The 57,671-nt window shown below is 61.2% G+C and carries 45 protein-coding genes, 1 tRNA gene and 2 pseudogenes (2 of these 48 only partly in view); 25 read left to right on the top strand and 23 right to left on the bottom strand.

Annotation, left to right across the window (positions count from 1 at the left end; genetic code table 11):
* Positions 1 to 2,996: the 5' portion of a glutamate synthase large subunit gene (gltB, locus tag ASC90_RS22170; protein ID WP_056545349.1), read on the bottom strand. The gene continues 1,732 nt to the left of window position 1, outside the view; the window shows 2,996 of its 4,728 coding nt (coding positions 1-2,996); its start codon is at positions 2,994 to 2,996; the stop codon falls past the left edge of the window.
* A gap of 534 nt (positions 2,997 to 3,530) precedes the next feature.
* On the opposite strand from gltB, the gene ASC90_RS22175 reads away from it, so the two are divergent.
* Complete coding sequence (locus ASC90_RS22175) at positions 3,531 to 4,580, top strand: low specificity L-threonine aldolase (protein ID WP_056545351.1); 1,050 nt, start codon at positions 3,531 to 3,533, stop codon at positions 4,578 to 4,580.
* Positions 4,581 to 4,583: 3 nt separating this feature from the next.
* On the opposite strand, the gene ASC90_RS30305 is transcribed toward ASC90_RS22175, so the two are convergent.
* Both ASC90_RS30305 and ASC90_RS22180 read right to left on the bottom strand, forming a co-directional pair.
* Positions 4,584 to 4,712, bottom strand: a complete 129-nt coding sequence (locus ASC90_RS30305; RefSeq protein ID WP_280138339.1) for a hypothetical protein — start codon at positions 4,710 to 4,712, stop codon at positions 4,584 to 4,586.
* A gap of 166 nt (positions 4,713 to 4,878) precedes the next feature.
* Entirely contained in the window at positions 4,879 to 5,733 is an 855-nt protein-coding gene (locus ASC90_RS22180; RefSeq protein WP_056545352.1) for a LysR family transcriptional regulator, read from the bottom strand.
* A 93-nt stretch (positions 5,734 to 5,826) separates the two neighbouring features.
* Here ASC90_RS22180 and ASC90_RS22185 point away from each other — a divergent pair, with 93 nt between their 5' ends.
* Positions 5,827 to 6,831, top strand: coding sequence for a bile acid:sodium symporter family protein (locus ASC90_RS22185; RefSeq protein ID WP_056545769.1), 1,005 nt, complete (start codon positions 5,827 to 5,829; stop codon positions 6,829 to 6,831).
* 69 nt (positions 6,832 to 6,900) lie between these two features.
* On the opposite strand, the gene ASC90_RS22190 is transcribed toward ASC90_RS22185, so the two are convergent.
* The gene (locus tag ASC90_RS22190) at positions 6,901 to 7,368 is read right to left on the bottom strand and encodes an Hsp20 family protein (protein WP_056545354.1); all 468 of its coding nucleotides are present in this window, start codon (positions 7,366 to 7,368) and stop codon (positions 6,901 to 6,903) included.
* A 526-nt stretch (positions 7,369 to 7,894) separates the two neighbouring features.
* On the opposite strand from ASC90_RS22190, the gene ASC90_RS22195 reads away from it, so the two are divergent.
* The gene (locus ASC90_RS22195) at positions 7,895 to 8,668 is read left to right on the top strand and encodes a cell wall hydrolase (RefSeq protein WP_056545356.1); all 774 of its coding nucleotides are present in this window, start codon (positions 7,895 to 7,897) and stop codon (positions 8,666 to 8,668) included.
* Positions 8,669 to 8,723: 55 nt separating this feature from the next.
* Here ASC90_RS22195 and ASC90_RS22200 read toward each other — a convergent pair whose 3' ends face one another.
* Positions 8,724 to 9,626 carry a Hint domain-containing protein gene (locus ASC90_RS22200; RefSeq protein WP_056545358.1) on the bottom strand — a complete coding sequence of 301 codons (903 nt, stop codon included), beginning with the start codon at positions 9,624 to 9,626 and terminating at the stop codon, positions 8,724 to 8,726.
* A 299-nt stretch (positions 9,627 to 9,925) separates the two neighbouring features.
* On the opposite strand from ASC90_RS22200, the gene ASC90_RS22205 reads away from it, so the two are divergent.
* A complete protein-coding gene (locus ASC90_RS22205; protein WP_056545360.1) occupies positions 9,926 to 10,900 on the top strand; it encodes an alpha/beta hydrolase in 975 nt (324 codons plus the stop codon).
* A 100-nt stretch (positions 10,901 to 11,000) separates the two neighbouring features.
* Here the strand turns inward: ASC90_RS22205 and hisN are convergent, their stop codons facing one another.
* On the bottom strand, positions 11,001 to 11,777 hold the full coding sequence (gene hisN, locus ASC90_RS22210) for a histidinol-phosphatase (protein ID WP_056545772.1): 777 nt from the start codon (positions 11,775 to 11,777) through the stop codon (positions 11,001 to 11,003).
* A 239-nt stretch (positions 11,778 to 12,016) separates the two neighbouring features.
* Positions 12,017 to 12,898 carry an N-formylglutamate amidohydrolase gene (locus ASC90_RS22215; RefSeq protein WP_056545363.1) on the bottom strand — a complete coding sequence of 294 codons (882 nt, stop codon included), beginning with the start codon at positions 12,896 to 12,898 and terminating at the stop codon, positions 12,017 to 12,019.
* 188 nt (positions 12,899 to 13,086) lie between these two features.
* On the opposite strand from ASC90_RS22215, the gene cpdR1 reads away from it, so the two are divergent.
* A complete protein-coding gene (cpdR1, locus tag ASC90_RS22220) occupies positions 13,087 to 13,449 on the top strand; it encodes a response regulator CpdR1 (RefSeq protein WP_003542883.1) in 363 nt (120 codons plus the stop codon).
* Between the two features lie 83 nt (positions 13,450 to 13,532).
* Positions 13,533 to 13,607: transfer RNA gene (locus ASC90_RS22225), tRNA-Val, on the top strand.
* A gap of 308 nt (positions 13,608 to 13,915) precedes the next feature.
* Here ASC90_RS22225 and opgC read toward each other — a convergent pair.
* The gene (gene opgC, locus ASC90_RS22230; protein ID WP_056545366.1) at positions 13,916 to 14,977 is read right to left on the bottom strand and encodes an OpgC domain-containing protein; all 1,062 of its coding nucleotides are present in this window, start codon (positions 14,975 to 14,977) and stop codon (positions 13,916 to 13,918) included.
* 474 nt (positions 14,978 to 15,451) lie between these two features.
* Between opgC and ASC90_RS22235 the strand changes: the two genes are divergently transcribed.
* Positions 15,452 to 15,931: a hypothetical protein gene (locus ASC90_RS22235; RefSeq protein WP_056545773.1), complete on the top strand. Its 480-nt coding sequence runs from the start codon at positions 15,452 to 15,454 to the stop codon at positions 15,929 to 15,931.
* A 25-nt stretch (positions 15,932 to 15,956) separates the two neighbouring features.
* Here the strand turns inward: ASC90_RS22235 and ASC90_RS22240 are convergent, their stop codons facing one another.
* Entirely contained in the window at positions 15,957 to 16,655 is a 699-nt protein-coding gene (locus ASC90_RS22240) for a hypothetical protein (protein ID WP_056545776.1), read from the bottom strand.
* A gap of 212 nt (positions 16,656 to 16,867) precedes the next feature.
* On the opposite strand from ASC90_RS22240, the gene ASC90_RS22245 reads away from it, so the two are divergent.
* Together ASC90_RS22245 and ASC90_RS22250 are read left to right on the top strand one after the other, a co-directional pair.
* The gene (locus tag ASC90_RS22245; protein ID WP_056545369.1) at positions 16,868 to 17,431 is read left to right on the top strand and encodes a tyrosine-protein phosphatase; all 564 of its coding nucleotides are present in this window, start codon (positions 16,868 to 16,870) and stop codon (positions 17,429 to 17,431) included.
* A gap of 59 nt (positions 17,432 to 17,490) precedes the next feature.
* Positions 17,491 to 17,997: an MgtC/SapB family protein gene (locus ASC90_RS22250; RefSeq protein ID WP_056545371.1), complete on the top strand. Its 507-nt coding sequence runs from the start codon at positions 17,491 to 17,493 to the stop codon at positions 17,995 to 17,997.
* A gap of 33 nt (positions 17,998 to 18,030) precedes the next feature.
* Here ASC90_RS22250 and ASC90_RS29000 read toward each other — a convergent pair whose 3' ends face one another.
* Together ASC90_RS29000 and ASC90_RS22255 are read right to left on the bottom strand one after the other, a co-directional pair.
* Positions 18,031 to 18,198, bottom strand: coding sequence for a hypothetical protein (locus tag ASC90_RS29000; protein ID WP_156393086.1), 168 nt, complete (start codon positions 18,196 to 18,198; stop codon positions 18,031 to 18,033).
* A 24-nt stretch (positions 18,199 to 18,222) separates the two neighbouring features.
* Positions 18,223 to 18,489, bottom strand: coding sequence for a hypothetical protein (locus ASC90_RS22255; protein WP_082520018.1), 267 nt, complete (start codon positions 18,487 to 18,489; stop codon positions 18,223 to 18,225).
* Between the two features lie 372 nt (positions 18,490 to 18,861).
* On the opposite strand from ASC90_RS22255, the gene ASC90_RS22260 reads away from it, so the two are divergent.
* Positions 18,862 to 19,956: a DUF475 domain-containing protein gene (locus ASC90_RS22260; protein WP_056545375.1), complete on the top strand. Its 1,095-nt coding sequence runs from the start codon at positions 18,862 to 18,864 to the stop codon at positions 19,954 to 19,956.
* A gap of 136 nt (positions 19,957 to 20,092) precedes the next feature.
* On the opposite strand, the gene ASC90_RS29485 is transcribed toward ASC90_RS22260, so the two are convergent.
* From ASC90_RS29485 to ASC90_RS22275, 4 genes are all read right to left on the bottom strand, one after another.
* Positions 20,093 to 20,260 carry a hypothetical protein gene (locus ASC90_RS29485; protein WP_200950936.1) on the bottom strand — a complete coding sequence of 56 codons (168 nt, stop codon included), beginning with the start codon at positions 20,258 to 20,260 and terminating at the stop codon, positions 20,093 to 20,095.
* Positions 20,261 to 20,418: 158 nt separating this feature from the next.
* Positions 20,419 to 21,936 carry a tripartite tricarboxylate transporter permease gene (locus ASC90_RS22265; protein WP_056545778.1) on the bottom strand — a complete coding sequence of 506 codons (1,518 nt, stop codon included), beginning with the start codon at positions 21,934 to 21,936 and terminating at the stop codon, positions 20,419 to 20,421.
* Positions 21,937 to 21,947: 11 nt separating this feature from the next.
* Entirely contained in the window at positions 21,948 to 22,439 is a 492-nt protein-coding gene (locus ASC90_RS22270) for a tripartite tricarboxylate transporter TctB family protein (protein ID WP_056545377.1), read from the bottom strand.
* Positions 22,436 to 23,380: a tripartite tricarboxylate transporter substrate binding protein gene (locus ASC90_RS22275; RefSeq protein WP_056545379.1), complete on the bottom strand. Its 945-nt coding sequence runs from the start codon at positions 23,378 to 23,380 to the stop codon at positions 22,436 to 22,438. Before ASC90_RS22275 ends, ASC90_RS22270 begins: the two co-directional genes overlap by 4 nt.
* A 338-nt stretch (positions 23,381 to 23,718) precedes the next feature.
* Between ASC90_RS22275 and ASC90_RS22280 the strand changes: the two genes are divergently transcribed.
* Positions 23,719 to 23,907: a hypothetical protein gene (locus ASC90_RS22280; protein WP_056545381.1), complete on the top strand. Its 189-nt coding sequence runs from the start codon at positions 23,719 to 23,721 to the stop codon at positions 23,905 to 23,907.
* Positions 23,908 to 23,944: 37 nt separating this feature from the next.
* Here the strand turns inward: ASC90_RS22280 and ASC90_RS28490 are convergent.
* Both ASC90_RS28490 and ASC90_RS22290 read right to left on the bottom strand, forming a co-directional pair.
* Positions 23,945 to 24,338 (bottom strand): annotated as a pseudogene (locus ASC90_RS28490) (response regulator).
* Between the two features lie 116 nt (positions 24,339 to 24,454).
* Complete coding sequence (locus ASC90_RS22290) at positions 24,455 to 25,522, bottom strand: ABC transporter substrate-binding protein (protein ID WP_056545779.1); 1,068 nt, start codon at positions 25,520 to 25,522, stop codon at positions 24,455 to 24,457.
* Between the two features lie 148 nt (positions 25,523 to 25,670).
* On the opposite strand from ASC90_RS22290, the pseudogene ASC90_RS22295 reads away from it, so the two are divergent.
* The 14 genes and pseudogenes from ASC90_RS22295 (at position 25,671) to ASC90_RS22365 (ending at position 50,004) form a co-directional block, all read left to right on the top strand.
* Positions 25,671 to 27,409 (top strand): annotated as a pseudogene (locus ASC90_RS22295) (adenylate/guanylate cyclase domain-containing protein).
* Positions 27,410 to 27,531: 122 nt separating this feature from the next.
* A complete protein-coding gene (locus tag ASC90_RS22300; RefSeq protein ID WP_056545385.1) occupies positions 27,532 to 28,209 on the top strand; it encodes a response regulator transcription factor in 678 nt (225 codons plus the stop codon).
* A complete protein-coding gene (locus tag ASC90_RS22305) occupies positions 28,206 to 29,588 on the top strand; it encodes a sensor histidine kinase (protein ID WP_056545387.1) in 1,383 nt (460 codons plus the stop codon). Before ASC90_RS22300 ends, ASC90_RS22305 begins: the two co-directional genes overlap by 4 nt.
* A 109-nt stretch (positions 29,589 to 29,697) precedes the next feature.
* On the top strand, positions 29,698 to 33,015 hold the full coding sequence (locus tag ASC90_RS22310; RefSeq protein ID WP_056545781.1) for a transglutaminase family protein: 3,318 nt from the start codon (positions 29,698 to 29,700) through the stop codon (positions 33,013 to 33,015).
* An 11-nt stretch (positions 33,016 to 33,026) separates the two neighbouring features.
* Positions 33,027 to 35,444, top strand: a complete 2,418-nt coding sequence (locus tag ASC90_RS22315; protein WP_056545389.1) for a circularly permuted type 2 ATP-grasp protein — start codon at positions 33,027 to 33,029, stop codon at positions 35,442 to 35,444.
* Positions 35,441 to 36,328 (top strand): transglutaminase family protein, encoded by an 888-nt coding sequence (locus ASC90_RS22320; protein WP_156393088.1) that lies wholly within the window; start codon positions 35,441 to 35,443, stop codon positions 36,326 to 36,328. Before ASC90_RS22315 ends, ASC90_RS22320 begins: the two co-directional genes overlap by 4 nt.
* A gap of 333 nt (positions 36,329 to 36,661) precedes the next feature.
* Positions 36,662 to 39,124 (top strand): glycogen/starch/alpha-glucan phosphorylase, encoded by a 2,463-nt coding sequence (locus ASC90_RS22330; RefSeq protein WP_056545394.1) that lies wholly within the window; start codon positions 36,662 to 36,664, stop codon positions 39,122 to 39,124.
* A complete protein-coding gene (gene glgB, locus ASC90_RS22335) occupies positions 39,121 to 41,328 on the top strand; it encodes a 1,4-alpha-glucan branching protein GlgB (RefSeq protein ID WP_056545396.1) in 2,208 nt (735 codons plus the stop codon). The genes ASC90_RS22330 and glgB overlap by 4 nt, the downstream gene beginning before the upstream one ends.
* 20 nt (positions 41,329 to 41,348) lie before the next feature.
* The gene (glgC, locus tag ASC90_RS22340; RefSeq protein WP_056545398.1) at positions 41,349 to 42,611 is read left to right on the top strand and encodes a glucose-1-phosphate adenylyltransferase; all 1,263 of its coding nucleotides are present in this window, start codon (positions 41,349 to 41,351) and stop codon (positions 42,609 to 42,611) included.
* A gap of 3 nt (positions 42,612 to 42,614) precedes the next feature.
* Positions 42,615 to 44,057, top strand: coding sequence for a glycogen synthase GlgA (gene glgA / locus ASC90_RS22345; protein WP_056545399.1), 1,443 nt, complete (start codon positions 42,615 to 42,617; stop codon positions 44,055 to 44,057).
* Positions 44,058 to 44,063: 6 nt separating this feature from the next.
* Complete coding sequence (locus tag ASC90_RS22350) at positions 44,064 to 45,695, top strand: alpha-D-glucose phosphate-specific phosphoglucomutase (protein WP_056545401.1); 1,632 nt, start codon at positions 44,064 to 44,066, stop codon at positions 45,693 to 45,695.
* A 4-nt stretch (positions 45,696 to 45,699) separates the two neighbouring features.
* Positions 45,700 to 47,655 carry a glycogen debranching protein GlgX gene (glgX, locus tag ASC90_RS22355; protein ID WP_056545403.1) on the top strand — a complete coding sequence of 652 codons (1,956 nt, stop codon included), beginning with the start codon at positions 45,700 to 45,702 and terminating at the stop codon, positions 47,653 to 47,655.
* A gap of 90 nt (positions 47,656 to 47,745) precedes the next feature.
* Positions 47,746 to 48,234, top strand: a complete 489-nt coding sequence (locus tag ASC90_RS22360; protein ID WP_056545405.1) for a MaoC family dehydratase — start codon at positions 47,746 to 47,748, stop codon at positions 48,232 to 48,234.
* A 183-nt stretch (positions 48,235 to 48,417) separates the two neighbouring features.
* Positions 48,418 to 50,004: a sulfatase-like hydrolase/transferase gene (locus ASC90_RS22365; RefSeq protein ID WP_056545407.1), complete on the top strand. Its 1,587-nt coding sequence runs from the start codon at positions 48,418 to 48,420 to the stop codon at positions 50,002 to 50,004.
* A gap of 54 nt (positions 50,005 to 50,058) precedes the next feature.
* Here the strand turns inward: ASC90_RS22365 and ASC90_RS22370 are convergent, their stop codons facing one another.
* From ASC90_RS22370 to ASC90_RS22395, 6 genes are all read right to left on the bottom strand, one after another.
* Positions 50,059 to 50,454, bottom strand: a complete 396-nt coding sequence (locus ASC90_RS22370; RefSeq protein ID WP_056545409.1) for a VOC family protein — start codon at positions 50,452 to 50,454, stop codon at positions 50,059 to 50,061.
* 152 nt (positions 50,455 to 50,606) lie between these two features.
* Complete coding sequence (locus ASC90_RS22375; protein ID WP_056545411.1) at positions 50,607 to 51,155, bottom strand: sarcosine oxidase subunit gamma; 549 nt, start codon at positions 51,153 to 51,155, stop codon at positions 50,607 to 50,609.
* Complete coding sequence (locus tag ASC90_RS22380; protein WP_056545412.1) at positions 51,148 to 54,141, bottom strand: sarcosine oxidase subunit alpha; 2,994 nt, start codon at positions 54,139 to 54,141, stop codon at positions 51,148 to 51,150. The genes ASC90_RS22375 and ASC90_RS22380 overlap by 8 nt, the downstream gene beginning before the upstream one ends.
* Positions 54,138 to 54,479 carry a sarcosine oxidase subunit delta gene (locus ASC90_RS22385; protein WP_056545418.1) on the bottom strand — a complete coding sequence of 114 codons (342 nt, stop codon included), beginning with the start codon at positions 54,477 to 54,479 and terminating at the stop codon, positions 54,138 to 54,140. The genes ASC90_RS22380 and ASC90_RS22385 overlap by 4 nt, the downstream gene beginning before the upstream one ends.
* A gap of 12 nt (positions 54,480 to 54,491) precedes the next feature.
* Entirely contained in the window at positions 54,492 to 55,745 is a 1,254-nt protein-coding gene (locus ASC90_RS22390) for a sarcosine oxidase subunit beta family protein (RefSeq protein WP_056545420.1), read from the bottom strand.
* Positions 55,746 to 56,010: 265 nt separating this feature from the next.
* Positions 56,011 to 57,671: the 3' portion of an adenylate/guanylate cyclase domain-containing protein gene (locus ASC90_RS22395; protein ID WP_056545422.1), read on the bottom strand. The gene runs 214 nt beyond the window's last position; 1,661 of the gene's 1,875 nt are visible here — the last part of the coding sequence; its start codon lies off the right edge, out of view; it ends in the stop codon at positions 56,011 to 56,013.

Genomic DNA, 57,671 nt, shown 5'->3' on the forward strand with positions numbered 1-57,671 from the left:
ACCTTGATCTGCAGCATGTCCGCATTGACGAGATACTCGGTCGTCACACCGAAGCGTCCCGAAGCGATCTGCTTGATCGCCGAGCGTTCGGGGTTCGACGAGCCATCCGGCAACGGCATGTAGCGGTCGCTCTCTTCGCCGCCCTCGCCGGTGTTGGACTTGCCGCCAATCCTGTTCATGGCGATCGCCAGCGTCGTATGTGCCTCCCGGCTGATCGAGCCGAAGGACATGGCGCCCGTCGAGAAGCGCTTCACGATATCGATCGCCGGCTCCACCTCGTCTACCGACACGGGCTTGCGACCAAGCTGTTCAGCGCTCTTGATGTTGAAGAGACCGCGGATGGTGTTCATGCGTAGCGCCGAGGTGTTCACCATCTCGGCAAACTCACGGTAGCGATCTTCCGCATTGCCGCGCACGGCATGCTGCAGCGTGGCGACGGCATCCGGCGTCCAGGCATGGCTTTCGCCACGCATGCGATAGGCATACTCGCCGCCGATATCGAGCGTCGTCGCCAGCAACGGATCCTTGCCAAACGCGGAGCTATGGCGGGCAACGGTCTCCTCGGCGATGGCGCCAAGGCCGACACCTTCGATCATCGTCGCCGTGCCGAAGAAGTACCTGTCGACAAGCTCCTGTTGCAGCCCGATCGCATCGAAGATCTGTCCGCCGCAATAGGATTGATAGGTCGAGATTCCCATCTTCGACATGACCTTGAGGATGCCCTTGCCGACCGCCTTGATGTAGCGATAGACGACCTCGCTGGCGTCGACTTCCTTCGGGAATTCGCCCTTGGCATGCATGTCAAGCAGCGTATCGAAGGCAAGGTAGGGGTTGATCGCTTCGGCGCCATAGCCTGCCAGCAGGCAGAAGTGATGCACTTCGCGCGGCTCCCCGGTTTCGACCACGAGGCCGACCGAGGTGCGTAGCCCCTTGCGGATCAGGTGATGGTGCACGGCAGCGGTCGCCAGCAGCGCCGGGATGGCGATGCGGTCCGGTCCGATCTGACGGTCGGAAAGCACGATGATGTTGTAACCACCCTTGACGGCCGCTTCCGCGCGCTCGCAGAGCCGATCGAGCATCTCGGGCATGCCTTCGGCGCCACGTTCAACATCATAGGTGAAGTCGAGCGTCTTGGTGTCGAAACGGTCTTCCGTGTGGCCGATCGAGCGGATTTTTTCGAGATCGCCATTGGTCAGGATCGGCTGACGCACTTCCAGACGCTTGGCGTTGGCGGCACCCTCATGGTCGAGCAGGTTGGGCCGCGGTCCGATGAAGGAGACAAGGCTCATCACCAGCTCTTCGCGGATCGGATCGATCGGCGGGTTGGTGACCTGCGCGAAGTTCTGCTTGAAGTAGGTGTAGAGCAGCTTCGACTTTTCCGACATCGCCGAGATCGGCGTATCGGTGCCCATCGAACCGACGGCTTCCTGACCGGTCGTCGCCATCGGCGACATCAGGATGCGGGTGTCTTCGGTGGTATAGCCGAACGCCTGCTGGCGGTTCAGCAACGACACATCGCGACGAAGTGCGCGCGGCTCGACCGGCTTCAGGTCTTCGAGGATCAGCTGCGTGCGGTTCAGCCAGCTGCGATACGGATGCTTGGTCGCGAGCTCGGACTTCACGTCCTCGTCGGAAACGATCCGGCCCTTTTCCATGTCAATCAGCAGCATCTTGCCCGGCTGCAGGCGCCACTTCTTGATGATGTCCTCTTCCGGAACGGGCAGCGTGCCGGCTTCGGAAGCGAGGATGACGCGGTCGTCCTTGGTGACGAGATAACGCGCCGGACGCAGGCCGTTACGGTCGAGCGTAGCGCCAATCTGCTTGCCATCGGTAAAGGCAACGGCAGCAGGGCCGTCCCACGGCTCCATCAGCGCTGCGTGGTATTCGTAGAATGCCTTGCGTTCGGCCGCCATCGACTGGTTGCCGGCCCAGGCTTCCGGGATCAGCATCATGACGGCATGCGCCATAGAGTAGCCGCCGCGCACGAGGAACTCGAGCGCGTTGTCGAAACAGGCCGTATCCGACTGACCTTCATAGGAGATCGGCCAGAGCTTGGAGATGTCCTCGCCGAACAGCGGAGAGGAAACAGACGCCTGACGTGCCGCCATCCAGTTGACGTTGGAGCGCAGCGTGTTGATCTCGCCGTTGTGGGCAACCATTCGGTAAGGGTGGGCGAGCTTCCACGACGGGAAGGTGTTGGTCGAGAAGCGCTGGTGCACGAGGGCGACGGCACTTTCGAACCGCGGGTCCGACAAGTCCGTGTAATAGGCGCCAACCTGATAGGCCAGGAACATGCCCTTGTAGACGACGGTCGCAGACGAAAGCGACACAGGATAGAAGTTGCTCTCCTCGCCGTCGAACTCGTCGTAGATGCGGTTGGAGATCACCTTGCGAAGCGTGAACAGGCGGCGCTCGAACTCGTCGTTCGTTGCGGCTTCTTCGCCGGCACCGATGAAGACCTGGACATGGTGCGGCTCGGTCGCGGCAATCTCGGGTGCCTTGGAGAGCGATGCATTGTCGACCGGCACGTCGCGAAAGCCGATGAACACCTGGCCTTCCTCGACGATGACGTCCCTGATCACTTTCTTGAAATGCTCGATCTGCTTTTCGTCGCGCGGCATGAAGATATGGCCCACGCCATACTCTCCGGCCTTCGGCAAGGTGATGCCCTGCTTGGCCATTTCCTCGCGGAAAAACCGGTCGGGAATCTGCACCAGAATGCCGGCACCATCTCCCATCAGCGGATCGGCACCGACGGCACCGCGGTGCGTCAGGTTCTCGAGAATGAAAAGACCGTCCTTGATGATCTGGTGGGACTTCTGACCCTTCATGTGCGCCACGAAGCCGACACCGCAGGCATCATGCTCGTTGCGCGGGTCGTAGAGCCCCTGTTTTCGCGGAAGACCGGAGGCGAATTTACGGGTATTGGCCGTCGCGCGCGTCGTTGCTGCTGCTGCTGCGAACTGATCAAAACCCGTGGATGGCGTCTTCGTCATCTTTTCCTCCTGTCAGAACCCGCAAGTGGCGGGCGGCTCGTCGTCCCGCCCCGTCCCTGATCCTGGGTTCGGCGCGTGACAGCGCTGTTGCATTGTCGAAGATCCGGTCGCCGACGGCTGGCTTTCGCGTGAAAGCAACCATTGCGCTCCGCGCCTGCTATCCGCCGTCGTGCGGAGCCTTGGCCCGCGCTCGATGAACTATAGCGTGAAACCCCACGAGTGTAAGGGGTTCTGGCGCCTCTTCGGCCTGAACGGCCAAAATAGGACAGCAACACTGTCCTAATTCAACGGCTGTATGCCAGAAACATAGCACCTTCGCAAGAGTGCTGAATTAAAAAATCGTCAATTAACGACGGAAGATTGCCAAAGCGACAGAACTAGCGACATAAAATTACGTTGATGTGAGCCATATTGTTTATTGATTGCGGAATTCAATTTCTGTGATGTGTTGCGCCTCTTGCGCTTGATCCAGTGAACCTTTGGATTAATGTCCCCGTCCGAACCCGTCTCACCCATTTCCCCCAGGTTTTTCCCATGATTTTTGCTTCCGATAATTGGGCCGGCGCCCACCGGTCAATTGCCGAACGCCTGCTACAGGAATCCACCGGTTTCGCGGCAGCCTACGGCACGAGCGACCTCGACCGACGCATCGAAGCACGGTTTGCCGAAATCTTCGAGCGCGAGGTCAGCGTGTTCTTCGTGGCCACCGGAACAGCAGCCAACTCGCTGTCGCTCGCAAGTGTTCAGCGCCCCGGCGGCATCACTTTCTGCCATTCCGGAGCCCATGTGATAGAGGACGAATGCGGCGCGCCCGATTTCTTCAGCGGCGCCCGCCTCGTCCCCGTTGAAGGCGAAACAGGCAAGATCGATCCCGCAAAGCTTTCGAAGAAGATCGCCGGATTTCCCGAGAACGCGGTACAGCACGGTCGCGCGACGGCCGTGACTATCACCCAGGCAACCGAGGTCGGCACAGCCTACTCGCTTTCCGAGATCGACGAGATCTCGACCATCGCCAGGAAGAACAACCTGCCGCTCCACATGGACGGCGCCCGCTTTGCAAACGCGCTGGTCGCGCTGGACGCAAGCCCCGCCGAGATGACCTGGAAACGCGGCGTTGACATTCTCTCTTTCGGCGGCACGAAGAACGGCTGTTGGTGCGCCGAGGCAATCGTCTTCTTCAACCCGGAACAGGGAAAGGAGATGCCTTTCATTCGCAAGCGCGCCGCCCAGCTATTCTCCAAATCACGCTTCATCGCAGCTCAGTTCGACGCCTATTTCGAGAACGACCTCTGGCTCGATCTTGCCGGTCACGCGAACGGCATGGCCGACCGCCTGCGCGCAGGCATCAATGCCAGCAACTCTGCCCGCCTGGCGTGGATGACACCCACCAATGAAGTCTTCGCCGTGATCACCAAGATCGCGGCGAAGACCGCAGAGGAAAAGGGTGCGAAATTCTACGAATGGCCAGTGCCGGCCGCGGCGCCCGAACTGGTAGGCGCCAATGAAACCCTGATCCGCCTCGTCACCAGCTTTGCCACAGAGGCGGCGGATGTCGACGGGTTCCTGAAGTGCCTTGCAGCCTAGACGCTAGTTCTGATGCACGATGACGGCGGACGGTGGCGCACCATTGTCCGTCGTCCCTTCATCATGGCCAGCGACTGCAATGAGCATCACACAGGCAACCAGCCCGGATATGAAGAGCGCTCCATATATCATCGGTCCGTTCTCCTTGTTACCCCGAACGTCGACCATAAGCCTACGCCAAACTAGATACCGAATCTCACCAGATACCTAAGTTTAAGGGTTGAGAGATCCTTAAATCCCCCGCAGCGGATTAACCATCCGCTATCGGTTTCGAACATAGGGCGCTAGGCCTCGTTCCTCAAGCCGAACGCAGACTCCTGACCTTCGCCAGGATGTCCTCCGACAGAGCCGAGACCAGCACCTGATCGGCGCCCTTGCGCGGGACGAGCACGAACTCGACGTCTTCCAGCGTCGGCAGCTTGCCCTTGCCGATCTCCTTGAGCCCCGATGGCGCCATGCTGCGTGGCTGGACCAGAACCCCCATGCCGGCGCGCGCGGCAGCTGTCAATCCGCTGAGGCTGCCGCAAGTACAGACGATCCGCCACGCTATCTGATGGCGCCCGAGCGCCTCGAGCGCAATACTGCGCGTGACGCTGGGAGGCGGGAAGGCAATCAACGGCAGTGGCCCGCCACTTAAGGCATGGTCCGGATCGCGCGCCAGCCACACCAGCGGCTCGCGATAGACAAGCCGGCCGCGCGCATCCCCCAGGCGTCGCTTGGCGAGGACGAGATCGATCTCGCCACTGTCCTGCATCTCATAGAGCGTGCCTGACAAGGCGACGGTCAACTCCAGGTCGACGGAGGGATGCGAGCGGACGAAATCCTCGAGCACTGCCGGAAGCTGACTGGTGACGAAATCCTCGGAAACGCCGAGCCGCAGATTGCCCCGCAGGCTTTGACCCTTGAAAAGGGCCTGTACCTGCCCTTCGATGGACAGCATCGCACGCGCGTGCGACAGCAACGCCTCACCGTCCGTTGTCAGCACCACCTTGTGGGTGTCGCGAGCGAGCAACCGCCGACCGACCGCATTCTCAAGGCGCTGGATGTGCTGGCTGACCGTCGACTGTCCGAGACCAAGCCTCTCGGCAGCGAGGGTAAAGCTCCCCATCTGCTCCACGGCGATAAAGCTGCGCAATTGCGTGAGATCAAGCATATCATATCCCGATATGTGATAACTGTTATTTCTTGCATCCTATATCATAATGGAAGATGGATAGTCGATCCATTGACATCGACGAGCAATGCCATGCGCCGATTTATGCCCGACACCTTCACCATCCTGTTGGTCTGCACCGTCCTGCTGGCCTCGGTCCTGCCGGCCAGCGGCGCATTCGCCGGCTATTTCGGGACTGCCACCGATCTTGCCATCGCCCTGCTCTTTTTCCTGCACGGAGCGCGGCTGTCGCGCGACGTCGTCGTCGCCGGTCTGCTGCACTGGCGCCTGCATCTGGCGATCCTGCTGACCACGTTCGGCCTTTTCCCAATCCTCGGCCTCGGTCTCGGCTTCCTGCCGGACTGGATCCTGCCGCAGCCACTCTATCTGGGCATACTTTTTCTTTGCGTGCTGCCCTCGACCGTCCAGTCATCGATCGCCTTCACCTCGATGGCCGGCGGCAATGTTCCGGCGGCGATCTGCTCGGCCTCCGCTTCCAACATCTTCGGAATGTTCCTTACGCCCCTGCTCGTCGGCCTGCTGTTCTCTGTCGGCGGCCATGGCGGCTTCTCCTGGGATGCGTTCCTGCAGATCTTTGTCCAGCTGCTGCTGCCCTTCATCGTCGGCCAGGCCCTGGAGCCTTGGATCGGCCATTGGATCCGCGCCAAGAAGAAGCTGCTCATGCCGGTCGACCGTGGTTCGATCCTCATGGTCGTCTACCTTGCCTTCAGCACCGCCGTCGTCGAAGGGCTGTGGCACACGTTCTCAATTGCCGACATCGCCGCAGTCATTGTCGCCGACATGCTTCTGCTCGCCTTTGTCCTCTGCTCCACCATCTTCGGCAGCCGCTGGCTCGGGTTCGACAAGGCTGATCAGATCACCATCACGTTCTGCGGTTCCAAAAAAAGCCTGGCGAGCGGCGTGCCGATGGCCAACGTCATTTTCGCGGGCCAGGCGATCGGCGCCATCGTGCTGCCTCTGATGCTCTTCCACCAGATCCAGCTCATGGTCTGCGCCGTTATCGCCCAGAAATACGCCACCGCCGCCCACAGGCGGACGACCGAAGCAGAAGTCGAAGAAGCCGCCAGCCCCGCCTGAACTGCGGACAACGAAAAGGCGGCGCCCGATGGAGCGCCGCCTGCCTCGCCTAATCCCGAGAGGGACAGGTTAGTTGGTGACTTGAGCTTCAATCGCCTTCGGCGCATTCACCGGATCGGCGGTGACTGCAATCTTCCGAGGCTTCATGGCTTCCGGAATGCTGCGGAGAAGGTCGATATGAAGGAGACCGTTCTTCAGCGATGCGGCGGTGACCTCGACATGGTCGGCTAGCTGGAAGCGGCGTTCGAATGTGCGCTTGGCAATGCCACGATAAAGGTATTCGCTACCTTCCGATTTGTCATCGCGCTTTTCACCCTTGACGGTCAGAGCGTGGGCCTGGGCCTCGATGGAGATTTCCGTCTCGTCGAAACCGGCAACGGCCATGGTGATGCGGTAGGTGTTTTCACCGGTGCGCTCGATATTGTAGGGCGGATAGGTCTGGCCCTGGTCGGGCTGGGCGAGACTGTCGAGCATGGTGAAGAGGCGGTCGAAGCCGACCGTCGAACGGTAAAGGGGAGAGAAGTCTACGTGACGCATGGTGTCCTCCTGAGGAAGCGACGAATTGCGAAAAATGTGCCCCGAAAACCCCGTATCAGGCAGCTTCAGGACGGCTCTGCGGGCCCGTTTGGCACCCGCAGAAATGAGATGGGGATCGTATTTATGGAGTTCAAGACCTCTTCCAAACGGCCGGCGTCATGGCGGGGTGAACCGCATATGAACGAATGGTTTGGGGTCTGTTCAGACGCGTTGAACTAGACATTGGCCATCGGGTGACACTGGCCCGATGGCTGAAGTGTATCGTCCCTTCGTCTTCAGCCTGATCTCCAGCCGGCATTGCGGAGTCCGTCGGGCTTCGTATGCCGGCTTCTTTTTGCCAGGATCAATGAGCGCTGGGAGCCCGGACCAGACCATCGTCGCGACAAAAACTGCCTACTCGATCAGTCCCCACCACCCCCGCCAGATATTTGCGCACGCTATCCGTTTGAAATTTTTCCAAATGTCAGGTAGAACACGAACACTTGATCGATAAGGGCTGCACTAATCACATAGGAGGCACCTGGCGTTGAGGGCGCAAAAAGCGTTGGGGAGACCCCTGTCGGGGATTTTGTTGGCTGGCTTGGCGGCTGCGAGCTGCACCACTGCGCCGCAAACGACGCAGACGGCAGCGGTGCATTCCGCGAAGCGCATCGAAGCGACAAAAGTTACCTATAACTACACGTCCGAAGATCGCTCCTGTTTGAAGCGGGCGATGTACTTCGAGTCGGAACACTCCGATCACGATGGCTATATGGCGGTCGGAACCGTGGTGATGAATCGGCTCACATCGGGAGCCTATCCGGACTCGATTTGCGGTATCGTCGCCCAGCAACGACAGTTTGCACCCGGCGTGATGACGCGCGAAGTCAAGGCCGAGGCCGAGGCCGATCTCGACGCCGCCGCCGATGCAATTCTACATGGACAGCGCAATCCGGCTGTGAAGGAAGCGATGTTCTTCCACACCGACGGCCTGAAGTTTCCTTACAACAACATGCATTATGTAGCGGTCGCGGGCGGAAACGCATTCTACGAGAAGCGCGGACCCGACGGAGAACTGCAGACCCCGTCGCCGCTGGCCGCATACGAAGTGGCAATGAACTATCTGCCCCAGCACAGCGCATCGTCGGCACAATTCGAACTGCTCGTTCCCGTAGCAGTGCCAGTTCCCATCCCCATGCCTCTGCCGGATGCCGTCGTAGACACCGACTTCGAGCTCCCCGGTACCGTGGCTGTCCCGTCGCCGCGTCCGCCCTTTGACAGCGCGGCGCTGCGAGGCGGTTTCGATGAGACCGGCGGCTGATTGCAGCGCACACCGATGCGTCAGAGGCGCATCGGTGTCTACGCGTCATTCTCCCCTAGTTGACCATTTCCCTGGCACGAGCAGCAATACGGTCGGAGACATCCTTGAAGGGGTCGCGAACCGGAACGAAACGCGACACACCAAGCAACAGTAGAGCTTTGATATGCTGGCTCCCGCTTTCCTCGCCCACAACGGGCGCGAAACATGCCATGGATGCCCGCGCGTCATTGGCATGCAGTTGCTCGAGCTCGATAAAGTTGTCGAACTTCTGATAGTCGTTGCGGCCGAACTGATATGTCTCGACAGGCGTCCCGTCCGCTACCACCACCTCATGGGTGTCGAGCAGGAAATTGTAGTATTCGATGGCCTCGCTGCCAGGCGGAAGGGCAGGCTTGATCGAGCTTTCGTTGACGAGATCCTTGGCACGGAAGAACACCCCATCGAGATAAAGGGCATGCCCCGGCGAAACGTAGAGGTCGCGGCTCGGCACGCCCTGATCCAGGGCGTCTTGTGAAATCCGTATCGGCATCACGCTTTCGTTCCACGAAGCACGACTTTTCTTGAAGGTCTGGCGACCTATCCATATGATTGGCTTGGCTTCACCCGAGGCGGTTTCGACGAGATCACCGATGCGAACTTCTTCGACCCGCCGCTCGCCGGTCGGCGTCAGGATCGACGTTCCGCGCAGAAGGCAGCTGGCGCCCCCGCCGCCGCCCGATCCACTGCCGCCGCCGGATCCACCCGAACCGCCGGATCCGCCACCCGAACCGCCCGCACCGCCATGACTTCCGCCGCCTCGCCGACCCCAGTTGCGTCCTCCCGCCTGGGCGGGCGACGACGCGATTGCGACCGCGGCAGCCGCAATCCCGGCAGCTCGCGCGCCGACAGCGGCAGCCGCGCCCAGAAAATGCCTCCGTGCGCGGTTAAAGGGTAGTTCTCGCGGGTCCATCGATGCCATCCTCACTCCGTTACTGGCGTTACGCCCGTACACTCTTCATCGTTGTCAACCACCCTACAACAAGTTGCAGGCCAATAAATTCAGCACAATAGCTGTTCCCTACTCAAAAAGCGGTACCGGGCGAGTGCCGCTCAGAGCGAGCTCGGCGATCCAGAATTGCAAAATGGCGGAGACAGGGACGCAACCTCAAGTATCCGTTGCCTAGATTGGCTCAAGCTCGCTTTTCTTTGATTTGACAGCTGGATCTTCTACCTCTTTATTCGGTATCCGAATCCGCCTGAAAGACACGATCGAGCCGCATGGACCAGGTCCTTTATTCCACGCCCGGCAATCCCGCGCCGGAAAACCGCGCAGAAGGGTACTTCGAGACCCACGACGGCCACAAGCTGCGCTACGCCGTCTTCCGCTCCGACGCTTCGATGGCCAAAGGAACGGTCGTACTTCTGCATGGCCGCAACGAATTTATCGAGAAGTACTACGAGACGATCCGCGACCTGACCGCGAAGGGTCTCTGGGTCGCGACCTTCGATCTCCGCGGCCAGGGCGGCTCGCCGCGCCTCGTCAAAAATCGCGCGAACGGACATGTCCGCCGCTTCGTCGACTACGAGCACGACCTCGATACCTTTCTCGAAAAGATCGTGTTGCCGGATACCCGGCTGCCCTTCTTCATTCTTGCGCATTCCACCGGCGCACTGATCGCGCTATCGGCGGCTCCCTACCTGTCGACGCGTATCGAACGCATGGTCTTGACCGCGCCCTTCATCGGACTGTCCGGCCAGGCAGCGTCGGCTGCCACAATACGGCGGCTTGCAACGTTCGCCTGCTCGCTCGGCCTCGGTTCGTTTCCGCTGACCCGCAAGCTCAAAGAGCAGCCTTTCAGGGACAATCCGCTGACGTCGGACCAGATACGCTTCGAACGCAACCTGGCAATCGCGGCCGCGCATCCCGAGCTGACCCTCGGCCCGCCGACGGCACGCTGGCTACTTGAATCCTTCCGCACCATCGATCGCGTGACATCGCCGGGCCATCTTTTCTCGATCACCATTCCCACCGTCGTCATTGCGCCGACCCGCGACAGCATCGTGCCCTACATCGCTCAGGAGCGGATATCGCGCTACTTCCGCGCCGCCCAGTTCGTGCCGATCAACGGCGCCAGACACGAGGTGCTTCAGGAGCGCGATACTTATCGCCAGGCCGCCCTCGCTGCTTTCCACGCATTCATCCCCGGCAGTGATGCCGAGGCGGCAGAGGATGTGGAGGCATTCGGCACCTAGCGCAAACCCTCGCCGATCAAGGGACCGATCGACGTAAGGCCGGAAATCAGCCTGTGACTGGACTGCGCGCAAAGTGCAATCGTGTCACTCGAATTGCAAGCTATCTAGCGTCGAGAATGGCGATGGCCTGCTCGTACACGGCACGGCTTCCAGCGGCAATGATGGAGCCGCCGCTTTCGGGACGTCCGCCGTCCCAGGTGGTGATGATGCCGCCGGCATTTTCGATAACCGGAATAATGCCGCCGACGTCATAGGGCTTGAGGCTGTTCTCGATCACCAGGTCGACATGGCCGGCAGCGAGAAGCGCGTAGGCATAGCAATCCGTACCGTAGCGGAACAAACGGACCTGGCTCTCGATCTCGCGGTACTTCTCCATTTCGGCCCCGACGAAAAGATGTGGAGACGTGGTGAAGAGGATGGCGTTCGACAGCTGGCCGCAATCACGCACCTTGAGCCGGCGTTCGCCTTCTGGTCCGGTGTAGTGCGAACCGCTGGCATCGGCAAAATACCGCTCGCCGGTAAACGGCTGCTCGATCATGCCCATGATTGCCCGGCCATTCCGCTGCAGCCCGATCAGCGTACCCCAGACCGGCACCCCGGAAATGAATGCGCGTGTTCCGTCGATCGGGTCGATCACCCAGACATATTCGCGGTCGAGGCCTATACTTCCGTGTTCTTCGCCGAGGATGCCGTGATCGGGAAAATGCTCTTCGATCAGGGCACGGATGGCGACTTCGGCCGCCCTGTCGCCCTCGGTCACCGGATCGAAACCGCTTGACAGCTTGTTGGTCACGTCTAGGCCGGAGCGGAAGCGCGGCAGTGTCTCGGCCTTGGCGGCCTCCGCAAGACGGTTGAAGAACAAGCGGTCAGGAAGCATGGCAAAATCCGTTCGCGTGACTGGACGGCGTTTCATAGCGGAAATGCGGATCATTGCAAACGAGAGGCGCAACTTTTAGCCGACTGCACATTATTTTTGCATCGCAATATAATGCTTGACAATTGTGCATCGCAGCAGTAGCTTCCAATCACAGTCTCTGACTGTAAATACCCTCCTTGGGTGTTTCCTCCCTAGACTTGGACCGCCGCGAGGCGGTCTTTTTTTGTGCCTGGAAACGGTTATTCGGCGGCAAGCGCGCTGTCGGTCGCGAACTTCGCTACATAGACCGCCATCTCCCGCATGAAGCCGGTGATCGCCTTGGCGATCACCGCGAAATCCCCACGCTTCTCCAGCGTGACCTCATCGACATATATCGCACGATTGACTTCGATCTGCAGCGCATGCAGACCCCGCGAGGGACGACCATAGTGCTCGGTGATAAATCCGCCGGCATAGGGCTTGTTGCGGATCGCGGTGAAGCCCATCTCCTCGAAGATGGCGACGGCGGCGCGCGAAAGCTCGGCCGATGCACTGGTGCCATAGCGGTCACCAATGATGAAATCCGGCCGTGTATTGCTGCCGGCGACCCTGACATTGCCGGGCATGGAATGGCAATCAATCAGCACTCCGAAGCCGAACTGCACATGCGTGCGGGCGATCAGTCGCCTCAGCGCCGCATGATAGGGCTTGTAGACGCTCTCGATCCGATCGAGCCCCTCCTCGACCCGAATGCGCCGGCCGTAGATTTCCATGTTCTCCGCGACAATGCGCGGTATCGTCCCAAGGCCGCCCGCCACCCTCAGCGAATTGACGTTGGCATAGGGCGGCAGCATCCCATCGAACATGCGCGGATCGAGTTCGTAGGGCTCGCGATTGACGTCGAGATAGGCGCGCGGAAAATTGGCAACGAGGAACGGTGCGCCCAGCGCATTCGCATCACCGAACAGTTCGTCGACGTAGTGATCCTCCGAACGCCGGATTGAAATGCCTTCCAGGCGCGATTGGGCGATAAATTCCGGTGGATAAATGCGGCCGCTGTGGGGGGAGTTGTAAACGAAGGGGATGGCATGTGACACGGGCTCCCGGATCTCAAAAAGCTCGTATTCGGGGATTTCCTGCACTGTCTTCCCTCTGTCCCATGCTAAACTGCCGCTTCTTAGCCCATGTTGCCAGTTGCAGGGCACCAAGTCCATACTATCTCATGGGGATGAAGCCGCGGACAACCTCTTCACCGGTTGTTTACTGGCCGAAATCTAGTGTAGATGGCTAGAGCCTCACGCATAATTTCCACGGATCAGCGGTCTGGATAATGACTCAGAAGATACTTCTTGCAGAAGACGACAACGACATGCGCCGCTTTCTTGTGAAGGCGCTCGAAAAGGCGGGATACAAGGTCCTCTCATACGACAACGGCGCCAGTGCCTATGACCGGCTTCGCGAGGAACCTTTTTCTCTCCTGTTGACCGATATCGTCATGCCGGAAATGGACGGAATCGAGCTCGCGCGACGCGCGACCGAGCTGGATCCCGACCTCAAGGTAATGTTCATCACCGGCTTTGCAGCCGTCGCGCTGAACCCTGATTCGAAGGCTCCGAAGGATGCAAAGGTCCTTTCCAAGCCTTTCCACCTTCGCGATCTGGTCGACGAAGTGAACAAAATGCTTGCCGCATAAGGGATCGCGCGGCGCGCGTCACAAATCCGAAAAAAGCCTATTGACGGCAAAAAGGGTTTGTGGTCTATGCGCCGCCATCGGATGGGCGTGTAGCTCAGCGGGAGAGCACTACGTTGACATCGTAGGGGTCACAGGTTCAATCCCTGTCACGCCCACCATCCGATCTTCTCACCAAGTCAATGGCTTAGCGATTGGGCACCGATCGTAACAATCCATCGCTGCCTCACGACAGTCCCGGCGTGAAGCCTTGCAATGACGACACGTCGCAAGTGAAATGCGATGGATCAGGCTCGGGTCCGCACTCGCGGCCGCAACACCGCTTCAAGACCGCTCACCAAGCTGGAGAATGCCAAAACGTTGGCACGCCCACCGAAAAGCCGCCCGGAGTGAGCGGCTTGTGGATTTTCAGATATGGGATCCTCTAGGGCCTACGTTGCAACCCGCGGGAAGTTCGGCTTGGCTGAGCTTACGCGGCTCTCGCAAAACCGATTTTACCCCAGTGAGCGGCGGCGGTAATGCAGACAAGAATGGTCGCGACACCCGTCAGGTAGACCAAGACGCCCCCACCCCACGCCAACCAGATGCCCGCCATCGCATAGGTCAACGGGATGCTTAACGTATAGCAGAGCAATGTCGATTGCCCGATCGCCGACACGACGCGGGACGCTCTGGTGTTCATCAGTTCATCACCCAACAGGACGGCAATCGAGAACAAGAACATTATGGCCAGAGCGGAGTGCACGACCCTGATGGGAGAAAGGGTCTCCTTGTCGGCTGGCAGGCCTGGAACGTACCCCCACAGGGCAAGCCGATGGTACAAGGCTGCGCCGACGAACGCCGTGATCACCAGGCTTGCCCGCACAGGCGAGGCCGACAGCCAGTTCGACAGTCTTACATGAAGGCTTGTTTTTCCGGCCACGATGCCAAGGAAGAAGAGCAGCTGCCATGCAAACGGATTGAAGTTCCATTGCCAGTCACCCTCGGGCGAGCCTCCCGGCAAATTTAGCACGGGGACGAGCTGAGCAGCACCGTAGACCGCGACACTGGTCGCGACCGCCAGGGCAGGCGAGCGGCGCAGCAACCAGACGAAACTCGGCGTCACCAACATCAGAACGACATAGAGCTGAAGGACGCCCAACAGATCCGGGTGCTGGAAAAACGCCAGAAACGTCAAGGAACCCACAAGTGGGCGGTCCAATGTAAATTGCGCTGACACCACCTCGCTTATTGCTGGAAAGAGGCAAGCGACCAGCATCGCCGCTATAAAGGCTGCAAGATTATGCTTGTACAGTTCCCATGAGCGATACCGAATGCGTCGAGCGTAGTCATCCTTCTTCAGATATACCAATCCGATCATGTACCCGGACAGGACGAAGAATATCTCCGCCGCAGATGAGTAACCAACGGTGGTCAACGTTGGAATTTTCGGGCTGTCGTATCCAAGCTCCTGGATCATCGAGCCGAAATGATTGATGGCAATTGTAATCATTGCCACGCCCCTGATTAGATCAAGCTTGATATCTCTCATTAATGCCCCTGATTGTTTAGGCTTCCTACGGTGTATCCGGACGCGCGGTTCCGGAACTCTTGCTGGAGTGCTTCACAGCCCGATGCGTGCCGGCTGTGACGCTGTGATCGACGCCATTTGACAAGGGCCAAATTCCACGGCCAATGATCAGGACCCACAACGCGGCAGAGAAGGCGGTATCGACTAACAGATAAATCGCACGGTTCGTGTCATGGCGAATCTTCGCGCATAGGTTATCGTTTACCTCGAATTCGTCAACCCCGAGTAAGCGCCCGTATCGTCGCGAGGCATATTGCGAGACATCGGGTCCTTCCGCCGCAACCACGGGATTGCTTGGCCGTGTCCGGAGATGGCCTGCCCATCAAGCTGGCGGCTCGACCAATTTCGAACACAGAACAATGGCATGGCGCTGCCCATCAATGGCTTGCCGCCGATTTGCGGCGCGCCGCAACCACTTGCTTGCGAGGGATCGAAATGAAAATGCTAACTTTGGCCGCGGTTGCGCTGTCCGCGACATTGCTTGCGTCCGCTGCCGGTGCAGCACCACAGAACTTTCCTGGTGCACCTGGTGCCCTGACGCTGGCCGGCAAATGCGCCAAGCTCGTCGCCGGCAAGGTGGATGCGACGAAGGGTTGCGGAAATGAACTCGCCAGCGTCACGCTCGTCAACGGACAGGTAACGCTCATCTTTACCTCCGGCGGCAAGATGCTGGGCTTCCAGGGCGACGGTACCGCGATCAAGCCGGCCGGCAACGGCAATATCAGCCTGCCGCTCAGTCTCGTCGTCACCGGTGTCGGAAAGCAGATGACCGGCCAGGTCAAGGTTGCCGGAACCTGTACGATGGGCAACCCATACGGTGGCAAGCCTGTCGCAATCGAATGCACGGCCAAGAGCAAGGACACCGACTTCGCCGGCCACTTCAGGACCAACGGCAAGGCGCCGAAACAGAAGTAGTATTTCGCTCAGGCGCCGGCCGCGCTCAGGCGCACCAGGGGCCGCTGCCGGGCTTGCGGGCAAGGCCCTCGTCGATCAGCTGCACGCCGACCGATCGACCATCGCGCGAGATCACCCGCGGCGTGCCGCCCTTGCCGGGCTGCCCCGCCGCATTCATCGCGAAGGATCCGGCGTTAAGAATGCTGAGCAGGCGCAGCTTTGCGGCGAACCCCGAACGCCTCTCGCCGTCGCAACGGGCATTGTCGATCCCCGGACTGACGATATCGGCGATGACGATCTTCTCTCCCTTGTACCAGAAGGTGCCGCCATCGGCGACGCAGTTGATGTGTTCGCCCTGCCCGCAATAGCCGAACGCCGCCTTGGCGGTTACCGCCTGCGCAGGGGAAATCGAGACCGGTATCGCCCTCTCGGGAGCAGGCGCCGGCGCCTTGGCCGGAAGCGGCACTGTATCGGGGGGCAGGATACGCGAAGCCGCGGAAATCGACGCCGTCTGCTTCGGGCCCGGATCTGGGGCCGTGTCGCGTCGCGCCACCGAAACGGGACGCGAGGCAGTGGGCGCTGGCGTGTGCGCGGCCAGCATCGGCTTCACGCTCTTCCAGTTGTCGTAGACTGCGATCCCGCCGACAGCCATGATGCCGACGAGCGCCCAGGGAAGCGCGCTGCCGCCACCCCGCCCCTTCGATCGTGCTGGTGATTTGCGGCGGCGTGTCGTTGTCTTGGCCATCTGTCCGAATCCTTTGAGCGCCGGATTATCGCCGTGCAATCCTTTCGGAAAGGTTGGCGGCACGGATTTGGAACGACGAACTTTGCATCTGATCGCCATATTGACGCATCAATTGTGCCCTAGACTTAATCGTGTAATTTTGGTCGCCTCTGGTATCGGGACGCCGTGGCCTCATATTATGGCGTGTTGCAGGCCTGCATGAAGATACGAGTATGAAGCGTCGTTATTTTGCATTTCTGAAATGGCCCGTGCGGCTCACTCTGGCCGCAGGCATCGCCGTGCTCGCACATGCCGGGATTGGCCAGCTCTCCGGCAATTTTCACGAAGTGATCGCTGGTGAACTCTACCGCTCCGCCCAGCCGAACGGCTCGGACATCAAGCACTACGCCGCGACTTATGGCATCAAGACCATCCTGAACCTGCGCAATGAACAGCGTAGGGGCTGGTACGAGGAGGAAGCAACGGCAGCGGCGGAGAACGGCATCACACTGATCGATTTCCCGATGTCGTCAACGACGGTTCTCCCGGTCGCCGACGCGCAGCGGCTTGCCAAAATCATGGGCGAAGCACCAAAGCCGCTCCTCATTCATTGTGAACACGGGTCCAACCGCACCGGCCTGGCTTCCGCCATCTATGTGGGCGCGGTCAGCAAGTCGAGCGAAACCTTCGCCGAATTCCAGATGAGCCCTTACTTCGGAAACTTCTCGATCCTCGGCCTCAGCCGTTACGCGCTTTACCAGTCCTGGGACCGCTATGAGGAAACCATCGGTTTCTGATCGCCCCGAACAAAGCGGGCGGCTACGCGTTAGTCCGCAAACGCTGCGGGGAGGACAAGGTGGACCTGATCATTGCGGACATGTTTCCTGAATCACGGCTGCACTATCCGGTAATCTTTGCGCGGCTGTTCGGTGCGGTCGTGCTGGGTGGCCTGATCGGCTTCGAGCGTGAAGCACGTGACCAGCCGGCCGGCTTCCGGACACATATACTTGTCAGCCTGGCTGCGGCCCTCTTCGGCATTCTCTCAATAGAAGCTGTACATATGCCGGCCTTCGCCAATGATCAGCAGGTACGGATCGACCCGTTGCGCGTTATCGAGGCGGTAACCGCCGGCGTTGCCTTCTTGGCAGCCGGAATGATCGTGTTTTCAAGAGGGCGGGTAAAGGGTCTCACAACGGGTGCCGGCATGTGGCTGTCCGGCGCGATCGGCCTTACGGTCGGGTTCGGATATTGGCCGGTCGCCTTCTTTGCGACAATCACCGCGATCTGCGTCCTTTTCGTCTTCCACAGGCTGGAGCCAAGATCGACTGCGGACCAAGCGAAAGGCAACGGTAGCGACAGTTGAAAGACGCCCAGCGGATAGCCGGGCGTCGCATCGTCATGGCTGCGGGATTGCGATAGTCGATACGTCTTTCATCCGCATCCCGAGAGACTGAGCCGGCGTCACATTGGCTGGCTCAAGATCCATCTCGATGCGCTTGGCGTCCCGAAGCGCCTGCCATTCGATCTCATGTCGCAGATGTATGTCGTGCGGTACTATTCTCATATGCCCTCGCAATTGAATCTATGGTTATGGCTTGCTGGGTATGGTTTGCGGCCGCTTCCCGCCGCTCGCACCGTCTTTATCGGCAGCAGCCTGCGGCCCGCCCTTGGAGAGATCCCCACCGCTCACATGCGCGGGAACATGCACATCGTGCAGTACGCCCGGCGTAAGCGTCAGATCGACCTGATGCGGCGGCATTACCTGCGCGTTCTTCATGCGGTTCGGTCGAGCGCGTTTCATACGGTCGGACGTCTCGGTGCGTTTGTCGGGAATATGGGTCGAAGTGTTCATCATCGGCCTCCTTTTTTTGCAGCACGCAAGCGACTGTTCCCATCGCTCAACCCAAGTGGAACGACGGATAGCTCGAAAGGTTCCCGTAAAACGCCGCGATGTCCGGCACGTCGATCTTGACTGTCGCGATAAGTTCACTACCTTCGCCTTATCCCGCAGCCTCAGACATCGGCTGACGGGGCAACCTGGTGCCGGGCCCCTCTGGCGAGAGTTTTTACGGCGCTCTCGCGATGTCGGTACCGCCTGCAGATAAGCCGGCGGATTTCATTCGATGATCAAGCACACCATGCCTCGCACGCATGCCCATTGGGGTATGTGGCGTTCTTCCCGCATATTCTCTTCGTTCAACACTATCTCAGCTTGCGAGGTGCGGCCATGAACGCCCCCACGCAAAAAACAACGCTCAGCTATTTCCGCTGGGCCTTTATCGTCACTTTCCTCGGCCTTGTCCTCGGTGCTGCCCTCGGCTGGCAGAGCACAGGCACGATCGGCGGCATGGCAACCGTCTTCTTCATTTGTACGGTTCTGGCCGTGCTGGAGATCTCGCTCTCCTTCGACAACGCCATCGTCAATGCCAACAAGCTGAAGGACATGACGCCGGTCTGGCAGCATCGGTTCCTCACCTGGGGTATCGTCATCGCCGTCTTCGGCATGCGCATTGTCTTCCCGCTGGCGATTGTCGTCATCGCCGCACAGATTGGCCCGTGGGAAGCCCTCGTGCTGGCCGCACGCGAGCCTGCCGAATACGCCCGCATCATGAACGATGCGCACCTGCCGATCGCAGCCTTCGGCGGCACCTTCCTGATGATGGTCGGCCTCAACTACTTCTTCAACCACGAGAAGGACGTGCACTGGATTACCGGCCTCGAGAAGCTGATGGCGCGCGGAGCCACCGTTAAAGGCATCGAGATCGCCTTTGTGCTGGCGCTTATCCTCGTTTTCTCAACACTGCTTGAAGCAGAGGAAGCCAGCACCTTCGTCCATTGCGCCATATACGGCCTGCTGACCTTCCTCGGCGTCGAGGTGATCGGCGGACTGCTGGATGCCTCGCAAAAGACGATGAGCGCTGCCGCCAAGGGCGGGTTGGGCGCCTTCATCTATCTGGAAGTACTGGATGCCAGCTTCTCCTTTGACGGGGTCATCGGCGCCTTCGCGCTGACGCAAAACCTCTTCATCATTGCTATCGGCCTCGGCATCGGCGCCATGTACGTGCGTTCGATGACCATCATGCTGGTGGAAAAGGGAACGCTTGCCGAATACCGCTATCTCGAGCACGGCGCCTTCTACGCGATCCTGATCCTTTCGGTGATCATGTATGTGCAGACCATGGTGCATATCCCCGAGGTCATCACCGGCCTTGGCGGCGCGACGCTGATCGGCATCTCGCTGTGGTCCTCCATCCGCTACAACAGGAAAGAGCGGACAGAGGCGCATGCAGACGCCGCACAAGAGCGACAGCTACAGGCCTGATCCAGGGTGAGCCGCACGCCAAGGCGGCGTTCACCCTCGGAAAAAATAAAGCCCGCGACCATTCGGTTGCGGGCTGTTCGTTTGCGGCTATCTCAAACCGCCGAGCGCGGCGCCCGTTCGGGCGCAGCGGTCTGGTCTAGTGGTTCAGTCTGCCGTACATGCTCGGGTCGATTCCGAGTTCGCGCAGATCGCGGGACTTCGGGCGACGGCCGGATTCGATGGTAGCGCTGACGGCATTGGCGGCACTGAGCATCGCAAAGGCGCGACCAAGGAAGCCGTCGCGAATGGACTGGCGGAAGGACATTTTCTTTCTCTCTTGCTTTATGATTGACTGCTTACATATGTGTCCGCCCCGTCCTGTCCGCAAGCCGCGCAAATTCAGCCCTGCCATGCAAAAAGAAACGACCGGCGAATGTCCCATCGCCGGTCGCAAGATTGGGTGTTCAGGCAGCTTTTGCTTTTCTAGTCTTCGTTGGCCGCCAGTTGCGACAGAACCTGGCCACGCCCACGAATCCTGAGGATCAACGGGATCAGGAACGCGGCGGCGGCGACGAGCAGCAACCCCGCTGCAATCGGTGACATCACCAGCGTCGTGACATCACCCTGGCTGATGGCCAGCGCCCGCCGCAGCTGTTGCTCCGCCAGCGGCCCGAGGATGAGGCCGACCACCGCAGGCGCAATCGGATAACCGAACAGCCGCATGATGTAACCGAGAATACCGAAGGCGAGCAGCATGCCGAGCTCGAACACCGATGGATTGGCGCCGATCGTGCCGAGCGTCGCAAACAGCAGGATACCGGCATAGAGCCACGGCTTCGGGATGGTCAGCAGCCGCACCCACAGGCCGATCATCGGCAGGTTGAGAACCAGCAGCATCGCATTCGCGATGAGCAGGCTGGCAATCAGACCCCAGACGAGCTGCGGATTGTTGGCAAACAGCAATGGACCGGGTTGCAGCCCGTATTGCTGGAACCCGGCGAGCATGATCGCCGCCGTCGCTGTTGTCGGCAAGCCGAGTGTGAGCAATGGCACCAGCGTCCCGGCGGCCGATGCGTTGTTGGCAGCCTCCGGACCGGCAACACCTTCGATGGCGCCATGCCCGAACTCTTCCGGGTTCTTCGCCAGCCGCCTTTCGGTGGCATAGGAGAGGAATGTGCCAATCTCGGCGCCGCCTGCCGGCATCGCGCCGATCGGAAAGCCGATCAGCGTGCCGCGCAGCCAGGGCTTCCACGAACGCGACCAATCCTGCGCCGTCATCCACAGCGAGCCCTTGACCGCTTCGATCTTGTCTTCGATGCGGTTGCCCTGTGCCGCAATATAGAGCGTCTCGCCGATCGCAAACATGGCAACGGCCAGCGTCGTCACCTCGACACCATCAAGCAGGTCAGGAATACCGAAGGACAGCCGCGCTTGCCCTGTCTGTTGATCGATACCGACCAGGGCAAGTGCAAAGCCGATGAACAGCGAGGTCAGTCCCCGCAGAGCCGAGTCGCCGAAAGCCGAAGACACCGTGACGAAGGCCAGAACCATCAGCGCGAAATACTCGCGCGGCCCGAACACCAGCGCCAGCTTGACGATGAATGGCGCGATGAAGGCAAGCCCAAGCGTGGCGATCAGCCCGGCGACGAACGAGCCGATTGCTGCCGTTGCCAGCGCCGGCCCGCCGCGCCCGGCGCGCGCCATCTTGTTGCCCTCGAGTGCGGTGACGATCGAGGCGCTTTCGCCCGGCGTATTCAGCAGGATCGAGGTGGTCGACCCGCCATACATGCCGCCGTAATAGATGCCGGCAAACATGATGAGAGAGCCAGCCGGATCGAGTTGGTAAGTGACAGGCAACAGGAGCGCCACCGTCAGCGCCGGGCCGATGCCCGGCAGAACGCCGACAGCTGTGCCTAGCGTCACGCCAACGAAGGCATAGAGCAGATTCATCGGCTGCATTGCGACCAGGATGCCCTGGAAGAGGAATTCGAAGGTGCTCATCGCATCCAATCCTAGAAGAAGAGTCTTTCAAGCGGCCCTGCAGGCAGCGTGAGTTTCAGGAGTTGCGAGAAGATCGCCCAGACGACGAAGCTCAGGACGATGCCGAACGGAATCGAGAACCAGAGCTTTCGGCGGCCGAACCCACGTGCGGTGAATGCGAATAGCATACCGGTTGCAATCGAGAAGCCGGCTGTCTTCAAAAGCAGCATCTGTGCCGCAAGACCGGCGATAACCCAGACGACGGGTGCGATTTCCTGGTGCTCCCGCTCGGGAAACTCGCCGCGAAATGCCTCGAAGACGGTCCATATGCCCAGGCCGAAAAGCCCGATCGCGACGACCTTGGGTGCGGTGGCTGGTCCGATGCGGGCATACTGCGCGATCGTCTTGAGATGCATAGCGTCCCACAGGATCACCGCCGCCACGATGAAAAGACAGATGGCAATGACCAGCGCCGCCCAATCGGGGCGGCGCTTCGTTGCCAAGGGCTCGCTACCCTGGCTCATTGAACAAGTCCGATCTCTTTGAGGATGCCCTCGGTCGATGAAACATCCTTGTCGAGCTGCGCCTTGAAGGCATCGCCGGCGAGATAGGTATCAGCCCAACCCTTGGTTTTCAGGATCTCCTGCCAGCTGGCGGACTTGGAAAGCTTGTCGAAGTCGGCTGTCACGGCAGCCGTCTGCTCGGGCGTCAGGCCCGGAGCGGCGGCAACCATGCGCCAGTTCTGCACGGCGACGTCGACACCGGATTCCTTCAGCGTCGGAGCGTCGACACCGTCGATGCGTGCGTCGCTGGAGACGGCAAGCAGCCTTAGCTGACCGGCCTTCACCTGGGATTCAAATTCGCCGTAGCCGGAGATGCCGGCTGTCACCTGGCCACCGAGAATAGCCGCGAGCGCTTCGCCGCCGCCCGAGAAGGCGACATAGTTGATCTTCGTCGGATCGACGCCGGCCGCCTTGGCGATCAGCCCGACCGCAATATGGTCGGCGCCGCCGGCCGAACCGCCAGCCCAGGAAACCGCGCCCGGATCCTGCTTCAGCTTGGCGACCAGATCGCCTATCGTCTTGATATCGGACGCCGCCGGAACGACGATCGCCTCATACTCGCCGGTCAGACGGGCGATCGGCGTGACCTCCTTCAGCGTGACCGGTGACTGGTTGGTCAAGATCGCGCCGACCATGACATAGCCGCCGACGATCAGCGCGTTCGGATTGCCGCTGTTCTGGCTGGCGAATTGCGCCAGCCCGATGGTGCCGCCGGCACCCGGAACGTTCTGAACCTGGACGTTGCCGGAAATGCCTTCCTTCTGCAGGACGGTCTGCAGCGACCGGGCCGTCTGGTCCCAGCCGCCGCCGGGTGCAGCCGGTGCCATGATTGTGTAGTCGGCCGCATAGGCCGGCAGCGCGATCGCGGCTGCAAAGATTGTCACAAGAAAAGTGTGCTTCACGATGTGTCCTCCATGGCGCGGCTGAGGAACCGCGCATTGTTCTCGATGGAATCGGGAAGGACACCGCAAACGGACGCCAAGGTCCGATAAGCCGGTAAAGCTCCTCCCGAAACTTCACTTTTCCGCCTCCACGGAGCTGAAGTTCTTCAAACTCGACCATAGTAAGCTGTCATTTAGCTGACATCGGTGGGTTATCCAGTCGCAACCGACACTTTTCTGCCGCAATCACTCCCGGCGACTTCGCCTTCCGGTGCCTCGATGCCGGCTGCATAAATGCTCGGGTGCGCGGAACTTCTTCGCGCCACATGCGTTACCCCGCAGTTATATGGAGTTGCGCCATGAGTTCTCGCCTCGACATCGATAAGATCGACAACGGCAGCTTGAGGGAAGTATGGAGCGTCCGGGAATTTGTTCGCCGACACCGATTGGACAAGGATGAGGAGAAGCGTCTTCTGACGCTCTTCGGATCGTTTGCAACGAAGCAGGAACTGCTGTCCAACGCGCAGCGGCCCTGCCTGTTCCGCTAACACCCCCACCAGATACAGAGTTTGCTGCTTCCGATGATCAGGACGCGAGCGGCGTGAGAAAACGCGGGCTATGCCAGGCGCGGCCAAAGCGAACCGCGGCGGCATATTCCAGTGCTTCCGCAACCTTTGCTGGCCAATGTGGCTTGGAGACAACGCCCACAGCGCTGGTGTTGGCTCGCACGATTTCCGGATTGCCTGTCATGAAGACGACGGTCGTCCCAGTAGCCGTCCACCAGCCGCGCAGCGATTGCAGGCCCTGTCACGCCGTCGGCGAGTTGCACGTCGACCAGCGCGACCTCCGCGTCCTGCGCCAGTTCCAGTGCTTCGGAGGCATTTCGTGCCGTCCCGACGACCTGGTGGCCCAAATCCTCTACGATCGACTCGAGATCGAGTGCAATCAGCAACTCGTCTTCAACTATCAGAACCTTCATGCAGAGATGCCCTATCCAATCCAGCGTCCATCGGCGACCAAGACGTGGAAACGCCCGACTTCGCTTTCGGTTCCGGATCGCTCGAAATTACCGGTGGCAACCGGTGCGCGTGCGCCTCATTGAGTGCGAAGCACCTGGTTCCAATGCTCGATCAGGCGCGCCCGTTTCACTTGGTCGAGATAGACCATCAAGCCGGGGCTGACCGGCACCGGCCGCAACTGCGCGCCGAGGAGCGCCTGCATCGTGTTTGCCGTATTCTCGCCGGTGACCTCCGGACTGACCGCAGGAATTTGCAGTTCGCGCGCCATTATCGTTTGCCCTTGCTTCGACATGAAGAAGGAGAGGTAGCGACGCCCAAGCTCGGGATCGGCGGCTGCCTGCGGCACCAGCCCGATCCGGGACATCACAACGGTATAATCCTTCGGCAGCACGATGCCGACGTCGGGATGCCGCTTGGCCCAATCGGCCGCATAGGAGCCGAGAATATTGTAGCCGAGCACGAAGCGCCCGTCGGCAACGCGCTCCAGAATGGCGGAACTGGTAGAGTAGAGCTTGACGCCCGCCGCCCCCATTGCACTGATAACCGACCAGATATCCCCGAACTGTTCCTGATCGCGCGCCATGAACAGAAACCCGACACCGGAGCGCTCGATATCATAGGTACCGATGCGGCCATGGACCGCTTCCCCCTTGCGCTTGAGGTAGTCGACGAACTCCGCGCGGGAACCTGGCGGCGGTTCGCTGACGAAACTCGGCTTGTGATAGACGAAGACCGCTGGCTCGAAGGTAAGCGCATAGGCGGTATTTCGCCAGTTCGCCCATTTCGGCCACGCTGCGCTCATCGGCAGGTTGCTGACCTGCGCATAGCCGTCATTGGAAAGCTTCACCTGCAGATCCATGGCAGACGAGAAGGCGAAATCGGCCGTGCGCTGGCCGGCGTCGGTTTCACGCACGATGCGGTCATAGATCTCGCCGGTCAGCATGTCCTCGTACTTCACCGCGACATCCGGATTGGCCTCCTGAAAACCCTCAATCATCGGCTGCGCGAGCGGCTCGTCGAGCGAGGAATAGACGACCAGAGTCGGGGCACTCGCATTGCCTGAGACAGCGGGATAGAGAACCTCGTCCGCAGCGGCGACTCCGGGACAGATGAATAGAAATGCAAGAAAAGCCAGTCTCCTCATCCGGCCAGAATGCATGACGTTGGCAGGCGGCACAAGGGAGGCCGGATTGCTGGCAAATCCAGAGGCGTTCCTCCAAAGGCGTAAGGGTCACGCAGGACATCCAGCTTCAAAAACGCTAGTGTCGATCAAACCTGTCCCGGAGGATGCATTGGAGCGACGACTGACAGCCATTCTCGCCGCCGATGTCGTCGGCTACAGCAGGCTGATGGGAGTTGACGAAGCGGGAACGCTGGCGGCGGTAAATCGTCATCGCAGCGAACTGCTCGAGCCCGAAATTATCAAGCACAACGGTCGCCTGGTAAAGCTCATCGTTGCTGGCGGAGTTCTCGAGTGTGGTCAACGCGGTCGCCTGCGCCGTGGAAATCCAGCGCGGCGCTGCGAAAAGGAACGAGGGCGTTCCCGACGACCGCCGCATCCGGTTTCGGATCGGCATCAATCTCGGGGACATCATCGTCGAGGACGGCGACATCTTTGGCGACGGCGTGAATGTCGCAGCCCGGCTGGAGGCGATCGCCGAGCCCGGCGGCATTGCGGTATCGGCATCGGTCTGCGATCAGGTCGGCTCACGCCTGAACCTGCATTTCGAGGACCGGGGCCAGCAATCGCTGAAAAACATCCGGCAGGAGGTTCGGGTCTATGCGGTGCGTTTCGACCATCCGCGCGAGGCCGTCACGGAGCGCCCGGAGGCGCCCGTCCGACAATCGATCGTGGTTCTCCCCTTCACCAACATGAGCGGCGATCCCGATCAGGAATATTTTTCGGACGGCTTGACCGAAGACATCATCACCGATCTGTCGAAGGTGTCCGGCCTCGTCGTGACACCGCGCAACACCACCTTCTCCTACAAGAGCCGACACGTGAAGATCGGCCAGATCGCCCACGAACTGTCCGTCCGCTACGTGCTTCAGGGCAGTGTCCGAAAATCGGGCAAGCGCGTCAGGATCAGTGCGCAGATGATCGACACCGGCAACGAAAACCATCTATGGGCCGACCGCTATGATCGTGACCTGACCGATATCTTCGCCATCCAGGACGAAATCGCTCACGCCATCGTCGGCCAGCTGAAGATCAAGCTTCGACCAGAGGAAAAACGCACGATCGAGAGCGATCCCACCACCAACATTGAGGCCTATACATATTACCTCAGGGGGCGCAAATTCGCCCGATCGATGACCATGCCCTATCTGGTACGCCGCCGAATTGCCGATCGCCGATCTGCTTGAAATCAGCGCCAAGGCGCTGGCGCTGGATCCCGACCTTGCCGAGGCGCATGCCGCCCGCGCCATGGTCCTGCACCATAACGGAAACGATGCCGAGTCCGTCGGCTACTTCGAACGCGCGCTGGCGCTCGATCCCAACCTGTTCGAAGCCAACTTCCACTTCGCCCACCGGCAGTTTCAGCAAGGTGCGTTCGAAAGCGCAATCCTCTATTTCGAGCGCGCCGCGTCTCTCTACCCGGACGATTACGTCTCACCCGTTCTTCTGGCGGCTGCCTACCGTTCGCTTGGCCGTCCTCGGGAGCAGCGAAATTGGGCGACCGAAGCCATCGTCCGCTGCCAACGCGCTGCCGAACAGAGCCCCGAGAACTCCGCGCCCGTCCATCGCGCCGCCCTGGCCTACGCGCATCTCGGGGATCGCAAGCAGGCACTGTCGTGGACGTCGCGGGCGCTCGCCATGGATTCGAACGACGTGATCGGACGGTACAACGCAGCCTGCGTTTACGCGATGATGGGCGATCTCGACCACGCCATCGATATTCTGGAGCGACTGCTGCCGAACAGTTCCTCCTACCAGATCAACTGGTTCTCGAATGATTCGGATCTCGACAACATCCGCTCGAATCCCCGCTTCGGAAAGCTGATGGAAGCCATTGCGCGGCAGCGGTGACCAGCGCGGCTTGATATCGACCGCTTCCCGGCAACCAGGATACTGGCTCGGCGCCTGCCAATACAAGGCGGTGACACTGAAGTGCGCTGGCTGTAGTCTCGCGGCGAACAAGGGAAACATTCGTGCGCATCCTCCTCACTGAAGACAACATCGCGCTGGCTGACGGGTTGTCGGCGATTTTGCGGGGGACGGGGCATGCGGTCGATGTCGTGCATGACGGCGCCTCGGCCAACGCGGTGATCGCGGCGGAAAATTTCGATCTGGTCATCCTCGACCTCAACCTGCCGGAAATGGACGGACTCGATGTTCTTCGATCGATGCGCGCGCGCCAGAACCAGGCCGCCGTACTGATTTTGACGGCGCGTGGCACGCCGGAGGAGCGCGTTAAGGGGCTTGATCTCGGTGCCGACGACTATCTCATCAAGCCCTTCGACATCGCCGAATTCGAGGCGCGGGTGCGCGTCCTTCTCCGTCGCCAGGCAGGCCTGCATTCGGCGACCGTCAGCTATGGCAGCATCTCGCTCGACCTAAATTCCCGCTCCTTCTCGGCCGGCTCAACGCCGCTGGACATCCCGACACGCGAACTTGGCCTTCTGGAAATCCTCTTCATGCGCGCCGGCAAGGTGGTCGCCAAGGAGGCAATCATCCAGTCGCTCACCGCCTTCGATGACGACATCTCCGCCAATGCCATCGAGCAATATGTCAGCCGCCTCAGGAAGCGCCTGTTGCCGCATGGCCTGACCGTGAAAACCGCTCGCGGCATCGGCTACTATCTCGACAAGCTGCCAGAGGTCTCATGACGGCAGCCTATTCGCTTCGACGCAGGCTGCTTTTCTGGCTGCTGATCTCGACCGCCATCCTCGGCGTGTTGGCGCTGGCCGATACCTATCGCGAGGCCGTGCAGACTTCGAACATCGTCTCCGACCGGGTGCTCGCAGGCTCCGCGCTGGCGATCGCCGAGCGTGTGGTCGTGGCGGAAGACGGCTCGCTGCAGGTCGACATACCCTACGTGGCCTTGGAAATGCTGACATCGGCAGCGCAGGACCGCGTCTTTTACCGCGTCGACGGGCCGCCCGGAAATTTCATCACCGGCTATCAGTCGCTTCCGGTTCTTGCGGAAACGCAAGGTGACATTGCCGCCTTCGCCGATGACTCCTTCCGTGGCGAGCCGATCCGCGTTGCGACACTGCAGCGCTCGGCATCCACCGGCATTCGCTCTGTACCGTTCACGGTCACGGTTGCGGAAACCACGATCGCCCGGCGCCAGCTCGCCCGGGCAATCCTCTTGCGCTCGGCGCTGCGGCTGTCGGTCATGATTGCCGGCGCGGCGGTCATTGTCTGGATATCCGTCACCGTGGCGCTGCGCCCGCTCTACAAGCTGCGCGACGCCATCGGCGAGCGGAGCCCCGACGATCTGCACCCGATTGAGCAGTCCGTTCCAAGCGAGGTTCAGCCGCTGGTCGACACCGTGAACGGCTTCATGGTGCGGCTGCAATCGGCGCTCGATGCACTGCGAAACTTTACCGGCAACGCCAGCCATCAGCTTCGTACCCCGCTGGCGATCATCCGCACGCAGCTGGCGCTATCCGTCCGCGCCGCCTCTCTTTCGGAGGCGCAGAATGCCGCTTTCAAGGGTGACCAGGCGGTCGCCCACGCCGAGCGAATCCTCGCGCAGCTGCTGCTGATGGCGAAGATCGACGCCGCTGCAGCAAAGGAAGCGCTGGCCGCTGCCGAGATCGATCTCACCGCGATCGCGCACGATATAACCGCTGAGCTCATCCCGGCCGCCGCTGCTGCCGGCATCGATCTGGGCTTTGAAGGCGATGGTCCCGAGGCGATCCGCGCCGAGCCGCTGCTGATCGGCGAAATGCTCCGCAACCTTGTCGGCAACGCAATCGCCTATGCCGGCAGCGGTGCGGTGGTCACCGTCCGCATCCGTCGCTCGGAACGTACAGTCTGCCTGGAGGTCGAGGACGACGGCCCGGGGATCCCGTCGGAGACGCTGGCTGTCGTGTTGCAGCGCTTCTCGCGCGGCACCGAATCCTCGAGCCCCGGCGCAGGCCTCGGATTGCCGATCGTCGAGGAGATCGCCGGGTTGTTCAATGCGGTCCTGACACTGGAGCCGGGCGCCGACGGCAAGGGGCTCAACGCCAAGGTGGCTTTCGCAGCGGCGGCCTGAGGGCTTGGCGGGCTTGGCCATTCCGCCTTGCATTCTCTCGCTGCATTGCACACACTGGTTTCGGGAACAGCAATGCCGCACGAAGATGTGGCGCCAGATAAGGCACGATATGTCGATCAAAGCCAGCATCTATCATCTGACGCACTATAAATACGACAAACCGATCCGCCTCGGCCCGCAGATCATCCGCCTCAAGCCTGCTTCGCATTCGAAAACGAGGGTCATCAGCCACGCGCTGAAGGTCAGTCCGTCGAACCACTTCGTTAACCTGCAGCAGGACCCCTACGGCAACTATCTCGCCCGCTACGTCTTTCCGGACCCGGTTACCGAATTCAAGATCGAAGTCGACCTCGTTGCCGACATGACCGTTTACAACCCGTTCGATTTCTTCATCGAGGAAAGCGCCGAAACCTGGCCCTTTTCCTATCCCGAAGATATCCGCGACGACCTGAAGATCTACTCGGCGCCGCAGCCGATGGAACCGGCGCTTGCTGCCTATGTCGCATCCATCGACCGCACGCCGGTACGCACGATCGATTTCATCGTCGGCCTCAATGCGCGCCTGAAGAACGACATCGAGTACGTCATCCGCATGGAGCCCGGCGTCCAGACGCCCGAGGAAACGCTGAAGCTCGCCCTTGGATCCTGTCGTGATTCCAGCTGGCTGCTGGTCGAGATCCTGCGCAATCTCGGCCTCGCCGCCCGCTTCGTCTCAGGCTACCTGATCCAGCTCACCCCGGACCTGAAAGCCCTCGACGGCCCCTCCGGCACTGAGGTCGATTTCACCGATCTGCACGCCTGGTGCGAAGTCTATCTGCCCGGCGCCGGCTGGGTCGGCCTCGACCCGACCTCCGGCCTGCTCACCGGCGAAAGCCACATACCGCTCGCCGCCACCCCGCATTACCGCAACGCCGCCCCGATATCAGGCGCACTCTTCGGCCACGCCAACACCGAATTCGATTTCGACATGAAGGTGTCGCGCGTCGCCGAGCATCCGCGCATCACCAAGCCCTTTTCCGACGACAGCTGGGACGAACTGAACGCCCTCGGCGCCAAGGTCGACAGCATTCTCCAAGCCGGGGATGTCAGGCTCACCATGGGCGGCGAGCCGACCTTCGTCTCCATCGACGATTTCGAATCCGAGGAATGGAACACCGCAGCCGTCGGCCCGACCAAGCGCGAGAAGGCCGATATCCTGATCCGCAAGCTTCGCGAGCGCTTCGCCCCCGGCGGCTTCCTGCATTATGGCCAGGGCAAGTGGTATCCCGGCGAAAGCCTGCCGCGCTGGACCTTCTCGCTCTACTGGCGCAAGGACGGCAAGCCGATCTGGCAGAACCCCGTGCTGATTGCCGGTGAAGGCAAGGAGACCGGTGCCAAGGCGGAAGATGCCTCCAAGCTTCTGAACGCCATCGCCAGGGAACTCGCGATCGGGGCCGACATGGTCCTGCCAGCCTATGAGGATCCGGCCGAATGGATCATCAAGGAAGGTAGCCTCCCCGAGAATGTCGATCCCTCCAATTCCAAGCTTAAGGACCCGGAAGAGCGCAGCCGCATCGCCCGCGTTTTCGAACGCGGCCTGACGACGCCGACCGGCTATATCCTGCCGGTCCAGGCCTGGAACGCCAAGGCTTCCGGCCAGCGCTGGATCAGCGAAAAGTGGAAGACACGCCGCGGCAAGATCTTCCTCGTCCCCGGCGACAGCCCCGTCGGCTACCGCCTGCCGCTCGGCACCCTGCCTTACGTGCCGCCGGCCCGCTATCCCTACATCCACACCCCCGATCCCTCGATCCCGCGCCAGCCGCTGCCCGAAATCTTCGTGCCGGCCGGTCGCGCCATGCCGGAGGCCTCGCGCCACAGCGACGAGGCCGGTCAGAGCCGCGTCGAGCAGACGCTCGGTGAGATCGGCGGCGCGGTGCGCACCGCGATCTCGGTCGAGCCGCGCGACGGCAGGCTTTGCGTCTTCATGCCTCCCGTCGAGCGCATCGAGGACTATCTCGAGCTCATCGCCGCCGCCGAGAATGCCGCCGCCGAGCTCGGTCTGCCGGTCCACATCGAAGGCTATTCACCGCCGCAGGACGAACGTATAAACGTCATCCGCGTCGCGCCTGATCCCGGCGTCATCGAGGTCAACATCCATCCCGCTTCCAACTGGCAGGATTGCGTCGACATCACCACCGCGGTCTATGAGGAAGCACGCCAGACACGCCTCGGCGCCGACAAGTTCATGATCGACGGGCGCCACACCGGCACCGGCGGCGGCAACCACGTCGTCGTCGGTGGCGCCAATCCCGCAGACAGCCCGTTCCTGCGCCGTCCCGACCTATTGAAGAGCCTGGTGCTGCACTGGCAGCGCCATCCCTCGCTCTCCTACATGTTCTCCGGCATGTTCATCGGCCCGACGAGCCAGGCACCGCGCATCGACGAGGCGCGCCACGACAGCCTATACGAACTGGAAACGGCGCTCGCACAGATCCCCGCGCCCGGCGGCGTGATCCCGCTACCGTGGATAACCGACCGCCTGTTTCGCAACACGCTGATCGATGTGACCGGCAACACCCACCGCGCCGAGATTTGCATCGACAAGCTGTTCTCGCCAGACGGCCCCACCGGCCGCCTCGGCCTCGTCGAGTTCCGCGGCTTCGAGATGCCGCCGAATGCCCGCATGTCGCTGGCGCAGCAGCTGCTGGTCCGCGCGCTGATCGCCCGGTTCTGGCAGAACCCCGCAGATGGCCGCTTCGTGCGATGGGGCACGACGCTGCACGATCGTTTCATGCTGCCCCACTTCGTCTGGGCCGATTTCCTCGACGTGCTCGGCGATCTCCAGCAGAACGGCTTCGACCTCAGCCCGGAATGGTTCAAGGCGCAGCTCGAATTCCGTTTCCCCTTCTGCGGCGAGGTCGAATACGAGGGCTCGAAACTGGAGCTGCGCCAGGCGCTGGAACCCTGGAACGTCATGGGCGAAGAAGGTGCCGTCGGCGGCACCGTGCGCTATGTCGACAGTTCCGTCGAACGCCTTCAGGTGCGCCTCGAAACCAGCAACGCGTCGCGCTACACCGTGACTTGCAACGGCCGCACCGTGCCGTTGACGCCGACGGGCACCGCGGGTGTCTCCGTCGCCGGTGTCCGCTTCAAGGCCTGGCAGCCGGCGTCGGGATTGCACCCGCTTCTGCCGGTCAACACGCCGCTGACCTTCGACATTTATGATACATGGTCGAAGCGCTCGATCGGTGGCTGCATCTACCATGTTGCCCATCCGGGCGGGCGTACCTATGACACGTTCCCGGTCAATGGTAACGAAGCGGAAGCAAGGCGGCTGGCGCGATTCGAACCTTGGGGACACACGGCGGGCAGCTATATACCGCCCGTGGAAACGGGGTCTCCGGAATTTCCGCTGACGCTCGATTTGAGGCGACCGGCAGGACTTTAGACTTAGGGCTTATGGGCAAGAAACCGGCAAGAGAGCTGAGGGCAGACATCAAGGACCGTATCGGCAACGATGCGGCGGTCAACTATGCACCCTTCCCTGACGTCGCCGACGAAATGGTCGACAACACAGGCGCCATTCGACCGGTCTGGCAGCGGTTCATCAGGCACCTCGAGGAAATGCCCGAGAGGGAACTGACGGAGCGCTTCGCTCGCGCGGACCGCTACCTGCGCGACGCCGGCGTCTTCTATCGTGCCTATGGCAGCACCGGCACCGGCGAACGATCCTGGCCGCTCTCGCACATTCCGGTGCTGATCGACGAGCGTGAATGGGAAGCGCTGTCGGCCGGCCTCGTCCAGCGCGCGGATCTTCTCGAAGGGATCGTTGCCGATATCTACGGCGACAACAAGCTCGTCGAAGGCGGCGTCCTGCCGCCGGCCCTGATTGCCGCCAATCCGGAATTCCAGCGTCCCCTGGCGGGTGTCACGCCGGCAGGCGGGCACTATCTGCATTTTTGCGCCTTTGAAGTGGGCCGCGGGCCTGACGGCAACTGGTGGGTGCTTGCCGACCGGACGCAGGCGCCATCCGGCGCCGGTTTCGCTCTCGAGAACAGGGTTGCCACCACCCGCGCCTTTTCGGATGTCTACGCCGAAACCCCGGTCCACCGGCTTGCGTCGTTCTTCGGCGCTTTCCGCGATGCGTTGCAGGGAATGAAGCATAGCGGCGACGACCGCATCGCCGTCCTGACGCCGGGACCGGCGAACGAAACCTACTATGAACACGCCTACATCGCCCGCTACCTCGGCTTCATGCTGCTCGAGGGCGAGGATCTGGCGGTCGTCAAGGGCAAGGTGATGGTTCGCACCGTTGCGGGCCTTAAGCCGATCGGAGTCCTTTGGCGCCGTCTCGACTCGGCCTACTCCGATCCGCTGGAACTGAACCAGAGCTCTCACATCGGCACGCCCGGTCTCGTCGAGGCACTGCGCGCGGAAAACGTCACCATCGTCAACGCACTCGGGACCGGCATTCTGGAAACCCGGGCGCTTCTTGCTTTCATGCCGACGATCTGTCGCGAACTCTTCGGCGAGGACCTGAAGCTGCCATCGATCGCGACCTGGTGGTGTGGCCAGAAGGACGAACGCGAGCACGTGGCCGCCAACATCGAGAAGATGGTTATCGGGCCTGCCTATTCGCGTGCGCCGTTCTTCGACGACAACGGCGAATCCGTTCTTGGCTCGACGTTGAGGACCAGCGCCGTCGAGTCGATCGGCGAGTGGCTGAACACCGATGGCGCGAAACTGGTGGGCCAGGAAGTCGTCCGGCTTTCGACCACGCCCGCGTGGATCGGCGGCAAGCTGGTGCCACGGGCGATGAGCCTGCGCGTCTTTGCCGCCCGAACGGCGAACGGCTGGCAGATCATGCCCGGCGGCTTCGCCCGCATCGGCGGCAGCGACGACGTTGCCGCCATCGCCATGCAGTCGGGCGGCGGCGCCGCCGACGTCTGGATCGTCAGCGACAAGCCGGTCGAGCGTCACACGCTTCTACCCGGCGAGGGCAGCTTCACCCGCAACATGCCGGGCAGCCTGCCGAGCCGTGCGGCGGACAACCTGTTCTGGCTGGGCCGCTACATCGAGCGGGCCGAAGGCGCCTTGCGCATCCTGCGCGCCTGGCATGCCCGTTTTGCGGAAGCCGCCGATCCGAGCCAGCCGCTGCTCGCCGACGTCACCGATTATCTCGCCGCCGTCGACATTGATACCGCAGACGCTGTTCCGGAAACGCTGCTGCGTAACATCGACAGCGCGGTCTATTCAGCAAGCAACATCCGCGACCGCTTCTCGCCGGACGGTTGGCTGGCGCTGACCGATCTGGCAAAGACCGCACGGCGCTTTCACAGCACGGTTTCCCCAGGCGACGACGCAAGCCACGCCATGACGATCCTGTTGCGAAAGCTTGCGGGCTTTGCCGGTCTCGTGCACGAAAACATGTACCGGTTCACCGGCTGGCGTTTCCTGTCGCTCGGGCGCCATATTGAACGCGGGATGCACATGACCCGCCTGCTTGGCCATATGTCCGGTCCCGAGGCGCCCGACGGCGCACTCGACATGCTGCTGGAGATCGGCGACAGCGTCATGACCCACCGCCGGCGCTACAACGTCAACACCGCACCGCTGACGGTCACCGACCTTCTGGCCCTCGATCCGCTCAATCCGCGGTCCATCCTCTTCCAGATGAACGAAATTCACCACGAGGTGGAAAAGCTTCCGAACGCCGTCGTCAACGGCCAGATGTCGCCCTTCTATCGCGAGGCGATGCGCCTGCACTCCGGCCTCGCCGTGATGACGCCCGAAGCGATGAGCGTCGAGGTCTATCGCCGGCTCGAGCGCGAACTCGAACACCTTTCCGACCTGCTTGCGCAAACCTATCTGGGGTGAAGGCTGTGCTCTACGATCTGTCACTGCACATGGGCTACATCTACGACACACCAGCCTCGGGCGCACGCCACATCATGCGCCTGATGCCGCTTTCGCTGCCAGACCGCCAGCGCCTGGTGGCCGGATCGCTCAAAGTTGAGCCGGCACCGGAAGAACAGTCGCATTTCGTCGATTTTTTTGGGCATCCGGCGACATCGTTCATGGTGCGCGCGCCCCACGAAAGGCTCGACATCCGCATGCAGGCCCGCGTGCAGGTGGAAGCCCATTCAATTGCCGCGGACTTTTCGCCGCTCCTGTCGCAACTGCCGGACGAGGTTGCCGGCATCTGGTCGCTGAAGCCAAATTCGCCGCATCATTTTCTCGGCAACAGTCCGCGCCTGACCGAAAACCGTGCGATCTCCGACTACGCCCGGGAAAGCACTGGACAATCGCTGACGGTGCTGCAGATCGCCAACGCGCTGTGCGCCCGCATCAATGCCGAGTTCACCTACGACGCCGATGCGACGACCGTGGACACCACACCGATTGAGGCCTTCCGGCTGAAGCGCGGCGTCTGCCAGGATTTCGTTCATGTCATGATTCTGGCGCTGCGCAGCCTCGGCATTCCTGCCGGCTACGTCTCCGGCTTTCTGCGCACCATCCCGCCGCCGGGCAAGGAACGCCTCGAGGGTGCGGACGCTATGCATGCCTGGGTGCGTGTCTGGTGCGGCGAGACGATCGGATGGGTCGAGCTCGATCCAACCAACAACATCCCCGCAGGCACCGATCACATCGTCGTCGCCTACGGTCGCGACTATGCCGACGTGGCGCCCGTCATCGGTGTGCTGAAAAGCTACGGCAGCCAGCGTTCCGACCAGGCGGTGGACGTGATACCGCTGAATTGATCCCGTATCACCGAAATTGCGCCAGGAAGGGTCAAATTTGACGGTCTGGCGCAGTTGGCCTGGCTATCGGGGGCCGATCGAGCAACAAAGCCGGTTCGGAACAATACGGAGCGACTTTCGTTTATCGCAATCGCCGATATCAGAATCGGAAAACCGATTGAAATCAAGTTCTTTCATCGCCGTGATCCGAAGCGTCGTCAATTTTTTCGTTTGCACAATTCCCTTGTTGCAAGTGCGTAGTAACGGTGCATAAACTGCATTCTAATCGCGAGTACAATCGATTAAATCACGCATAACATACTGAAAATAAGACCGAATTGGCGAGGACTGACGATGAATACCGTTTCGAAGCCCACCATTCCCTCCCCCGCCCCGCGCAGTTCGAAGCCGGAAATCCTCGCAGAAGAAATCATCGAGCGCCTGACCTACCGCATCGGCAAGGACGCCAAGGTCGCCAAGCCGCATGACTGGTTGACCGCAACCATTCTTGTCGTGCGCGACCGCATCATCGACAAGTGGATGGAGTCGACCCGCAAAGTCTATGCGACTGGCGACAAGCGCGTCTATTATCTATCGTTGGAGTTCCTCATCGGCCGCCTGATGCGCGACGCCGTGTCGAACCTCGGGCTCATGGAGCAGGTTCGCGACGCGCTCGCCTCGCTCGGCGTCGACGTCGCCGTCATTGCCGGGCTGGAACCTGACGCCGCCCTCGGCAACGGCGGCCTCGGTCGCCTCGCCGCGTGCTTCATGGAGAGCATGGCGACCGTCGAGATCCCGGCCTATGGCTACGGCATCCGCTACGTTCACGGCCTCTTCCGCCAGCAACTGGCCGATGGCTGGCAGGTGGAATTGCCCGAAAGCTGGCTCGCCCATGGCAACCCCTGGGAATTCGAGCGCCGCGAAAGCGCATATGAAATCGGCTTCGGCGGCTCGGTCGACGTCGCCAACAACGCCGAAGGCGAACCACGCTACGTCTGGAAGCCTGCCGAACGCGTCATCGCCGCCGCCTTCGACACCCCTGTGGTCGGTTGGCGCGGCAAGCGCGTCAACACGCTACGCCTCTGGTCGGCGCAGCCGATCGATCCGATCCTGCTCGATGCGTTCAACGCCGGCGACCACATCGGGGCGCTGCGTGAAAGCAACAAGGCTGAGAGCCTGACACGCGTCCTCTATCCGGCCGACGCTACGGCGGCCGGCCAGGAACTGCGGCTGCGCCAGGAGTTCTTCTTCTCGTCCGCCTCCTTGCAGGACATCCTGCGCCGGCACCTGCAGCAGTACGACGACTTTACCTCGCTGCCCGACAAGGTAGCGATCCATCTCAACGACACGCACCCGGCCGTTTCCATCGCTGAACTCATGCGCCTGCTCTGCGACGTGCACGGGCTGGAGTTCGATCAGGCCTGGGACATCACCCGCGGCACGATCGCCTATACCAATCACACGCTGCTGCCGGAAGCGTTGGAGAGCTGGCCGATCCCGTTGTTCGAGCGCCTGCTCCCGCGCCACATGCAGATCATATACGCGATCAACACCAAGATCCTGATCGAGGCCCGCAAGACAAAGAATTTCTCCGACACCGAAATCCGCTCGATCTCGCTGATCGAGGAAAGCGGCGAGCGCCGCGTACGCATGGGAAACCTTGCCTTCGTCGGCTCACACTCGATCAATGGCGTATCCGCCTTGCATACCGAGCTCATGAAGATCACGGTTTTTGCCGATCTGCATAAGCTCTATCCCGACCGCATCAACAACAAGACCAACGGCATCACGCCGCGTCGCTGGCTGCAGCAATGCAACCCGGGTCTCACGAACCTTATCCGCGAGTCGATTGGCGACGACTTCCTGGACGATGCCGAAAAGCTGAAGCCGCTCGAAAAGTTCGCGGACGATGCCGGCTTCCAGGAGAAGTTCGCGGCGGTGAAGCGTGCAAACAAGGTCGCGCTATCGCAACTCGTCGCCAGCCGCATGGGCGTGAAGCTCGATCCGTCGGCAATGTTCGACATCCAGATCAAGCGCATCCATGAATACAAGCGGCAACTCCTGAACGTCATCGAGGCTGTTGCCCTCTACGACCAGATCCGCTCGCGCCCCGAGCTCGACTGGGTGCCGCGCGTGAAGCTTTTCGCCGGCAAGGCCGCACCGAGCTATCACAACGCCAAGCTGATCATCAAGCTGATCAACGACGTCGCCCGCACGATCAACAACGACCCCGCTGTGCGCGGCCTGCTGAAGGTCGTCTTCGTGCCGAACTACAACGTGACGCTCGCCGAAGTCATGGTCCCGGCCGCCGACCTTTCCGAGCAGATCTCGACGGCCGGCATGGAAGCGTCCGGCACCGGCAACATGAAGTTCGGGCTGAACGGCGCACTCACCATCGGCACGCTGGATGGCGCCAACGTCGAAATGCGTGACAATGTCGGCGAAGACAACATCGTCATCTTCGGCCTGCGCGCCGACGAGGTCGCCAAGCTCCGCTCCGATGGCCACGATCCACGCGCCATCATCGAAGGCTCGCGTGAACTCTCCCAGGCCCTGTCCGCCATCAGCTCCGGCGTCTTCTCTCCCGACGACCGCAACCGGTATACCGCCCTTATCGATGGCATCTATGCCCACGACTGGTTCATGGTTGCGGCCGATTTCGACGCCTATGCCCAGGCGCAGCGCGACGTCGACCAGATCTGGACGAACCCGTCCTCCTGGTACTCGAAGACTATCCTCAATACGGCAAGGATGGGCTGGTTCTCGTCCGACCGGACGATACGGCAATATGCCAAGGAAATCTGGAGAGCGGGATGAAAACGCCGAAAGCTGCCGCTGAAGCCAAGCTTCCCTGGGAAATTTCGGCAGACGAGATAGCGGCTATCCTTGCGGGTTCGCATGCAAATCCCTTTGCCGTCCTCGGCGTACACAAGTCGGGCGATGCCTACGTCGCCCGGTGCTTCGTCCCCGGCGCGGAGGAAATCACCGCGATGTCGCTGGATGGCAGCGTTGTCGGCGAATTGAAACAGCAGCATTCGGACGGCTTTTTCGCCGGTCCAGTTTCCTTGACGAAGCAACAGCCGGTGCGCTATCGCGCCCGCCGCGGCGATGCCGAGTGGGCGGTGACAGACCCCTACAGCTTCGGTCCTGTACTCGGCCCGATGGACGACTACTTCGCGCGTGAGGGGTCGGATCTGCGGTTGTTCGACAAGATGGGAGCGCACTGGATCAAGCATGAGGGCGCGCAGGGCATCCACTTCGCCGTCTGGGCTCCGAACGCCCAGCGAGTCTCCGTTGTCGGCGATTTCAACGGCTGGGACGGCCGCCGTCATGTCATGCGCTTCCGCACCAGCGCCGGCATCTGGGAGATATTCGCGCCCGATGTCCCGACGGGCGTGCCGTACAAGTTCGAGATCCGCGGCCAGGACGGCGTCCTTCTGCCGCTGAAGGCGGATCCTTTCGCCCGCCGCAGCGAACTGCGCCCCAAGACTGCCTCGGTCACTGCACCGGAGCTCCTCCAGGAATGGGACGACGAGGCGCATCTCGAGCACTGGCGAACGATAGACAAGCGCCGGCAGCCGATTTCGATCTACGAGGTGCATGCTGGCTCCTGGCAACGGGCGGAGGATGGCTCGTTCCTGTCGTGGGATGAACTCGCCTCCCGCCTGATCCCGTACTGCGCGGACATGGGCTTTACCCACATCGAATTCCTGCCGATCACCGAGCATCCCTACGATCCCTCCTGGGGCTACCAGACGACCGGCCTTTACGCCCCAACGGCCCGCTTCGGCGAACCGGAAGGCTTTGCCCGCTTCGTCAACGGCTGCCACAAGGTCGGCATCGGCGTCATCCTCGACTGGGTGCCGGCCCACTTCCCGACCGACGAGCATGGTCTCGGCTGGTTCGACGGGACCGCGCTCTACGAACATGAGGATCCACGCAAGGGCTTTCACCCTGACTGGAACACGGCAATCTACAATTTCGGCCGCACCGAGGTCGTGGCCTACCTTGTCAACAACGCGCTTTATTGGGCCGAGAAGTTTCATCTCGACGGCCTGCGCGTCGACGCCGTGGCCTCGATGCTTTACCTCGACTATTCCCGCAAGCATGGCGAGTGGATCCCGAACGAGTACGGCGGCAATGAAAATCTGGAGGCCGTCCGTTTCCTTCAGAGCATGAATACCCGGATCTATGCGGATCATGCCGGCGTCATGACGATCGCCGAGGAATCCACATCCTGGCCAAAGGTCTCGCAGCCGGTTCACGAGGGCGGCCTCGGCTTCGGATTCAAGTGGAACATGGGCTTCATGCACGACACGCTGAGCTACATGGGCCGCGAGCCAATCCACCGCAAGCATCACCACAACGAACTGACGTTCGGGCTTCTCTACGCCTATTCGGAAAATTTCGTGCTGCCGCTGTCACACGATGAGGTCGTGCACGGCAAGGGTTCGCTGATCGCCAAGATGCCCGGCGACGACTGGCAGCGGTTCGCCAACCTGCGTGCCTACTACGCCTTCATGTGGGGCTATCCCGGCAAGAAACTTCTCTTCATGGGCCAGGAATTCGCACAGTGGAGCGAGTGGAACGAGGCAACCTCGCTCGACTGGAACCTGCTGCAGTATCCCATGCACGAAGGTGTACGCCGCCTGGTGCGGGATCTGAATTTTACGTACCGCAGCAAGCCGGCACTTCATGCCCGCGATTGCGAAGGCGACGGTTTCGAGTGGCTGATTGCGGACGACCACGAGAATTCGGTCCTCGCCTGGCTGCGCAAGGCGCCGGGAGAAAAACCGGTCGCAGTCATCAGCAACCTGACGCCGGTATACCGCGAGAACTATTCTGTCCGTCTGCCCTTGGAGGGGCGCTGGCGGGAAATCCTGAATACCGATGCCGACATTTATGGCGGCAGCGGCAAGGGCAATGGAGGACGGGTGCAGGCCGTCAATGCCGGCGGTAGCATCGCCGCGACGATCACCTTGCCGCCCTTGGCGACGATCATGCTTGAACCTGAGACTTGAAGACTGGTGGGAGGACAAAAATGGTAGAAAAACGCATTCAGCCACTTGCCCGCGATGCAATGGCCTATGTTCTAGCCGGCGGTCGGGGAAGCCGCCTCAAGGAACTCACCGACCGCCGCGCAAAGCCGGCGGTCTATTTCGGCGGCAAGTCGCGCATCATCGACTTCGCACTATCGAACGCGCTGAACTCCGGTATCCGCCGTATCGGCGTTGCGACCCAGTACAAGGCGCATTCGCTGATCCGCCACATGCAGCGCGGCTGGAACTTCTTCCGTCCCGAGCGAAACGAGAGCTTCGACATCCTGCCGGCGTCGCAGCGCGTCTCGGAAACGCAGTGGTACGAAGGCACCGCCGACGCCGTCTACCAGAACATCGACATCATCCAGGATTACGGCGTCGAGTATATGGTCATCCTCGCCGGCGACCATATCTACAAGATGGACTACGAGAACATGCTGCAGCAGCATGTCGATTCCGGCGCGGACGTCACGATCGGCTGCCTTGAAGTGCCCCGCATGGAGGCTGTCGGCTTCGGGGTCATGCATGTCGACAAGACCGATCGCATCATCGACTTCATCGAAAAGCCTGCCGATCCGCCGGGCATTCCCGACAAGCCGGAATTCGCGCTTGCGTCCATGGGCATTTACGTCTTCCACACGAAATTCCTGATCGATGCGCTGCGCCGCGATGCTGCCGATCCGAATTCCAGCAAGGATTTCGGCAAGGACATCATCCCCTACATCGTCAAGAACGGTAGGGCGATCGCCCACCGCTTCGCCAATTCCTGTATCCGCTCCGATTTCGAGCGCGAGCCCTACTGGCGCGACGTCGGAACCATCGACGCCTATTGGCAGGCCAACATCGACCTGACCGCGATCGTTCCCGAACTCGATATCTACGACAAGTCATGGCCGATCTGGACCTACGCCGAGATCTCGCCGCCGGCGAAATTCGTGCACGACGACGAGAACCGCCGTGGTTCGGCGACATCCTCGGTCGTCGCCGGCGATTGCATCATCTCGGGGGCAACCCTCAACAAGAGCCTGCTTTTCACCGGTGTGCGCGCCAACTCCTATTCCAAGCTGGATGGCGCCGTCGTTCTGCCGAGCGTCAAGATCGGCCGCCACGCCCAACTCAAGGACGTCGTGATCGATCATGGCGTCATCATTCCCGAAGGCCTCGTGGTTGGCGAGGATCCGATACTTGACGCCAAGCGCTTTCGCCGCAGCGAAGGCGGCATTTGCCTGATTACGCAGCCAATGATCGACAAGCTGGGTCTGTAGCACATGAAAGTTCTTTCGGTTTCGTCCGAAGTCTTCCCTTTGATCAAGACAGGGGGCCTGGCCGACGTGGCCGGCGCCCTGCCAATAGCACTAAAGCGGTTCGGCATCGAAACGAAGACCCTCATGCCCGGCTACCCCGCGGTGATGAAGGCCATTCGCAATCCCGTCGTCCGACTGCAGTTCGACGATCTCTTGGGTGAGCCTGCGACGATCCTGGAGGTGGAGCACGAGGGAATTGACGTCCTCGTGCTTGATGCACCCGCCTATTACGATCGCTCCGGCGGTCCGTATCTTGACCGGTCCGGAAAGGATTATCCGGACAACTGGCGCCGCTTCGCGGCCCTTTCGCTTGCCGGCGCCGAAATTGCCGCGGGGCTGATGCCCGGCTGGCGGCCGGATCTCGTTCATACGCATGACTGGCAGGCCGCTATGACCTCGGTCTACATGCGCTACTATCCGACGCCGGAGCTGCCAAGCATCCTGACGATCCACAATATCGCGTTCCAGGGCCAGTTCGGCGCCGAAATATTCCCCGGCCTCCGGCTGCCGCCGCATGCCTTCTCCGCCGAAAGCATCGAATACTACGACAGTATCGGCTTCCTGAAGGGAGGCATGAAGACCGCGCACGCGATCACCACGGTGAGCCCATCTTATGCCGCCGAAATCCTGTCTCCCGAGTTCGGCATGGGGCTTGAGGGCGTCATCGCGAGCCGCGTCGATTCCCTGCATGGCATCGTCAACGGCATCGACGCCGATATCTGGAACCCGGCGACGGACCCCGTTGTCCACACCCACTACAATGCATCGACACTGAAGAACCGTGTCGAGAACCGCACCTCGATCGCCGATTTTTTCGGCCTTCATCACGACAGCGCTCCCATCCTCTGCGTCATCAGCCGCCTGACCTGGCAGAAGGGAATGGACCTCATCGCCGCTACGGCCGACGAGATCGTCGGTATGGGCGGCAAACTTGCCATCCTCGGCTCGGGCGAAGCGGCGATCGAAGGCTCGTTGCTTGCCGCTGCCGCGCGTCACCCGGGCCGGATCGGCGTCTCCATCGGTTACAACGAGCCGATGTCCCACCTGATGCAGGCAGGCTGCGACGCGATCGTCATCCCCTCTCGTTTCGAACCCTGCGGGCTGACGCAGCTTTACGGATTGCGCTACGGTTGCGTGCCGATCGTCGCCCGCACGGGCGGGCTGAATGACACGGTGATCGACGCCAACCATGCGGGCCTTGCGGCCAAGGTGGCAACAGGAATACAATTTTCGCCTGTAACCGTGTCTGGTCTGTTGCAGGCAATCCGCCGTGCGCTAAATCTCTACAGCGATCAAAAGGTCTGGACCCAATTGCAAAAGCAGGGCATGAAATCGGATGTTTCGTGGGAGAAAAGCGCCGAGCGCTATGCTGCCCTCTATTCAAGCCTCGCCCCGAAAGGCAAGTGACAGAAAATGAACAAGTCCGTATCCACTACGCCCTACCAGGATCAGAAGCCCGGCACCTCCGGCCTTCGCAAGAAAGTTCCCGAATTCCAGCAACCGAATTACGCCGAGAACTTCATCCAGTCGATCTTCGATTCGCTGGAGAGCTACCAGGGCAAGTGCCTCGTCATCGGTGGCGACGGACGCTACTACAACAAGGAAGTCATCCAGAAGGCGATCAAGATGGCCGCCGCCAACGGCTTCGGCAAGGTGATCGTCGGCAAGGGTGGCATTCTGTCGACACCGGCAGCGTCCCATGTCATTCGCAAGTACAAGGCTTTTGGCGGCATCATTCTCTCCGCCAGCCACAATCCCGGCGGCCCGACCGAAGACTTCGGCATCAAGTACAACATCGGCAACGGCGGTCCGGCGCCTGAAAAGATCACCGACGCGATCTATGCGCGCACCAAGGTGATCGACAGCTACAAGATCGCCGACTTCGCCGACGTCAACCTCGATCGCATCGGCAAGGACGAACTGCCGGGCGGTATGATTCTGTCGGTCCTCGATTCGGTCGAAGACTACACGGCGCTCATGGAAGAGCTGTTCGATTTCACAGCCATCCGCAATCTCATCAGCCTCGGCTTCCGCGTCGCCTTCGATGCGATGAGCGCGGTCACCGGCCCCTATGCCAAGGAGATCTTCGAGAGCCGCCTCGGGGCGCCGTCGGGATCGGTCCGCAATTTCATGCCGCTGCCCGACTTCGGCGGCCACCATCCCGACCCGAACCCGGTCCACTGCAAGGAACTCTACGACGAGATGATGGGCGACGACGCGCCCGACTTCGGCGCTGCCTCCGACGGCGACGGCGACCGCAATCTCATCATCGGCCGTGGCATCTTCGTGACGCCGTCCGACAGCCTGGCAATCCTCGCAGCCAATGCCCACCTTGCTCCGGGCTATTCCGGCGGCCTCGCGGGCATTGCTCGCTCCATGCCGACCTCGGGCGCGGCCGACCGCGTCGCAGAAAAGCGCGGCATCGGCATGTACGAGACGCCGACCGGCTGGAAATTCTTCGGCAACCTGCTCGACGCCGGAATGGCGACGATCTGCGGCGAGGAAAGTGCCGGCACCGGCTCCAACCATGTACGCGAAAAGGACGGCCTTTGGGCGGTTCTGCTGTGGCTCAACATTTTGGCCGTGCGTGGCGAAAGCGTTCAGGACATCGTCACGCAACACTGGCAGACCTACGGCCGCAACTACTACTCGCGCCACGACTACGAAGGTGTCGACACCGATGCAGCCAATGGGCTGATGGCAAACCTGCGTGAACAGCTCGCCACGTTGCCAGGCAAGACGTTCGGTTCTCTGAAGGTCGAAAAAGCCGATGATTTCGCGTATCACGATCCGATCGACAAGTCGGTGAGCGAGCATCAGGGCATCCGCGTGATGTTCGAGGGCGGCTCGCGCGTGGTGTTCCGCCTCTCCGGCACGGGCACCTCGGGCGCGACGCTGCGCGTCTACATCGAACGCTACGAACCGGATTCGAGCCGCCACAACATCGAGACCCAGGAAGCGCTTGCCGACCTGATCGCCGCAGCCGAAACCATCGCCGATATTCGCAGCCGAACCGGACGCGACGCTCCTTCCGTCATCACCTGACGACATGGCGGCGCGCAATCCGGGTCAAGGCGGAGCGGTGCTTTTCGAAACAGGCGTAGACTTCGCCGTGTGGTCGGATCACGCCGCCCGGATCGACCTCTGCCTCTTCGACGAGGCCGGGAAGGAGATCGCCCGCCTACCGACGGCAAGAGGGGATGATCATGTTCATCGCCTCTTCGTCGATGGCCTGAAGGAAGGTGCGCGCTACGGCTACCGCGCCGACGGCATCTATGCACCGGACAGCGGCCTCTGGTTCGACCCGTCGAAGCTGCTTGTCGACCCTTACGCCAAGGAGTTGGACCGACCTTTCCAGCATGACCCCGTCCTCGGCACCTTTGGTAGTGACACCCAGCACCTGGTACCAAAAGCGATCGTTACCCGCGATGTGGAGGCTCAACCGCAGAAGCCGGTCTTCAAGCCTGGCGGCTTCATCTACGAGGTCGCGGTCAAGCCCTTCACCATGCTGCATCCCGAGGTACCGGAAAAGCAGCGCGGCACCGTTGCAGCACTCGCTCATCCCGCCGTCATCGCCCACCTGAAGCGGATTGGCGTCGACGTTGTCGAATTGATGCCGATTACCGCATGGATCGACGAGCGCCACTTGCCCCCGCTTGGCCTTCACAACGGCTGGGGCTACAACCCCGTGGCCTTCATGGCGCTTGACCCGAGACTCGTGCCGGGCGGCGTGAAGGAACTGCGCGACACGGTGGCCAAGCTGCACGCCGAAGGCATCGCCGTCGTTCTCGACCTCGTCTTCAATCACACCGGCGAGAGCGACCGCTACGGCACCACGCTTTCGTTCCGCGGCCTCGACAACCCTTCCTTCTACCGCCACGCCGCAAACAACCCCGGCTGCTTGGTCAACGACACCGGCACGGGCAATACCGTCGCCTGCGATCATCCCTATGTCAGGCAACTAATCATCGACAGCCTTCGCCATTTCGTGCTGGGCGCCGGCATAGATGGCTTCCGTTTCGACCTGGCGCCGGTCCTCGGCCGCACGGAAAGCGGCTTCGAAGGCCATGCCGAGACGCTTTCGGCCATCCTCGCCGACGACGTGCTCGTCGATCGCGTGTTGATTGCGGAGCCCTGGGACATCGGTCCCGGCGGCTACCAGCTCGGCAATTTCCCGACGCCTTTCCTCGAATGGAACGACCGCGTGCGCGATGATGTGCGCTGCTACTGGCGAGGCGACGACTACAAGACCGGTCCGCTCGCCACAGCCCTTGCAGGCTCCTCCGACATATTTTCGCGAAACGGCGGAACGGCGACACGCAGCGTCAATTTCCTCGCCGCCCATGACGGCTTCACGCTGAACGACCTCGTCTCCTACAGCGCCAAGCACAACGAGGCAAACGGCGAGGACAACCGCGACGGGCACAACGCGAACCATTCCTGGAACAACGGCGTAGAAGGCGAGACCCCCGACCCCGGCATCCTCCAAAAGCGTCGTGACGACCTGATGGCGCTGATTTCGACGCTCTTTGTCACGCGCGGCAGCGTCATGCTGACAGCCGGCGACGAGGGCGGACGCACCCAGCACGGCAACAACAATGGCTATTGCCAGGACAACGAGATGACCTGGGTGGACTGGAGCAGGCTGGACGACAATCTCATTGCCCATACCGCCTTTGTCTCGGCGCTGCGCAAGCGCTTTTCGGTATTTTCCGAGACATCCTTTTTCTCCGGCAATGGCGACGTCGAATGGATATCGGCGAGCGGCCAGCCAATGACCGTCAGCGAATGGGAGACGCCGAACTTTGCAACGCTCGGCATGCTGCTCGCCACCCGAGACGGGCAAACGGTGACGCGTCTGGCCGTGCTTTTCAATCGGTCGACGGAGGCAGCCGCCTTCGCGCTGACGGGCTCGTGGCGGCGCATAACGGCCGATGGCTCGAACGCTACCGACATCTCGCCGATCGTCCCGCCGCGCGCCGTCGCTTTCTACCTCGAAAATTGAATTGCACTACCCATACGCGCAAATCCTTGTCGCAATCGTCACAAAGCCAATGTAAGCCTTTGGGCACGCGGCCTTCTTCAAGAGGAATCAATGATCAATGAAATTTCGCTCGCGGACGTCCGCGGGCTTATCGGCACTGAAACCGGCCTTTCGGACTGGCTTCTTGTCGATCAGACGATGATCGATGCTTTCGCGCACGCGACTGACGATCACCAGTTCATCCATGTAGATCCGGAACGCGCCGCGGCCGAAAGCCCGTTTGGCGGCACCATCGCCCACGGCTTCCTCACACTCTCGCTACTTTCGACGATGAACTACAATTGCCTGCCCAAAGTCCGTGAGCAGACCATGGGCATCAACTATGGTTTCGAGAACGTCCGCTTCGTGGCGCCGGTCAAATCCGGCGCCCGCATCCGCGGTCATTTCATTCTCGCCGACGCCCGTTTCCGCGGCGCTGGCATGCTGATGACGACCTACGATATCTCCATCGAGGTTGAGAACGAGAAGAAGCCTGCTCTCACCGCCAAGTGGATCACCATCATCCAATTTGACCCAAAGAACAGGCCCGAGAACATCTAATTTAGACTGCACGCTGCCGTCTCGGCCCATGGTTGATCCGCCCAGCGCGCCGTGATCCCATCGGTCGCGTGCGGCAAGTATTAACCACGGGAACTACAACCGCTGAATCTGATGCACGCTTAACTAGAATTTTACGCTCGCGGACGACGATAAACCGAAACAACCCGAGGCGGGAGATATCGGATGTTCGGCCATGCAAAGCGTCAGACCCAGCCATTCTGGCTCGTTTGGGTGACGACCTTCGCTTTTGCGTGCCTGACTGTCGCCGTCAACGCGTTTGAAGCGGACCAGTTTCTGATCTTCTTCCTGTTTCCAATCGCCGCCGCCGCCCTTGCACTTGCGGGGTTCGGACGTACCGTTTCGAAGAGCGAGATCAATAGCGGCTGGTGGTTGCCGATGCTGCCTCTCGGGCTCCTGATGATCTGGTACATGTTCATCTGCGTCTTCGGGCAGTTTTCCATTTCGGCGATCCTTTTTCATTTTCAGTACGACCTGGACTCGAACGGAGTCGCCGGGGAGATCGCCTACCAGATCTTCTCCAGTTCCCTGCCGTTCGGCCTCATCTTCGTTTGCTGGACGAAACTTTCCCGAGGTGGCACGGTCCTTCAGAGGTTGGGAAAGATCCTGTTCGTTCCGCTAATGCTGCTCAATCCCTTCACGTTGGCGATCAGCACCTACGTCGCCAGCGCTTACGCGTCCCAAAGCCTGTCGCTTCTCCAATACTATGTGGATCCGCGCCTCGCTCACCTCGATGAAGGGATCAGGAAGAACCTTGTTCACATCTACCTGGAAAGCACAGAGCGAACACTTTGGGACGAGCGCCTCTTTGACGATGTCGCAGCCCCCTTGAAGCGGCTGGAAGCCAACGGTTTTTCGGCGACGGGACTTGACCAGGCGGAACTGACTGGCTGGACACTTGCCGGCGTCGTATCGAGCGGCTGCGGCGTCCCGCTTTTTAATCTTGGGGCACTCAACGGCAACAAGTTCGAGCACACCACCCATTTCATGCCCTCGGCTTTTTGTTTGGGTGACCTTCTTTCCCGGGATGGCTATGACCTTGTCTTTATCAAGGGAGCGCAACTCTCCTTTGCCGGCACCGACCGTTACCTGCACGGTCACGGTTTCAAGAACGCCTTTGGCTACGACGAACTCGCGATCGCGGGGAAAAGTCCGCCAAATGCATGGGGTCTGGACGATGAGGATGTGTTCGGCTTCGCTTTCAGAGAGATTGAAAGGTTGTCTAAGTCTGCGAGACCCTTCGATCTGACGTTGACGACACTCGGAGGGCATAGCCCATCAGGCTACGTCTCACGGAGTTGCAAGACGCGGCCGGAAATCATGAAACATGAAAGTGACACCATGCAAGCTTTCGCTTGCACGAATCGGCTGACCGAAGAGTTCGTGCAGCGCCTTTCGAACGCCGGCCTGCTGGAAAACACCGTTGTCGTGATCCAGAGCGATCACCTGGCGATGCGCAACGAGATTTCCAGGAAACTGCAAAGCGAGAAACGCCATAACACCTTTATCGTCATAGCCGAAGGTCTCGCCGGCAAGACCTCCTCGGTTGGGGCCACCATGATCGATGCCTATCCGACAATCCTTGAAGCGCTTGGCTACACCTTGCCGGATCACAGGGCCGGACTCGGCGTCTCCCTGTTGTCGGATCGCAAACCACTGATGGAAGCGTTCGGCCTCAACGAGCTGAACAAGGCAATCGTCTCGGACACGGCGCTCCGGGACCGATTGTGGAATCTGAAGGCCAGAAGCTAATCCTGCCGCCCGCAAAGCTCAACCGAAACAGGACTTTTGGCTGCAGGGATACCGCTATGGCGCACCGTTGATTTCGACGATGTTGCGATCTGGATCGAGCAGGTAGGCTTGCAGAAAGCCGGCCGGCCCGTTGCGTCTGACCCGCAACCGCCAGGGATCGCCCTCCGGCGCATCCTCCCGAAAACCCTTCGCTATCAGGTCGTTGACGCAACCGTCGAAATCATCGGTGCGGAACGCAAAATGTCCGTCCGTCGTGTCGATGGTAGCCGCCCGCCGGAAGGTCCCGGCCGGGTTGAGGATGATGTGGATTTGCAGCGCGCCGCATGCGAACCACGCGCCAACGCTATTGAAAGGCGGCCTCTCGATTTGCTCTATTCCAAAGACATCGCGATAGAAGGCAACCGAGCGATCAAGATCCGTCACGACAATGGAAACGTGATGCAGCATCATCGAAGACACCCCCGCACTCCCTGCGATGGCGTGATGATTGTAGTGCACGCCACCGGTGGATGATGACACGAATGGCGGCGGTCGTGCAACTTGAAGCCGATTGGAGACGGTAGAGTGCACCGCTCCAGATCGAAATTGCAAGCGAACGGCGCTTAATGCATCGCGTCTTCCGCACCCTCGGCCAGCAAGCCGAAGACGAAATCGGCGAACGATCGCCAGCATTCGACGCGGAATGTGTCTTCCTCGGTCCGTAACACAACGATTTCGGCTTTGCCGAACAACGTGCGCGAGCAGGCGCCGACCGGGAAGGCTTCGAGCGACAGGTCCTGCGGGCAGCCAGCGGAAATCGTGTTCTCCGCGCCCGGACCGGACACGATGATCGCGACGTTGCGGTGCGACACATCGGTGGCCGAATGGGCCACGCCTGCGTTGGCAAGGCCGCTCATCAGGTCGGCGCCACTCTCGTCGATGATCAGCCACTCGTCCGGGCCAAGCCAGAGCGCCGCGCGACCTTGCGATCGACCTGACGTCTTTGGCGCATTCGGCACCTTCACACCGAGTGAGGCGGAAAGTGCAGCCAGCGATTCCGCCGGTGCGCGCAACGCAACGCGGGTCGCTGCGGGTGCAGGTGTCAGGCGCACCGCGGCCGAGCCGCCATGGCGACCGGAAAGCACGGATTTGCGAACTGCCGTATCAGCCATTGATGCGGCCTCCTTCCTTGTCAAAGAACACCATGTCCGTCACCTCGACGGCGATCGTCTTGTCGGGCATCGGCACGTAGAGTGTCTCGCCCATCCGTGCGCGGCCACCGGCTACCAGAGCGAATGCGATCGACTTGCCGAGATTTTCTGACCAGTAGGACGATGTCACATGCCCCAGCATGGTCATCGGCTTCGGCTCATTCGGGTTGGCGACGATCTGTGCGCCCTCCTCGAGCACCAGCTTCGGATCCCGGGTGACGAGACCGACCAGCTGCTTGCGGCCGTCCTTCACCAGATCCAGCCGCTTAAGACCACGAATGCCAACAAAGTCCGTCTTCTTCTTGGACACGGCCCAGGAAAGACCGGCATCGTCGGGCGTCACGGTGCCGTCCGTGTCCTGTCCGACGATAATGTAGCCCTTCTCGGCGCGTAGAACGTGCATCGTCTCGGTGCCATAGACACAGGCGCCGAGCGGTTCGGCGTTGGCCCATACCGCTTCCAGCACCGACTGACCGTAATCAGCCGGCACGTTGATTTCGAAGCCGACTTCGCCAGTGAACGACACCCGAAACAACCGCGCTGGAACACCCATGACCGTGCACTCGGCAACGCTCATATGCGGGAAGGCGTCGTTGGAGAGATCTACACCCTCGACCAGCGGCGCGATGATTTCGCGCGCCTTCGGTCCCTGAACGGCAATGACGGCCCAATGCTCGGTCACCGACGTCAGCCAGACCTTCAGGTGCGGGAATTCGGTCTGCAAATAGTCTTCCATGTGGTTGAGAACGCGCGGCGCACCGCCCGTCGTCGTGGTCACGTGGAAGCGATCGTCGGCCAGACGCCCGACCACGCCGTCGTCGTAAACGAACCCGTCCTCGCGGGTCATGATGCCGTAGCGGCACTTGCCCGGCTTCAGCGTGTCCCAGGCGTTGGTGTACATCAGGTTCATGAATTCGGCGGCGTCGGGGCCGACAACTTCGATCTTGCCTAGCGTCGAGGCATCGAACACGCCGGCGACATCGCGCGCCGTCTTGCATTCGCGGGAAACCGCCTGGTGCATCGTCTCGCCGGCACGCGGATAGAACCACGCGCGCTTCCAGTTGCCGACATCCTCGAACACGGCACCCTGGGCTTCCTCCCACAGGTGCAGCGGCGTCTTGCGCGTCGGGTCGAACAGCTCGCCACGCGAATGGGCGATCAGCGTGCCGTATGTGACCGGCGTGTAAGGCGCGCGGAAGGTGGTCAGGCCGACCTGCGGAATCTCCCTGCCCAGCATTTCGGCGGCGATCGCCAGGCCGTGCATGTTAGAGAGCTTGCCCTGGTCGGACGCCATGCCGTTGGTGGTGAAGCGCTTGATGTGCTCGATCGAGTGCATGCCTTCGCGCACAGCAAGGCGAATATCCTTGGCGCAGACGTCGTGCTGGAAATCGATGAACGCCTTGGCGCTGGTCTCAGGCCCGGCCCCTTCGGCAGCACCGATCATGCCGCCCGTCCACTGATAGGCCTGCTGGGAGGAGAGGCTGATCTTGCCGCCCCCCGACTTACCTGCCGCCCGCGCCATCAGCTCGCCGGCAGCCAGCGATTCCTCGATCGTCTGCTGCAGGTCATCAGTGCCGTTACAGGCGCCGACAGAGAGGCAATCCTGGGCATAGGTGCCGGGCAGGAAGCGCTGTGTCTCGGGCTCGAAGGCCACCTTGCCTCGCGACTGCGAGAACAGATGCACCGACGGCGTCCAGCCGGCCGAGACCAGCAGCGCATCGACCGCGATCTTGCGCGGCGAGCCTCCGCCGTTACGGGCAACGGTCATCGAGGAGATCCGCAGCTTGCCCGAGGTATTGACCACGGACTGACCGGCAAGCACGTCGATCCCGAGCGAACGTGCTTCGGCAAGCACTTCCGCACCTGGCGTCTGGCGGCAATCGACGATCGCGGCGATCTCGATACCGGCACGCTTCAGGTCGAACGCGGCCTCATAGGCCGAGTCATGCGCGGTATAGACGCCGACCTTCTGGCCGACGGCGACGCCGTACTGGTTGAGATACATCCGCGCGGCCGACGCCAGCATGATGCCCGGACGGTCGTTGTTGGGGAACACCATGTGGCGCTCGATCGCGCCATTGGCGAGGATGACGCGCTTGGCGCGCAGCTGCCACAGACGCTCGCGCGGCAGGTGGCGGTCAGGATTTGCAACATGATCGGTGACGCGTTCGGCGAGACCGACGAAGTTGTGGTTGTAGTAGCCGAAAGCGGTTGTGCGGGTGAGAACCTGCACATTGTCCATCGTCTTCAAGCTGGCAACGGTCTTCTGCACCCACTCGTAGCCGCCGAGACCATCGATCCTGACGCCGCTATCCAAGCGCAGCGCCCCTCCGGCTTCCGCCTGCTCGTCACAGAGGATGACCTTGGCGCCGGCGTGTGCCGCAGCAAGGGCTGCCGATAGACCTGCAACACCGGCGCCGACAACCAGCACGTCGCAATGCGCGTAGCGGCTGGCATAGTGATCCGGATCGGCTTCCTTCGGCGCCACGCCGAGGCCGGCTGCGCGGCGGATCATCGGCTCGTAGACATGCTTCCATGCCGCCTTCGGCCACATGAATGTCTTGTAGTAGAAGCCGGCCGCGAAGAACGGCGACATGAAATTGTTGATGCCGCCGATATCGAAGGCCAGCGACGGAAAGCGGTTCTGCGATTCGACGATCATGCCGTCGAACACCTCTTGTACCGTGGCGCGCACGTTCGGCTGCTTGCGGGCGCTGTCACGCGCCACGTCGATCAGCGCGTTCGGCTCTTCGGCACCGGCCGAGAGAATACCTCGCGGGCGGTGATATTTGAACGAGCGACCGACCAGGTGGATGTCATTGGCGATCAGCGCCGAGGCGACGGTGTCGCCCTCAAGCGCCGTATAGCTCTTGCCGTCGAAGGTGAAACGCGCGGTTCTGGCCGGCGTCAAGCGACCCTTGCCGGCGATACGGTTCGGACCGCTCATTTCGCTTCTCCCTCTAGTGCTTCGTAGGTTTCGATGGGAGTGTGTGGAACGTTGGCGGCGCCGATCTCGGGCTTCGGCTCTCCGGCTTTGTAGGTCATGATGAACTTGTCGCTGATCGTGTCGCGCGCCGCGTTAAAGAAACGGCCGCATCCGTGCTGGTGGCGCCAGCGCTCGAAAATCAGGCCCTTCGGGTTGTCGCGCAAGAAGAAATATTGCTCGAATTCCTCGTCGGAAATCGCCGCGATATTTTCCGGCCGCACGATATGGGCGTCGCCTGCGCCACGGAATTCTAGCTCCGAGCGCTCTTCCTGACAGTATGGGCAATAGATAAGAAGCATGGTGTCCTCGTGTCAGTGCGCGACGGCGGCGGCGGCGGCTTCGTCGATCAGACGGCCAGTGCGGAAGCGGTCCAGCGTCAGGCCGGCATTGAACTTGTGCGCCTCGTCGCGGGCGATCAGGTGCGCGAAGAGATTGGCCGAGCCCGGCGTCGCCTTGAAGCCGCCGGTGCCCCAGCCGCAGTTGACGTAGAGCCCCGGAACCGGCGTCTTTGACTGGATCGCCGAACGATCCGGCGTGTTGTCGACGATACCGCCCCACTGCCGCATCATCTTGACGCGGCGGAACATCGGAAACAGCTCGCAGATGGCGTCCAACGTATGGGTGATGATCTGCAGGCCGCCGGTCTGGCTGTAGGAATTGTACTGGTCGGTGCCGGCGCCGATGACCAGCTCGCCCTTGTCGGACTGCGAGATATAGGCATGCACCGTGTTGGACATGACGACGCAGGGGAAGATCGGCTTCAGCGGTTCTGACACCAGCGCCTGCAGCGGGCTCGACTGCAACGGCACCCGCACATCGGCCATCTTCATGATCGTTGTGGTGTGGCCCGCCGCGGAAACACCCACCTTCCTGGCACCGATGAAGCCGCGGCTGGTCTCGACACCGGTGACGCGGCCATCGGGACCACGGCGGATACCGGTGACTTCGCAGTTCTGGATGATGTGGACGCCACGATCGGACGCCGCGCGCGCATAGCCCCAGGCCACCGCATCATGGCGCGCCGTGCCGCCGCGACGCTGGAGTGCTGCGCCGTTGATCGGGTAGCGGGCACTGGCGGAGATATCGAGCGGCGGACAATAGGCTTTCGCCTGCTCCGGCGTCAGCCATTCATTGTCGATGCCGTAAAGTCGGTTGGCGTGGATATGACGCTTGAACGACTGCTGGTCGTGCACATTGTGCGACAGCATCATCACGCCGCGAGGCGAGTACATGACATTGTAGTTGAGATCCTGCGAGAGGTTCTCCCAGAGCTTCATCGAATGCTCGTAGATGTGCATGCTCTCTTCGTAGAGATAGTTCGAGCGGATGATGGTCGTGTTGCGACCGGTATTGCCGCCGCCGAGCCAGCCCTTTTCGAGCACCGCGACATTGGTGATGCCGTGTTCCTTGGCGAGATAATAGGCCGCACCCAGACCGTGCCCGCCGCCACCGATGATGATGACGTCGTATTCGGCGCGCGGCTCCGGCGAGGTCCACTGCCTGTCCCAACCCTTGTGCCCCCTCAGAGCCTCCCGTGCCACGGCAAAAACCGAGTATCTGCGCATCCGCCTTCATCTCCTTCGGGGAAAGGTCCCTTCTCGTCGGCCATACAAATCGCAAATCCAAAAGCGGCACAACGTTTCTTTTGCGACGCGCAGTGGCTTTTGTTTTGACACGGCGGGAGAATGCAGCGCACGGCTCTGCGCCGCCATGGACTGAAGTGCGGCATGTACAGCTGACACATGTCCTGAGCCCGGGTGGCACAACGGCAATGCCTTCGCGCGAACAACGCAGGCACGACTCCATGGTAGCATCGTCAAGCCGGCGCCCTCACTTGGCGGGCAGGCCAAGACTGGCGAGATCGGAGACTTCGCGTTCGAGGATGGCGGGATCGCTGTAGAAGAACAGCTCGCGCCATTTGGCCTGTGTGAAAACGGGGTCGATGGTGAGGCCCTTCTTCATCGCCGCCGCTGCTTCCTCGGTTCGTCCGAGGCGATTGAGAGCGATTGCCTGCATCAACGGACTAAAGAAATCCGTCTGGTCTACCTTCAGTGCGACAAGCGACTCCTCGAACTTGCCTTCGACCACAAGGGCCCATCCTCTGTAGAAGGCCAACTCCTGCAATATCTGGGGGTTTGCCGCCTGTCTGGCCTCTGCCCGGTCGATCCATTCCAACGCCTGTGCGGGCTTTCCTGCCGCGATCAGGACCTGGCTGAGAGCTCCAAGCATTTCGGCATCGTATGGCGACAGATTGATCGCAGCGTCTGCTTCGATAAGCGCGTCGGCGAACTTCCGTTCCGTCACGCGGACGAAGGCTGACAGATAGTGACCCGACCGCCGCTCCATTGGCGAGAGCGTCGGCTGAGCCATCGCCTCCCTGGCAAGGGTGGCGGCCTGCTGATAGTCGGCCGGGAGGTTCTCACTCCAGCCGTTCCAGCCGCGTATGAAATAGGCAAGTCCGAGCTTGATCTTCAACAGAGCAGAATCCGGGAACTTCGAGAGCCCCTCCGTCAATAGCCGAAGCGCCTGCTCCGTCGTTTCACGACTGAGCTGCACCAGCAGATCATTGCCGCGGAGATAGTAGTCGTACTCCTCGAGATCGGTATGGTCTTTCCCCCAGACTTGGCGATACTGCGCCTGCTTCAAGGTGCCGGCGTCGCCCGCGAGTGCGGCTACGATCTTTTCCGTGATCTCGTCCTGTATGTCCCATGGGTCGGTGCCGTCGCGGTCGAAGCGTTCGGCCCAGACTTGTTCGCCGGTTCTGGCCTCGACGAGCTGCGCGATGATGCGCAGCCGGTCAGCGTCCTTTCGAATACTGCCTTGGAGGATATGTGAGACGCCCAGCTCAGCGCCGATCTTGCGCACATCGACCGGCTGGCTCTTGAAAGCGAATGACGAGTCGCGGCCCAGCACTTTCAGGTCGGGAACGCGCGACAACATTGAGATTATGTCCTCGGCCACGCCGTCACCGAAATACGCAAGCGTCGCCTTGCCACTCATGTCAGTGAAGGGAAGAACCGCGATCGACGGAGTGTTCGTAGCGACGATTTGGTCCGTACCCGGCCGCAAGAGCGAGTACCAGCCGCCAGCTGCCAGGCCGACGGCGATCAGGACCGCGGTCCATCCGACGCGAGCCGAATATTGCCGCAAGCGCACCCGCCAAGGCAGCCTGCGTCCATCCATCCGCACGCTGTAGGAACGCAGGGGCCTGGTGATATTTTTCACATGCTGAATGCCGGCAAAATCGAGCGGTAGAGTGAATTTCCCCTGTAGATGATCATAGGCAGTGCCGGAGATCAGCACGCCTCCAGGTTCGCAAAGCTGCTCGAGGCGGGCGGCGATATTAACGCCATCTCCGAGCAGATCGCTGTTCTCTACGACGACGTCTCCGAGATTGACGCCTATGCGGAACACAATCCGTTTCCCGCATGCAATATCCGCCTGCCGTGCGGCAACCGCGTTCTGCACTGCGACGGCGCAGGTAACCGCAT

This window comes from Rhizobium sp. Root1220 (genome assembly GCF_001426265.1).
Classification (GTDB): domain Bacteria; phylum Pseudomonadota; class Alphaproteobacteria; order Rhizobiales; family Rhizobiaceae; genus Rhizobium.

Excerpts from the sequence above, each read along its gene's own strand:
- ASC90_RS22200 (WP_056545358.1), bottom strand. The coding sequence starts at position 9,626 with ATGGCATCGATGGACCCGCGAGAACTACCCTTTAACCGCGCACGGAGG.
- ASC90_RS22240 (WP_056545776.1), bottom strand. The coding sequence starts at position 16,655 with ATGGCCAAGACAACGACACGCCGCCGCAAATCACCAGCACGATCGAAG.
- ASC90_RS22175 (WP_056545351.1), top strand. The coding sequence starts at position 3,531 with ATGATTTTTGCTTCCGATAATTGGGCCGGCGCCCACCGGTCAATTGCC.
- ASC90_RS22390 (WP_056545420.1), bottom strand. The coding sequence starts at position 55,745 with ATGCGCAGATACTCGGTTTTTGCCGTGGCACGGGAGGCTCTGAGGGGG.
- ASC90_RS22280 (WP_056545381.1), top strand. The coding sequence starts at position 23,719 with ATGAGTTCTCGCCTCGACATCGATAAGATCGACAACGGCAGCTTGAGG.
- ASC90_RS22290 (WP_056545779.1), bottom strand. The coding sequence starts at position 25,522 with ATGAGGAGACTGGCTTTTCTTGCATTTCTATTCATCTGTCCCGGAGTC.
- glgB (WP_056545396.1), top strand. The coding sequence starts at position 39,121 with ATGAAAACGCCGAAAGCTGCCGCTGAAGCCAAGCTTCCCTGGGAAATT.
- ASC90_RS22310 (WP_056545781.1), top strand. The coding sequence starts at position 29,698 with ATGTCGATCAAAGCCAGCATCTATCATCTGACGCACTATAAATACGAC.
- glgA (WP_056545399.1), top strand. The coding sequence starts at position 42,615 with ATGAAAGTTCTTTCGGTTTCGTCCGAAGTCTTCCCTTTGATCAAGACA.
- glgC (WP_056545398.1), top strand. The coding sequence starts at position 41,349 with ATGGTAGAAAAACGCATTCAGCCACTTGCCCGCGATGCAATGGCCTAT.
- ASC90_RS22315 (WP_056545389.1), top strand. The coding sequence starts at position 33,027 with ATGGGCAAGAAACCGGCAAGAGAGCTGAGGGCAGACATCAAGGACCGT.
- ASC90_RS22260 (WP_056545375.1), top strand. The coding sequence starts at position 18,862 with ATGAACGCCCCCACGCAAAAAACAACGCTCAGCTATTTCCGCTGGGCC.
- ASC90_RS22185 (WP_056545769.1), top strand. The coding sequence starts at position 5,827 with ATGCGCCGATTTATGCCCGACACCTTCACCATCCTGTTGGTCTGCACC.
- ASC90_RS22365 (WP_056545407.1), top strand. The coding sequence starts at position 48,418 with ATGTTCGGCCATGCAAAGCGTCAGACCCAGCCATTCTGGCTCGTTTGG.
- ASC90_RS22180 (WP_056545352.1), bottom strand. The coding sequence starts at position 5,733 with ATGCTTGATCTCACGCAATTGCGCAGCTTTATCGCCGTGGAGCAGATG.
- ASC90_RS22245 (WP_056545369.1), top strand. The coding sequence starts at position 16,868 with ATGAAGCGTCGTTATTTTGCATTTCTGAAATGGCCCGTGCGGCTCACT.
- ASC90_RS22360 (WP_056545405.1), top strand. The coding sequence starts at position 47,746 with ATGATCAATGAAATTTCGCTCGCGGACGTCCGCGGGCTTATCGGCACT.
- ASC90_RS29000 (WP_156393086.1), bottom strand. The coding sequence starts at position 18,198 with ATGAGAATAGTACCGCACGACATACATCTGCGACATGAGATCGAATGG.
- ASC90_RS22265 (WP_056545778.1), bottom strand. The coding sequence starts at position 21,936 with ATGAGCACCTTCGAATTCCTCTTCCAGGGCATCCTGGTCGCAATGCAG.
- ASC90_RS22370 (WP_056545409.1), bottom strand. The coding sequence starts at position 50,454 with ATGATGCTGCATCACGTTTCCATTGTCGTGACGGATCTTGATCGCTCG.
- ASC90_RS22330 (WP_056545394.1), top strand. The coding sequence starts at position 36,662 with ATGAATACCGTTTCGAAGCCCACCATTCCCTCCCCCGCCCCGCGCAGT.
- ASC90_RS22375 (WP_056545411.1), bottom strand. The coding sequence starts at position 51,155 with ATGGCTGATACGGCAGTTCGCAAATCCGTGCTTTCCGGTCGCCATGGC.
- ASC90_RS22235 (WP_056545773.1), top strand. The coding sequence starts at position 15,452 with ATGAAAATGCTAACTTTGGCCGCGGTTGCGCTGTCCGCGACATTGCTT.
- ASC90_RS22385 (WP_056545418.1), bottom strand. The coding sequence starts at position 54,479 with ATGCTTCTTATCTATTGCCCATACTGTCAGGAAGAGCGCTCGGAGCTA.
- ASC90_RS22350 (WP_056545401.1), top strand. The coding sequence starts at position 44,064 with ATGAACAAGTCCGTATCCACTACGCCCTACCAGGATCAGAAGCCCGGC.
- ASC90_RS22190 (WP_056545354.1), bottom strand. The coding sequence starts at position 7,368 with ATGCGTCACGTAGACTTCTCTCCCCTTTACCGTTCGACGGTCGGCTTC.
- ASC90_RS22270 (WP_056545377.1), bottom strand. The coding sequence starts at position 22,439 with ATGAGCCAGGGTAGCGAGCCCTTGGCAACGAAGCGCCGCCCCGATTGG.
- ASC90_RS22305 (WP_056545387.1), top strand. The coding sequence starts at position 28,206 with ATGACGGCAGCCTATTCGCTTCGACGCAGGCTGCTTTTCTGGCTGCTG.
- cpdR1 (WP_003542883.1), top strand. The coding sequence starts at position 13,087 with ATGACTCAGAAGATACTTCTTGCAGAAGACGACAACGACATGCGCCGC.
- ASC90_RS29485 (WP_200950936.1), bottom strand. The coding sequence starts at position 20,260 with ATGTCCTTCCGCCAGTCCATTCGCGACGGCTTCCTTGGTCGCGCCTTT.
- ASC90_RS22205 (WP_056545360.1), top strand. The coding sequence starts at position 9,926 with ATGGACCAGGTCCTTTATTCCACGCCCGGCAATCCCGCGCCGGAAAAC.
- ASC90_RS22380 (WP_056545412.1), bottom strand. The coding sequence starts at position 54,141 with ATGAGCGGTCCGAACCGTATCGCCGGCAAGGGTCGCTTGACGCCGGCC.
- glgX (WP_056545403.1), top strand. The coding sequence starts at position 45,700 with ATGGCGGCGCGCAATCCGGGTCAAGGCGGAGCGGTGCTTTTCGAAACA.
- hisN (WP_056545772.1), bottom strand. The coding sequence starts at position 11,777 with ATGCTTCCTGACCGCTTGTTCTTCAACCGTCTTGCGGAGGCCGCCAAG.
- ASC90_RS22255 (WP_082520018.1), bottom strand. The coding sequence starts at position 18,489 with ATGATGAACACTTCGACCCATATTCCCGACAAACGCACCGAGACGTCC.
- opgC (WP_056545366.1), bottom strand. The coding sequence starts at position 14,977 with ATGAGAGATATCAAGCTTGATCTAATCAGGGGCGTGGCAATGATTACA.
- ASC90_RS30305 (WP_280138339.1), bottom strand. The coding sequence starts at position 4,712 with ATGATATATGGAGCGCTCTTCATATCCGGGCTGGTTGCCTGTGTGATG.